Annotated in this window: 56 protein-coding genes and 1 pseudogene (2 of these 57 cut by a window edge); 32 read left to right on the top strand and 25 right to left on the bottom strand. The window is 71.7% G+C overall.

Going from position 1 to position 55,620, the window contains the following annotated elements; genetic code table 11:
- Positions 1-271 carry the end of a GDSL-type esterase/lipase family protein gene (locus J2X46_RS17620; RefSeq protein WP_310252851.1) on the top strand. It extends 1,163 nt beyond the left edge of the window, so the window shows 271 of its 1,434 coding nt (coding positions 1,164-1,434); its start codon lies off the left edge, out of view; it ends in the stop codon at positions 269-271.
- A 177-nt stretch (positions 272-448) separates the two neighbouring features.
- On the opposite strand, the pseudogene J2X46_RS17615 reads toward J2X46_RS17620, so the two are convergent.
- A pseudogene (locus tag J2X46_RS17615) lies at positions 449-1,507 on the bottom strand (class I adenylate-forming enzyme family protein); the annotation flags it as partial.
- A gap of 39 nt (positions 1,508-1,546) precedes the next feature.
- A complete protein-coding gene (locus tag J2X46_RS17610) occupies positions 1,547-1,705 on the bottom strand; it encodes a hypothetical protein (RefSeq protein WP_310252850.1) in 159 nt (52 codons plus the stop codon).
- A 93-nt stretch (positions 1,706-1,798) separates the two neighbouring features.
- Here J2X46_RS17610 and J2X46_RS17605 point away from each other — a divergent pair, with 93 nt between their 5' ends.
- Together J2X46_RS17605 and J2X46_RS17600 are read left to right on the top strand one after the other, a co-directional pair.
- A complete protein-coding gene (locus J2X46_RS17605; protein ID WP_310252848.1) occupies positions 1,799-2,749 on the top strand; it encodes a helix-turn-helix domain-containing protein in 951 nt (316 codons plus the stop codon).
- 31 nt (positions 2,750-2,780) lie between these two features.
- Positions 2,781-4,061: an aminotransferase class I/II-fold pyridoxal phosphate-dependent enzyme gene (locus tag J2X46_RS17600; RefSeq protein ID WP_310252847.1), complete on the top strand. Its 1,281-nt coding sequence runs from the start codon at positions 2,781-2,783 to the stop codon at positions 4,059-4,061.
- Between the two features lie 3 nt (positions 4,062-4,064).
- On the opposite strand, the gene J2X46_RS17595 is transcribed toward J2X46_RS17600, so the two are convergent.
- Positions 4,065-5,891 carry an ABC transporter ATP-binding protein gene (locus tag J2X46_RS17595; RefSeq protein WP_310252845.1) on the bottom strand — a complete coding sequence of 609 codons (1,827 nt, stop codon included), beginning with the start codon at positions 5,889-5,891 and terminating at the stop codon, positions 4,065-4,067.
- 86 nt (positions 5,892-5,977) lie between these two features.
- On the opposite strand from J2X46_RS17595, the gene J2X46_RS17590 reads away from it, so the two are divergent.
- Genes J2X46_RS17590 through J2X46_RS17580 form a run of 3 tightly spaced genes read left to right on the top strand, consistent with a single transcriptional unit; the run spans position 5,978 to position 8,344 of the window.
- Entirely contained in the window at positions 5,978-6,406 is a 429-nt protein-coding gene (locus J2X46_RS17590; protein ID WP_310252844.1) for a MarR family winged helix-turn-helix transcriptional regulator, read from the top strand.
- Positions 6,407-6,408: 2 nt separating this feature from the next.
- The gene (gene coaE / locus J2X46_RS17585; RefSeq protein WP_310252985.1) at positions 6,409-6,999 is read left to right on the top strand and encodes a dephospho-CoA kinase; all 591 of its coding nucleotides are present in this window, start codon (positions 6,409-6,411) and stop codon (positions 6,997-6,999) included.
- A 40-nt stretch (positions 7,000-7,039) separates the two neighbouring features.
- Positions 7,040-8,344 (top strand): glycoside hydrolase family 3 N-terminal domain-containing protein, encoded by a 1,305-nt coding sequence (locus tag J2X46_RS17580; RefSeq protein WP_310252842.1) that lies wholly within the window; start codon positions 7,040-7,042, stop codon positions 8,342-8,344.
- Positions 8,345-8,435: 91 nt separating this feature from the next.
- Here J2X46_RS17580 and J2X46_RS17575 read toward each other — a convergent pair whose 3' ends face one another.
- On the bottom strand, positions 8,436-9,401 hold the full coding sequence (locus tag J2X46_RS17575) for a sigma-70 family RNA polymerase sigma factor (protein WP_310252840.1): 966 nt from the start codon (positions 9,399-9,401) through the stop codon (positions 8,436-8,438).
- A 642-nt stretch (positions 9,402-10,043) separates the two neighbouring features.
- Entirely contained in the window at positions 10,044-11,348 is a 1,305-nt protein-coding gene (locus J2X46_RS17570) for a DNA polymerase IV (protein ID WP_310252838.1), read from the bottom strand.
- A 169-nt stretch (positions 11,349-11,517) separates the two neighbouring features.
- Between J2X46_RS17570 and J2X46_RS17565 the strand changes: the two genes are divergently transcribed.
- Positions 11,518-12,504 (top strand): DUF4192 domain-containing protein, encoded by a 987-nt coding sequence (locus tag J2X46_RS17565; RefSeq protein ID WP_310252836.1) that lies wholly within the window; start codon positions 11,518-11,520, stop codon positions 12,502-12,504.
- Positions 12,505-12,557: 53 nt separating this feature from the next.
- Positions 12,558-14,021 carry a glutamate-cysteine ligase family protein gene (locus J2X46_RS17560; RefSeq protein WP_310252834.1) on the top strand — a complete coding sequence of 488 codons (1,464 nt, stop codon included), beginning with the start codon at positions 12,558-12,560 and terminating at the stop codon, positions 14,019-14,021.
- 12 nt (positions 14,022-14,033) lie between these two features.
- Here J2X46_RS17560 and J2X46_RS17555 read toward each other — a convergent pair whose 3' ends face one another.
- Positions 14,034-14,456, bottom strand: coding sequence for a hypothetical protein (locus J2X46_RS17555; protein ID WP_310252832.1), 423 nt, complete (start codon positions 14,454-14,456; stop codon positions 14,034-14,036).
- A 127-nt stretch (positions 14,457-14,583) separates the two neighbouring features.
- On the opposite strand from J2X46_RS17555, the gene J2X46_RS17550 reads away from it, so the two are divergent.
- From J2X46_RS17550 to J2X46_RS17525, 6 genes are all read left to right on the top strand, one after another.
- The gene (locus J2X46_RS17550) at positions 14,584-14,985 is read left to right on the top strand and encodes a universal stress protein (RefSeq protein ID WP_310252830.1); all 402 of its coding nucleotides are present in this window, start codon (positions 14,584-14,586) and stop codon (positions 14,983-14,985) included.
- Positions 14,986-15,077: 92 nt separating this feature from the next.
- On the top strand, positions 15,078-15,644 hold the full coding sequence (locus tag J2X46_RS17545) for an HhH-GPD-type base excision DNA repair protein (protein ID WP_310252828.1): 567 nt from the start codon (positions 15,078-15,080) through the stop codon (positions 15,642-15,644).
- Positions 15,645-15,751: 107 nt separating this feature from the next.
- Positions 15,752-17,254, top strand: coding sequence for an RNA polymerase sigma factor (locus tag J2X46_RS17540; RefSeq protein WP_310252826.1), 1,503 nt, complete (start codon positions 15,752-15,754; stop codon positions 17,252-17,254).
- A 155-nt stretch (positions 17,255-17,409) separates the two neighbouring features.
- Complete coding sequence (locus J2X46_RS17535) at positions 17,410-18,684, top strand: hypothetical protein (RefSeq protein ID WP_310252824.1); 1,275 nt, start codon at positions 17,410-17,412, stop codon at positions 18,682-18,684.
- A complete protein-coding gene (locus tag J2X46_RS17530; protein ID WP_310252821.1) occupies positions 18,681-19,283 on the top strand; it encodes a TetR/AcrR family transcriptional regulator in 603 nt (200 codons plus the stop codon). Before J2X46_RS17535 ends, J2X46_RS17530 begins: the two co-directional genes overlap by 4 nt.
- Positions 19,280-20,263, top strand: a complete 984-nt coding sequence (locus J2X46_RS17525; protein ID WP_310252818.1) for a M28 family peptidase — start codon at positions 19,280-19,282, stop codon at positions 20,261-20,263. The genes J2X46_RS17530 and J2X46_RS17525 overlap by 4 nt, the downstream gene beginning before the upstream one ends.
- Before the next feature lie 4 nt (positions 20,264-20,267).
- Here J2X46_RS17525 and J2X46_RS17520 read toward each other — a convergent pair whose 3' ends face one another.
- A complete protein-coding gene (locus J2X46_RS17520) occupies positions 20,268-21,425 on the bottom strand; it encodes a CapA family protein (protein ID WP_310252816.1) in 1,158 nt (385 codons plus the stop codon).
- Positions 21,426-21,509: 84 nt separating this feature from the next.
- Here J2X46_RS17520 and J2X46_RS17515 point away from each other — a divergent pair, with 84 nt between their 5' ends.
- Positions 21,510-22,052, top strand: coding sequence for a hypothetical protein (locus J2X46_RS17515; protein WP_310252814.1), 543 nt, complete (start codon positions 21,510-21,512; stop codon positions 22,050-22,052).
- A gap of 6 nt (positions 22,053-22,058) precedes the next feature.
- On the opposite strand, the gene J2X46_RS17510 is transcribed toward J2X46_RS17515, so the two are convergent.
- From J2X46_RS17510 to J2X46_RS17500, 3 genes are all read right to left on the bottom strand, one after another.
- Positions 22,059-22,886 (bottom strand): DMT family transporter, encoded by an 828-nt coding sequence (locus tag J2X46_RS17510; RefSeq protein ID WP_310252812.1) that lies wholly within the window; start codon positions 22,884-22,886, stop codon positions 22,059-22,061.
- Entirely contained in the window at positions 22,886-23,362 is a 477-nt protein-coding gene (locus J2X46_RS17505; RefSeq protein ID WP_310252810.1) for a DUF456 domain-containing protein, read from the bottom strand. Before J2X46_RS17505 ends, J2X46_RS17510 begins: the two co-directional genes overlap by 1 nt.
- 92 nt (positions 23,363-23,454) lie before the next feature.
- Positions 23,455-23,709 (bottom strand): hypothetical protein, encoded by a 255-nt coding sequence (locus J2X46_RS17500; RefSeq protein ID WP_310252808.1) that lies wholly within the window; start codon positions 23,707-23,709, stop codon positions 23,455-23,457.
- Between the two features lie 295 nt (positions 23,710-24,004).
- On the opposite strand from J2X46_RS17500, the gene J2X46_RS17495 reads away from it, so the two are divergent.
- From J2X46_RS17495 to J2X46_RS17485, 3 genes are all read left to right on the top strand, one after another.
- On the top strand, positions 24,005-26,077 hold the full coding sequence (locus J2X46_RS17495; RefSeq protein ID WP_310252806.1) for a DNA topoisomerase IV subunit B: 2,073 nt from the start codon (positions 24,005-24,007) through the stop codon (positions 26,075-26,077).
- A complete protein-coding gene (locus J2X46_RS17490) occupies positions 26,077-26,601 on the top strand; it encodes a GNAT family N-acetyltransferase (protein WP_310252804.1) in 525 nt (174 codons plus the stop codon). The genes J2X46_RS17495 and J2X46_RS17490 overlap by 1 nt, the downstream gene beginning before the upstream one ends.
- A 142-nt stretch (positions 26,602-26,743) precedes the next feature.
- A complete protein-coding gene (locus tag J2X46_RS17485) occupies positions 26,744-26,926 on the top strand; it encodes a hypothetical protein (RefSeq protein WP_310252802.1) in 183 nt (60 codons plus the stop codon).
- Positions 26,927-27,060: 134 nt separating this feature from the next.
- On the opposite strand, the gene J2X46_RS17480 is transcribed toward J2X46_RS17485, so the two are convergent.
- The 5 genes from J2X46_RS17480 to J2X46_RS17460 form a co-directional block, all read right to left on the bottom strand.
- On the bottom strand, positions 27,061-27,555 hold the full coding sequence (locus J2X46_RS17480; RefSeq protein WP_310252800.1) for a carbonic anhydrase: 495 nt from the start codon (positions 27,553-27,555) through the stop codon (positions 27,061-27,063).
- A gap of 20 nt (positions 27,556-27,575) precedes the next feature.
- A complete protein-coding gene (locus J2X46_RS17475; RefSeq protein ID WP_310252797.1) occupies positions 27,576-29,366 on the bottom strand; it encodes an MFS transporter in 1,791 nt (596 codons plus the stop codon).
- Complete coding sequence (locus tag J2X46_RS17470; protein ID WP_310252794.1) at positions 29,363-30,085, bottom strand: LppX_LprAFG lipoprotein; 723 nt, start codon at positions 30,083-30,085, stop codon at positions 29,363-29,365. Before J2X46_RS17470 ends, J2X46_RS17475 begins: the two co-directional genes overlap by 4 nt.
- Before the next feature lie 4 nt (positions 30,086-30,089).
- Complete coding sequence (locus J2X46_RS17465) at positions 30,090-32,591, bottom strand: DNA topoisomerase IV subunit A (RefSeq protein WP_310252793.1); 2,502 nt, start codon at positions 32,589-32,591, stop codon at positions 30,090-30,092.
- A gap of 247 nt (positions 32,592-32,838) precedes the next feature.
- Entirely contained in the window at positions 32,839-33,159 is a 321-nt protein-coding gene (locus J2X46_RS17460; protein ID WP_310252790.1) for a GIY-YIG nuclease family protein, read from the bottom strand.
- A 197-nt stretch (positions 33,160-33,356) separates the two neighbouring features.
- Here J2X46_RS17460 and J2X46_RS17455 point away from each other — a divergent pair, with 197 nt between their 5' ends.
- Genes J2X46_RS17455 through J2X46_RS17445 form a run of 3 tightly spaced genes read left to right on the top strand, consistent with a single transcriptional unit; the run spans position 33,357 to position 37,809 of the window.
- Positions 33,357-36,071 carry a GNAT family N-acetyltransferase gene (locus J2X46_RS17455; RefSeq protein ID WP_310252788.1) on the top strand — a complete coding sequence of 905 codons (2,715 nt, stop codon included), beginning with the start codon at positions 33,357-33,359 and terminating at the stop codon, positions 36,069-36,071.
- A 23-nt stretch (positions 36,072-36,094) separates the two neighbouring features.
- Positions 36,095-36,676 carry a DUF5998 family protein gene (locus J2X46_RS17450; protein WP_310252786.1) on the top strand — a complete coding sequence of 194 codons (582 nt, stop codon included), beginning with the start codon at positions 36,095-36,097 and terminating at the stop codon, positions 36,674-36,676.
- On the top strand, positions 36,673-37,809 hold the full coding sequence (locus J2X46_RS17445; RefSeq protein WP_310252783.1) for an alkaline phosphatase family protein: 1,137 nt from the start codon (positions 36,673-36,675) through the stop codon (positions 37,807-37,809). Before J2X46_RS17450 ends, J2X46_RS17445 begins: the two co-directional genes overlap by 4 nt.
- 3 nt (positions 37,810-37,812) lie before the next feature.
- On the opposite strand, the gene J2X46_RS17440 is transcribed toward J2X46_RS17445, so the two are convergent.
- Positions 37,813-38,466, bottom strand: coding sequence for a thymidine kinase (locus tag J2X46_RS17440; protein ID WP_310252781.1), 654 nt, complete (start codon positions 38,464-38,466; stop codon positions 37,813-37,815).
- A gap of 54 nt (positions 38,467-38,520) precedes the next feature.
- On the opposite strand from J2X46_RS17440, the gene J2X46_RS17435 reads away from it, so the two are divergent.
- Positions 38,521-39,657: a sulfurtransferase gene (locus tag J2X46_RS17435; RefSeq protein ID WP_310252779.1), complete on the top strand. Its 1,137-nt coding sequence runs from the start codon at positions 38,521-38,523 to the stop codon at positions 39,655-39,657.
- On the opposite strand, the gene J2X46_RS17430 is transcribed toward J2X46_RS17435, so the two are convergent.
- Together J2X46_RS17430 and sepH are read right to left on the bottom strand one after the other, a co-directional pair.
- Entirely contained in the window at positions 39,658-40,494 is an 837-nt protein-coding gene (locus J2X46_RS17430) for an MOSC domain-containing protein (RefSeq protein WP_310252777.1), read from the bottom strand.
- A 1-nt stretch (position 40,495) separates the two neighbouring features.
- Positions 40,496-41,455, bottom strand: a complete 960-nt coding sequence (sepH, locus tag J2X46_RS17425) for a septation protein SepH (protein ID WP_310252775.1) — start codon at positions 41,453-41,455, stop codon at positions 40,496-40,498.
- Between the two features lie 152 nt (positions 41,456-41,607).
- Here sepH and J2X46_RS17420 point away from each other — a divergent pair, with 152 nt between their 5' ends.
- Complete coding sequence (locus J2X46_RS17420; RefSeq protein ID WP_310252772.1) at positions 41,608-42,243, top strand: trimeric intracellular cation channel family protein; 636 nt, start codon at positions 41,608-41,610, stop codon at positions 42,241-42,243.
- On the opposite strand, the gene J2X46_RS17415 is transcribed toward J2X46_RS17420, so the two are convergent.
- The gene (locus tag J2X46_RS17415) at positions 42,244-43,566 is read right to left on the bottom strand and encodes a D-arabinono-1,4-lactone oxidase (protein ID WP_310252771.1); all 1,323 of its coding nucleotides are present in this window, start codon (positions 43,564-43,566) and stop codon (positions 42,244-42,246) included. It abuts the gene before it with no gap.
- A 9-nt stretch (positions 43,567-43,575) separates the two neighbouring features.
- Positions 43,576-44,757: an MFS transporter gene (locus J2X46_RS17410; RefSeq protein ID WP_310252769.1), complete on the bottom strand. Its 1,182-nt coding sequence runs from the start codon at positions 44,755-44,757 to the stop codon at positions 43,576-43,578.
- A gap of 33 nt (positions 44,758-44,790) precedes the next feature.
- On the opposite strand from J2X46_RS17410, the gene J2X46_RS17405 reads away from it, so the two are divergent.
- The 3 genes from J2X46_RS17405 (at position 44,791) to J2X46_RS17395 (ending at position 47,227) form a co-directional block, all read left to right on the top strand.
- Positions 44,791-45,894, top strand: a complete 1,104-nt coding sequence (locus J2X46_RS17405; RefSeq protein WP_310252767.1) for a ferrochelatase — start codon at positions 44,791-44,793, stop codon at positions 45,892-45,894.
- The gene (locus J2X46_RS17400) at positions 45,891-46,700 is read left to right on the top strand and encodes an inositol monophosphatase family protein (protein WP_310252765.1); all 810 of its coding nucleotides are present in this window, start codon (positions 45,891-45,893) and stop codon (positions 46,698-46,700) included. The genes J2X46_RS17405 and J2X46_RS17400 overlap by 4 nt, the downstream gene beginning before the upstream one ends.
- Before the next feature lie 236 nt (positions 46,701-46,936).
- Entirely contained in the window at positions 46,937-47,227 is a 291-nt protein-coding gene (locus J2X46_RS17395; protein ID WP_056600397.1) for a DUF4193 domain-containing protein, read from the top strand.
- Between the two features lie 70 nt (positions 47,228-47,297).
- Here the strand turns inward: J2X46_RS17395 and J2X46_RS17390 are convergent, their stop codons facing one another.
- The 3 genes from J2X46_RS17390 to J2X46_RS17380 form a co-directional block, all read right to left on the bottom strand.
- Complete coding sequence (locus J2X46_RS17390; protein WP_310252758.1) at positions 47,298-47,963, bottom strand: helix-turn-helix transcriptional regulator; 666 nt, start codon at positions 47,961-47,963, stop codon at positions 47,298-47,300.
- Between the two features lie 412 nt (positions 47,964-48,375).
- Positions 48,376-48,702: a DUF4235 domain-containing protein gene (locus J2X46_RS17385; protein WP_310252757.1), complete on the bottom strand. Its 327-nt coding sequence runs from the start codon at positions 48,700-48,702 to the stop codon at positions 48,376-48,378.
- Positions 48,703-48,723: 21 nt separating this feature from the next.
- Positions 48,724-49,170 (bottom strand): DUF3093 domain-containing protein, encoded by a 447-nt coding sequence (locus J2X46_RS17380; RefSeq protein ID WP_310252756.1) that lies wholly within the window; start codon positions 49,168-49,170, stop codon positions 48,724-48,726.
- 27 nt (positions 49,171-49,197) lie between these two features.
- On the opposite strand from J2X46_RS17380, the gene dut reads away from it, so the two are divergent.
- From dut to J2X46_RS17360, 4 genes are read left to right on the top strand one after another with little or no spacing between them, the layout of a single operon-like run.
- Complete coding sequence (dut, locus tag J2X46_RS17375; RefSeq protein WP_310252754.1) at positions 49,198-49,656, top strand: dUTP diphosphatase; 459 nt, start codon at positions 49,198-49,200, stop codon at positions 49,654-49,656.
- Between the two features lie 27 nt (positions 49,657-49,683).
- The gene (locus J2X46_RS17370; protein ID WP_310252752.1) at positions 49,684-50,310 is read left to right on the top strand and encodes a DUF3710 domain-containing protein; all 627 of its coding nucleotides are present in this window, start codon (positions 49,684-49,686) and stop codon (positions 50,308-50,310) included.
- Positions 50,311-50,313: 3 nt separating this feature from the next.
- Entirely contained in the window at positions 50,314-50,676 is a 363-nt protein-coding gene (locus J2X46_RS17365; protein ID WP_310252751.1) for an OB-fold nucleic acid binding domain-containing protein, read from the top strand.
- Positions 50,673-51,383 (top strand): DUF3159 domain-containing protein, encoded by a 711-nt coding sequence (locus J2X46_RS17360; RefSeq protein WP_310252749.1) that lies wholly within the window; start codon positions 50,673-50,675, stop codon positions 51,381-51,383. Before J2X46_RS17365 ends, J2X46_RS17360 begins: the two co-directional genes overlap by 4 nt.
- Positions 51,384-51,392: 9 nt before the next feature.
- Here the strand turns inward: J2X46_RS17360 and J2X46_RS17355 are convergent, their stop codons facing one another.
- The gene (locus J2X46_RS17355) at positions 51,393-52,064 is read right to left on the bottom strand and encodes a TrkA family potassium uptake protein (RefSeq protein ID WP_310252747.1); all 672 of its coding nucleotides are present in this window, start codon (positions 52,062-52,064) and stop codon (positions 51,393-51,395) included.
- Between the two features lie 30 nt (positions 52,065-52,094).
- Positions 52,095-52,757: a TrkA family potassium uptake protein gene (locus J2X46_RS17350; protein ID WP_310252746.1), complete on the bottom strand. Its 663-nt coding sequence runs from the start codon at positions 52,755-52,757 to the stop codon at positions 52,095-52,097.
- A gap of 56 nt (positions 52,758-52,813) precedes the next feature.
- Here J2X46_RS17350 and J2X46_RS17345 point away from each other — a divergent pair, with 56 nt between their 5' ends.
- Together J2X46_RS17345 and J2X46_RS17340 are read left to right on the top strand one after the other, a co-directional pair.
- The gene (locus tag J2X46_RS17345; protein ID WP_310252744.1) at positions 52,814-54,865 is read left to right on the top strand and encodes an APC family permease; all 2,052 of its coding nucleotides are present in this window, start codon (positions 52,814-52,816) and stop codon (positions 54,863-54,865) included.
- A protein-coding gene (locus tag J2X46_RS17340) for a TRAM domain-containing protein (protein WP_310252742.1) crosses the window boundary here: on the top strand, positions 54,862-55,620 show its 5' portion. 435 nt of this gene lie beyond the right edge of the window; only the first 759 of its 1,194 coding nucleotides appear in the window; it begins with the start codon at positions 54,862-54,864; the stop codon falls past the right edge of the window. The genes J2X46_RS17345 and J2X46_RS17340 overlap by 4 nt, the downstream gene beginning before the upstream one ends.

Genomic DNA, 55,620 nt, shown 5'->3' with positions numbered 1-55,620 from the left:
GTCCAGGCCGGACCGCGTCACGCGAGTCCGGGCGCGCGTGCGCGACACCGGCCGTGTCGTGGTGAGGTGGCCGGCAGCGGAGGGTGCCACGTCCTACCGGCTCGAGGCCAGGCGTTCCGGGACGTCACGCTGGTTGCGGTTCGACGCCTCGCGCCGACAGCGACAGGTCCTCGGCCCGCTCCTCCCCGGTCGCTACGTCATCCGGGTGGTGTCCCTCAACTCGGCCGGTCGCCGGACCGGCGCCGCTCACCGCTTCCGCGTGCCGAGCTGAGCCAGCGCCTCGCGCCGTACCTTGCCGGTCGCCGTCATCGGCAGCTCCGGGACCGAGAGGTAGGCCTTGGGTCGCTTGGCCGGCGCGAGCACCGTGCGGGGGCGACGTCAGGTCGGCCGCCGACGCCGTGCCGACCACGGCAGCGCAGACCCGCTGGCCCCACTCGTCGTCCGGCATCCCGAAGACGGCGACGTCGTCGACGCCGGGTGCGCTGCGCAGCGCGTTCTCGACCTCGAGCGGGTAGACGTTGACGCCCCCGGAGATGATCAGGTCCGTGCGCCGGCCGTCGAGGTAGAGGTAGCCGTCCTCGTCGAGCCGTCCGACGTCACCCACCGTGAAGGCGGGTCCGGCCGGCGTCTCGCGCCATGCCGCCGCGGTCTGCTCGGGTGCGCCGAGGTAGGTGAACCGGGCGTGGTGGGGGACGGCGCACCAGATCCGCCCGTCCTCGTCGACGGACAGGCTGCGTCCGGGCCGCGCGCGGCCGACCGTCCCGGGGTGGGCCAGCCACTCCTCGGAGCGGCAGGCGGTGAACTGGCCCTCGGTGGAGCCGTAGAACTCCCAGGTCGAGCCGCGCGGGAACAGCTCGACCAGCCGTCGCTTCGTGGCCGGCGGGCACGGCGCGCCGGCGTGCGCGACGAGCCGGAACGACGACAGGTCCGGTACGCCGGCCTCGTCCCAGTGCGCGAAGAGGCGCTGCAGGTGGGTCGGCACGCAGAACATCGTCGTGGGCCGCTCGGCCTCGATCGTGGCAGTGACGAGGGTGGGGTCGAACCGGCCCGGCACCGTGATCCGGCCGCCGGCGAGCAGGGTCCCCATCGCGAAGCGCAGAGGAGCGGAGTGGTGCAGGGGGCTGAGCACGAGGTTCACGTCGCTCGCGCTGAAGCCCCAGAGGTCTCGCTCCTCGGCGACGAGGGCGGTGGCATCCGCCTGGTCCAGGAGGCCCGACCAGACGCCCTTCGGCGTGCCGGTCGTGCCGCTGGTGCAGTGGATCGGGCGACCCCGTGGCAGTGACCGCGTCCGGTCCTCCCGGCCGGCGAGGAGGTCGTGGACCTCATCGTCGGTGGTGAGCACGAGGTCGGGGGAGAGCGGAGCGAGGATCCGGCCCCGCTCGGCCTCGGTCAGCGCCGGGTCGAGCGGGATCGGGAAGATCCCGTCGGCGAGCAGCGCGAGCACCAGGTCGACGTACGCCGTCGAGCCGTGCACCAGCAGCGCGACCCGCGAGCCTTCAGAGAGCATCGACACGTCGGAGATTGTCCCCGACGGGGCGCACGACGATCAGGCGCGGGGGACCAGGTGCTGGCGGAGGTCGACGTCGCCGAGGTCGTCGAAGCGGTGGGTGGTGGCGGAGGGGCCGGCGAACCGGTCGTGACGGACGTAGCTGACCAGCACGGTGAAGAGGGCGGTCAGGGCCAGGAGGGCGAGGATGGTGTTCATGGCAGTAAGTCTGCGCCCATCTACTTACCGCCACCAGTGGCAGGAATGCCAGTATTAGTTGATTTACTGCCACACGTGGTGCAGTCTGTCGTCATGAAGAAGGTCGCCGTCGTCGTCCAGGAGCAGCCCGAGCCGTTCGGCCTCGGCGCGTTGTGCGAGGTGTGGGCCGAGCCCTACCACCCCGAGGACGACAACCCGGTCTTCGACTTCAAGGTCGTCACACCGACGCCCGGTCGCCTGCAGAGCCGGGCGGGTTTCGACCTCGTCGTCGAGCACGGGCTCGACGAGGCCGCCGACGCCGACCTCGTCTGCCTGGCGCCCATGAGCGACCACCGCAAGTCCTCGCCCGCCGTCGCGGAGCTGATCCGCGCCACCCACGACCGGGGCGCGATGCTGTTCGCACACTGCTCCGCGACCTTCATGCTCGGCGACGCGGGCGTGCTCGACGGGCGCCGCTGCACCACCCACTGGCGCTACGCCACCGAGCTGGCCGAGCGGTTCCCCGAGGCGATCGTGGACCGTGACGTGCTCTACGTGCAGGACGGCAGCATCGTGACCGGCGCCGGCTCCGCCGCCGTGCTCGACGCGGCGCTCCACGTGATGCGTCAGCAGTTCGGCGCGAAGGTCGCCGCGACCACCGCCCGCCGCATGGTGGTCCCTCCGCACCGCGATGGCGGGCAGGCCCAGTTCATCGCCCGTCCGGTCCCCGTCTGCGAGTCGGAGGCCCTCGCGCCGCTCCTGGCCTGGATCAGCGCCAACCTCGCCGAGGAGCTCGACGTGGAGACCCTCGCGCGGCAGATGCACATGTCGGGTCGCACCTTCGCCCGGAGGTTCAAGGAGGAGACCGGTACGACGCCCTACAGCTGGATCCTCGGGGAGCGCGTGCGCGCCGCCCAGGAGCTGCTGGAGCAGACCGACCACTCGATCGACTGGGTCGCCGGCGAGGTCGGCTTCGGCAACGCCGCCACGCTGCGTCACCACTTCGGCCGCTCGCGCGGCGTCAGCCCGCAGGAGTACCGCCGTACGTTCCGGACACCGGCCTGACCCCAGGCGCGGCCTCGGTAGCCTTGGCCGCGTGAACGCGACTGCGCTGGCCGACCTGTCCGCCGACGACCTCGCCGCGCTGCTAGAGCAGCAGCGCGCGGCCTACGAGGAGCTGAAGACGCGCGGGCTCAAGCTCGACCTCACGCGCGGCAAGCCGTCCGCCCAGCAGCTCGACCTCGCCGACGAGCTGCTCCGGCTGCCGACGTCCACCAAGGACGCCCACGGCGTCGACGTACGCAACTACGGCGGGCTCGAGGGCCTCGCCGACCTGCGCGCGATGTTCGCCGAGCTGCTGTGGGTCGAGCCCGAGCAGGTCGTCGCGGGCGGCAACTCGAGCCTGACCATGATGCGTGACTGCCTGGTCGACCTGATGCTCTTCGGTGCCGTCGACTCCGAGCGCCCGTGGGGCCAGGAGGAGAAGGTCCGCTTCGTGTGCCCGGTCCCGGGCTACGACCGCCACTTCACGCTGCTCGAGAGCCTCGGCATCGAGATGGTGACCGTCCCGATGCACGACGACGGCCCCGACGTGACCGCTGTCGAGGCACTGGTCAAGGACGACCCGAGCTTCAAGGGCATGTGGGTCGTGCCGACCTACGCCAACCCGTCCGGCGCCATCGTGAGCCAGGACGTCGCGGCCCGGCTGGCGGCCATGACGACCGCCGCGCCCGACTTCAAGATCTTCTGGGACAACGCCTACGCGCTGCACCACCTCACCGAGGAGGAGGCGAAGAGCGCCGACATCCTCACGCTGGCCTCGGCGGCGGGCCACCCGCACCGGCCGATCATGTTCGCCTCGACGTCCAAGATCACCTACGCCGGTGCCGGCGTGGCCTTCCTGGCCGCCTCGACCGAGAACGTGAAGTGGTACCTCGGACACCTCGGCAACGGGTCCATCGGCCCGGACAAGGTCAACCACCTGCGTCACGTCGAGTTCTTCGGCGACGCGCAGGGCGTGCGCGACCACATGGTGCGCCACCGCGAGATCATCGCGCCGAAGTTCGCCGAGGTGGACCGGGTCCTCTCCGAGCGGCTCGGCGGCCGCGACGTCGCGAGGTGGAACACCCCGACCGGGGGCTACTTCGTCAACCTCGACGTGGTGCCCGGCACCGCGTCGCGCGTGGTCGAGCTGGCCAAGGCCGCCGGGGTCGCGCTGACGCCGGCCGGGTCGTCGTACCCCTACAAGCAGGACCCCGACGACACCAACATCCGCCTCGCGCCGACCATGCCGCCCCTCGCGGAGGTCACCGAGGCGATGGAGGCCGTCGCGACCTGCGTGCTGCTCGCTGCGGCTGAGAAGGCCGGCGGCGCCTGATGCTCAGGCGGCCGCGGGCTCTGCCCGGAGGCCGCCCCGCACCAGGTCGGCGTACCTGCCGCCGAGGAGCAGGAGCTCCTCGTGGGTACCGAGCTCGACCACCCGCCCGTGGCTCAGTACGGCGATCTGGTCAGCGTCGCGCACGGTCGAGAGCCGGTGCGCGATGGTGATCGTGGTCCGGGTGCGGGCGACCTCGGCGAGGGTGCCGAGGAGGGCCCGCTCGGTCTCGTTGTCGAGCGCGCTGGTGGCCTCGTCGAGCACGAGCACCGCGGGGTCGCGCAACAGCGTGCGGGCGATGGCCAGGCGCTGCTTCTCGCCGCCGGAGAAACGGTGCCCGCGGGAGCCGACGACCGTGTCGTAGCCGTCCGGGAGCGCGGCGATGACGTCGTGGATCCGCGCCTGGCGGGCGGCGGCCTCGAGCTCCGCGTCGGTCGCGTCGGGACGGGCGTGGCGGAGGTTCTCGCGCACGGTGGCGTGCATCAGGTAGGTCTCCTGGGTGACCACGCCGACGAGGTCGGAGAGGTCGGCGAGGCCGAGGTCGCGCACGTCGACGCCGTCGATGGTGACCCGGCCGGACGTGACGTCGTGGAGGCGCGGGACCAGGGAGGCGAGCGTCGACTTGCCGCTGCCCGTCTCGCCGACGAGGGCCAGCGTCGAGCCCGCCGGGACGACGAGGTCGACATCACTGAGCACGGGGCGGTCGTCGTCGTACGCGAAACCGACGCCCTCGAACCGCACCTCGCCGGCCGCGCCGACCCGGGGGAGGGCCACCGGCTCGTCGGGCTCGTCGATCTCGATGGGGAGGTCGGCGTACTCGAAGATGCGGCTGAAGAGCGCCATCGACGAGGTGATGTCGACCCCGACGTTGAGCAGGCCCATCAGCGGGCGGAACAGGCTGCCCTGGAGGGCGATGAAGGCGACGAGCGTGCCGATCGTCATCCCACCCGAGGTGGCCGGAAGGCCTGCGGCGAGGTAGATCGCGGCCGGCACCGCGGCGAACACGACGTTCATCGTCGCCATCCGCCAGCGACCGGCGAGGCGGGAGCGGATCTCGAGGCCGACCAGGTCGGCGGAGGTCTCGTCGAACTTCGCGGTGAGGCGCGGCGAGGCGCCGAGGGTCTTGTGGAGCAGCACGCCGCTGACCGAGAGACCCTCCTCGATCTGCACGTGCAGGTCGGCGAGCCGGCGCTGACGCTCTGCGGTGACCTTGTGGCGCATGCGGGCGACCTGCCGGGTCAGCAGGACGGCCGGCGGGAGCACGATCAGCGAGAGCAGCGCGAGACGCCAGCTCAGGGCGACCATCGCGACGGCGGTGCCGACGACGACGGTCAGGTTGGCGGCGATCGAGGTGGCGGTCTGGGTGACGACGCCCTGCATGCTGCCGATGTCGTTGACCAGGCGCGACTGCACCTCACCGCCGCGGGTGCGGGTGAAGAAGCCGAGCGACTGGCGCTGGAGGTGGGCGAAGAGGTCGCTGCGCAGCCGGTGCATCACGCGCTGGCCGACGGCGGTCGACAGCCAGGTCTGGACGACGCCGATCACGGCGGTGGCGACGGCTACGCCGAGCATCGCGGCGACGAGGAGGAGCAGCAGGCGGACGTCCTGCTGCGGGAGCGCCTCGTCGATGACGTGGCGCACGAGGAACGGCTGGGCGAGCGAGACCAGCGAGCTCAGCACGATGAGGGCGACGACGACGGCCAGTGTGGCTCGGTGGGGCGCGAAGAGGCGCGCGATGCGTCGGAGGGAGACGGGGGAGTCCGCGAGCTGCCGCAGGTCTGCGGGGTCGGGACGGCCGCCGGAGCGGCGGGAGCCTGGAGTGTGGTCAGCCATGCGACCAGCTCCTCTCTGGAGGTCGGGGGACAAGGTGAGGTAACCTCACTATGAGGTGACAACCGACTGACGAGCGGAGATATTCCGTGGGCCCGCACGAACCACCTGCCACGGGCGACCTGGTCATGGCGCTGGCCCGGCGCGTGCGCCGTGCATACGCCGACTCGCTGGCCGCGTGGCAGGTCACGCCGTCGCAGTCCCGCGCGCTGCGAGTCCTGTCCTCCCGCCCCGAGGGGATGCGGCCGTCCGTGCTCGCCGAGGAGCTGCGCATCGCGCCCCGCTCTGCGACGGAGGTCGTGGACGCGCTCGAGGAGCGCGGCTGGGTCGTGCGGACCGCCGACCCGACCGACCGTCGGGCCACCACCCTCACCCTCACCGACAACGGCCGCGACCTGGTCGGCCGCATCGACGACGTACGACGTCAGGCGTCCGAGCAGGTCCTGGGCGTGCTGCCGGAGGAGGAGCGTCGTACGCTCCACGAGATCCTTGAGCGCGTCGTGGGGGAGGACCAGTGACCGTGCGTGTCGGCCTGACCGGTGGCATCGCCTCGGGCAAGAGCACCGTCTCGGCGATGCTCGCCGAGCTGGGGGCCGTCGTCATCGACGCCGACCTGCTGGCGCGCGAGGTGGTGGCCCGGGGGACGCCCGGACTGGCCGCGGTCGTCGAGGAGTTCGGCGACTCGGTGCTGACGCCCGAGGGCGACCTCGACCGGCCCGCGATGGGCGCGATCGTCTTCGCCGACGCCGGCGCGCGCACGCGTCTGGAGGCGATCATCCACCCGCTCGTGCACCGCCGTGGCGCCGAGTTCGAGGCGGAGGCACCCGCGGACGCCGTCGTCGTCCACGACATCCCGCTGCTCGCCGAGGGTGGCCGCGCCGGCTCCTTCGACGCCGTCGTGGTCGTGGACGTCCCGACCGAGGTCCAGGTCGAGCGGATGGTGCGGGACCGGGGCTGGTCGCGCGACGAGGCCGAGTCGAGGATCGCGGCCCAGGCGACCCGCGAACAGCGCCTGGCCATCGCCACGCACGTGATCGACAACACCGGTTCGCTCGAGGACCTGAGGGGCCGCGTCGAGCAGGTCTACGCGGCGCTGCGCGACGCAGCCTGACGTTTCCCGATCGCGACGGCGCGGCAGGTACCCTCCCGGCGTGCGTTCGATCCGACCCCGTCTGGCCGTCCTCGCAGCAGGTGTCCTCCTGGCCACCGGGTGCGCGGCCGTGGGGTCCGACGACGGCAGCGGGCCCGGCACGTCCTCGTCGAGCCCGAGCGCCCCGGCGGACGACCCGACCGCCACGGAGACCCCGGACGACCCGGACACCCCGACCTCGTGGGGTCCCACCATCGGTGAGGTCGAGGAGGCCCAGGAGCTGGTGAGCACCTGGTCGCCGGACCAGCTCGCCGGACAGGTGATCGTGGGCCGATTCCACGGCACCGACCCCGCGGAGCCGGCCGACATGGTGCGCGACCTGCACCTCGCAGGCGTCTCGATCACCGCCGACAACGTCACCGACCGCGACCAGGTGCTCGCGATGACCGCCGCGGTCGCGCAGGCGGCCGCCGAAGACGGTCGCGACTTCCCGCCGGTCATCGGCGTGGACCAGGAGGGCGGCTACGTCTCCCACCTGCGCGGCATCGCGACCGACTTCCCGGAGTTCAAGTCCGCCGGCTACGCCATCCAGAACGACCTGAGGTCGGGTCGCAAGGTGACCCGCCTGGCCGCCAGGGCGACCGGTTTCGAGCTGCGCGACCTCGGGTTCACGTGGGTGTTCGCACCCGTCGGCGACGTCACCATCGGTGCGGCCGACCCGACGATCGGACCCCGGTCGGCGTCGGAGGACCCGCAGGTGGCCGCCCTGGCGACGGCGTACGCCGTGAAGGGCTACGACTCCGCCGGCATCGTGTCCACGGTCAAGCACTTCCCGGGCCACGGCACGGCGACGACCGACAGCCACGACGCGCTGCCCGTCGTCGACTCGACGTTGGAGGAGATCCGCCAGCACGACCTGCCGCCATTCGAGCTGGCCATCGCCAAGCACGCGCCGGCGGTGATGATGAGCCACCTCGACCTCACCTCGATCGCCCCCGACGTGCCGGCGAGCATGGCGCCGGAGGTCTACGACCTGCTCCGCGACGACCTCGGCTTCGAGGGCGTCGCCATCACCGACTCGCTCGGCATGGGCGCCGTCGCGGGTCGCCCCACCCCTGCGCTCCAGGCGCTCAAGGCAGGCGCCGACCTGCTGCTGATGCCGGTGGACAACGCCACGACGCACCAGATCATCGTCGACGCGATCAAGTCCGGCGACCTGCCCCGCGACCGGATCGAGGAGGCGGCGTCGCGCGTGGTCGCCCTCCAGATGTGGCAGGCCCGGATCGCAGCAAAGCGGCCTGTGCCCGTCGACGTGGTCGAGCAGGCACAGGCCGCCAGCGGGAACCTGTTGTCCGCGGCGTACTAGTTGTCAGGCCTTCGCTGAACTTGTCAGGCCGTGCACGGGCCGACAAGTTCAGCGATCCCCGGTCAGCCGGGGATCGCTGAAGAGGGCCGGCTCAGGCTGCGAGGTCCGGGTCTCCCGCGCGACGCAGCTTCTGGAGCGCCTCGCGCTCGAGCTGGCGGACCCGCTCGGCGGAGATGCCGTGCCGGGCGCCGATGTCGGCGAGCTTGTGCTGGCGACCGTCGGCCAGGCCGTAACGGGCCCGGACGATGTCCGCGGAGCGCTCGTCGAGGATCCCGACGAGGTCGTCGAGCCGCTGGCGGGCCTCGGCGTCGAGGACGTTGAGGTCCGGACCGGGCGCGGTCTCCTGCGCCATCAGGTCACCCAGCGAGGTGTCCCCGTCCTCGTCGACCGGGGTGTCCAGCGAGACGTGCTCGCGGCCCCAGCTCATCAGGTCGAGGACGCGGTCGACGTCCATGCCGAGCTCGGTGGCGATCTCCTGCGGCTCCGGGTCGCGGCCGAGCTGGCGCTCGAGCGTCCGACGGGCGCTGCCGACCTGGTTGAGCTCCTCCACGACGTGCACGGGAAGCCGTACGACGCGGGCCTGCTGCGCGATGCCGCGGGTGATGGCCTGCCGCACCCACCAGGTGGCGTACGTCGAGAACTTGTAGCCCTTGGTGTAGTCGAACTTCTCGACCGCGCGGATCAGGCCGGTGTTGCCCTCCTGGATCAGGTCGAGCATCGGCATCTGGGAGCGGCCGTACTTGCGGGCGATCGACACGACGAGGCGCAGGTTCGCCTCGATGAAGCGGTCGACGGCGAGGCGGCCCTGCTCGGCGAGCCACTCGAGCTCGGCCTCGTTGGCGCTCATCGGTGCACCGCCCTTGCGGCGGCCGACGCGGCCGGTGTCGAGCAGGTGCTGGGCCAGCAGGCCTGCCTCGATGGTCTTGGAGAGCTCGACCTCGGTCTCGGCGTCGAGCAGGGGGGTGCGGGCGATCTCGTCCAGGTAGAGACCGACGCTGTCGCGGCCCTCGATCTCACGAGTCGTGGTGGTGGTGCGCTTGGCCTGTGCAGTGCTCATCTTCGTCCTCCTGCTTCTCGTGCGATCACCCCGTGTCGCACACCTGTTCCAACACCTGAGTTCGATGCGAGATTCCCGATCGGATGTCGGTGCCTTCACCTGCACTGACGAGCCAGTGCCCCCGGGAGTTGCACGAAACCCGAACTCTCAGGGTCTTCTCAGGGGTTCCCCGTCGAGACGGGGTCCATGCGCAGCCCGGACCGGTCGGCCGTCCACAGCCAGGCCGCAGATCTGTGGAGGGGGCCGGGCTGCCTGTGGAGCACGCGAGAAGTTCTGTGGGCAACCCTGTGGGACCGGAAGTTTGTTCGCCGAACCCCTTGCGGCCCGTGCTCCCGCGGGCATAGAACTCTCCCTACCGAAACCGCCTCCGGGCGGGGTCGGGGATCGGATCGGACGAACAGTTCCACACGGCGACTTGCTCGCCGCGCAGGCCCGGTGACGGGGTCGGCGGGGACAGGGAGACCGGTCCGGTGGTCCGGACGTCACCTTCCCGGACAAACCGAGGGGCTCCTGATGCTCATACCATCTGGAGCCCCTCACCCTATTTCCCCCGAAGGGGCCCGATCATGGTCCCGCGGCCGACCCGTCGGACGCAACGACGGCCCGGTGAACGGCGGGTGACGCGACCGGTCCCGCGATCCGCTACTCCTCCGGCGGCGGGACGTAGCGGTGCAGCGCCGGGTCGTCGGCCTTGAAGCTGCGCACGGGTCCGGGCGGCGTGTCCGCGGTCTCGAAGCGGACCGTGACCACGCCCGAGCCGGAGCCCCAGACCCAGCCGGCGCCCATCTCGTCGTGCACGACGTCGGCGCCTGGCGGCCACGTACGACGTGGGGGCTCGGGCAGCACGACCTCATCCACCTCCTCGGCCTCGGGGGTGTCACCGAAGAGGTCCTCCTGCACCCAGTCGGCGAGCCCGGACACGCCGACGCCGAGCAGCCGCACACCACCGGTGGTGTCCAGGTCGCCGAGGAGCGCGCGGGCGATGCGGGCGATCGTCGCGTCGTCGTCGGTCGGGCTGGAGAGCGTGCTCGAGCGGTTCAGGGTGGTGAAGTCGTAGAGCCGCACCTTGATGGTGACCGTGCGGCCGGAGAGCCCGCCCTTGCGCAGGCGGGCGCCGACCTCGCGCGCCTGACGGGTGAGCAGTCCCTCCATCAGGCGCCGGTCGGTGAGGTCGGTGTCGTAGGTGCCCTCGACGCTGACCGACTTGGCCTCGCGCTCCGCGACGACGGGGCGGAAGTCCTGGGCGCGGGCAAGCTGCCAGAGTCCTTGGCCGTGCGCCTGGCCGAGCAGCCGGACGAGCTCGTCCTCGCTCACCTGCTCCAGCTCGGCGATCGTGTGGATGCCGGCGCGTCGCAGCCGCTCGGTCGTGGCCGGGCCGACGCCGGGGATCACGGTCACCTTCATCGGGCGGAGCAGGTCGAGCTCGGTGCCGGGCGCCACGACCGTCATGCCGTCGGGCTTGTCGAGCTCGCTCGCGACCTTGGCGAGGAACTTCGACGAGGCGATACCGACGGTCCCGGTCAGTCCGCCGGTGACCTCCTGGACGCGTGCCCGCAGCCGCTCGCCGACCGCGGTGACGGTCTCCACCTCGAGGTCGGGCAGGTCGGCCGCGGCGAGGTCGACGAACGCCTCGTCGAGCGAGAGCGGCTCGACGAGCGGCGACAGGTCGCGCAGCACCTGCATGACGAGCTTGCTGGTCGCGCGGTAGGCGTGGAACCGGCCGCTGAGGAACGCTGCGTGCGGGCAGCGGGCCCTCGCCTCGCGCCCCGACATCGCCGAGCCGACGCCGTACCTCCGCGCCTCGTACGACGCCGTCGACACCACGCCACGCCCGCCGGTGCCTCCGACGATCACCGGCTTGCCGCGCAGCGACGGCTTGTCGCGCTGCTCGACGGCGGCGAAGAAGGCGTCCAGGTCCAGGTGGAGGATCGACGCGGTGGTGCGCATCAGGCCCCGTCCCCGGGGACCGGCCGCACCGCTGGAACCGTCCTCACACAGAGCAGTCTCGCAGCGTGGTGGGCCACGAACCGTCCACAGGGGGACCCTGTGAGGTCTTCTCCACAGGGTCGGGGTGGGCAGAGGATCGGGCGTCGGTGGCCGCGGGAAGCGTCCTGGCATGACCTCCTTCCAGCAGCTCCCCGTCCCTGACAGCAGCCCGATCACGACCCTGCGGGCTCGCACGCCCGACGACATCGCGGCCTTCGTGCCGATCGCGCTCGGCTTCGTCCCGCAGCACTCGGTGGTGCTGGTCAGCGTCGGCCGCGGCGGCGGCATGCACGCCCGCGTCGACCTGCCGCACGACCCCGACGACGTCGACGACGTGGTCGAGGCCCTCGTCCGACCGGCGCGGCGCAACGGCGTGCGCGAGGCCGTCGTGGTGGTCTACGACGACGACACCACGGTGGCCGACGAGGCCGCCTGGGCGCTCCACGAGGGGCTCACCGCCGCCGGCATCGGCGTGATCGAGGTGCTGCGGGTCCACGACGACCACTGGTACGCCGTCCTGCCCGGGGCGCCGCTGGCGGCCTACCGGGGCGTGCGGTTCACCCTCGCCTCGCACCCGTTCACCGCGCAGGGGGTCCTCGACGGCCGGGTGACGCACACCAGCCGCGAGGCGTTGCGGGCCACGATCGCCCCGGACGTGGCGGCGGGGGAGCGAGCAGAGGAAGACCTGGCCGCGGCCTCCCCGCTCCCACCGGGGGGCCTGGCCGCGCTGACCCGGCGGCACGTCGAGCGCGGCACGACCTTCACCGGTGCCGAGCTGGCGGCGGTCGCGCTGACCGTCACCACGGGCGAGCTGCGCGACGAGGCATGGGTCTGGCTCACGCGCGGCCAGGCACGGGCAGCGGTCGACCTCTGGTCCGACGCCGTACGCCGCCTGCCGGTCGCCCACGTCGCCGGACCGGCGGCCGTGCTGGCCTTCGCGGCGTGGCTGGTCGGCGACGGGGCGCTCGCCTGGTGCGCGGTCGACCGCTGCCGCGAGGCCCACCCGACCCACTCGCTGGCCGGGCTGGTGGCCCAGCTCCTCGAGACCGCGACGTCCCCGGGCACGTGGGAGTCGCTGCGCCCCGACCCGGTGGGGACCTCCGGTCCCGCCGCCTGAGATCCCCCTCGCGGGCGGTTCCCGGTGGGGGTCGCCGTGACTAGGGTGCCGTCATGGGAGAAGAGGTCGACCAGCAGGAGTTCAGCCGGGCTGACCGGACGCGGCACCGCGAGAAGGTCCGCCGCAACCTCGACGTGTTCGCCCGGATGCTGCGCGAGGCCCGCTTCGACACCGACGACCCGATGACGGGCCTGGAGATGGAGCTCAACCTGATCGACGACGCCGGCGACCCGGCGCTGAAGAACGCCGAGGTGCTCGAGGCGCTCGCCGATCCCGACTTCCAGACCGAGCTCGGACAGTTCAACATCGAGATCAACCTCGCCCCGGCCAAGCTGCGCGAGGGCGGGCTGACGACTTTCGAGGAGAGACTGCGCCGCTCGCTCAACGACGCCGAGGAGAAGGCCGCCGGGGTCGGCGCCCACCAGGTGATGATCGGCATCCTGCCGACCCTGGCCGAGGGCCACATGAGCCTCTCGTCGCTGAGCGCCAACCCGCGCTACAAGCTGCTCTCCGAGCAGATCCTGGCCGCGCGTGGCGAGGACATCACGATCAGCATCTCCGGGCGCGAGCGGCTCACCACGACCGCGGACTCGATCGTGCCGGAAGCCGCTTGCACCAGCACCCAGTTCCACGTGCAGACCTCGCCCGACCAGTTCGCCGCCTACTGGAACGCCGCCCAGGCCATCGCCGGCATCCAGGTCGCGGTGTCGGCCAACTCGCCGTTCCTGCTCGGCAAGGAGCTGTGGCGCGAGACCCGGATCCCGCTCTTCGAACAGGCCACGGACACCCGCAGCGAGGAGCTCAAGGCCCAGGGCGTGCGTCCGCGCGTGTGGTTCGGCGAGCGCTGGATCACCTCGGTGTTCGACCTGTTCGAGGAGAACGTCCGCTACTTCCCGGCCCTGCTGCCGATCACCGACGAGGAGGACCCGCTCGAGGTGCTCGAGGCCGGCGGCACGCCGCGGCTGCACGAGCTGCGGCTCCACAACGGCACGATCTACCGCTGGAACCGGCCGGTCTACGACATCTCCCAGGGCGTGCCGCACCTGCGGGTGGAGAACCGCCTGCTGGCCGCCGGCCCGACGGTCGCCGACACGATAGCCAACGCGGCCCTGTGGTTCGGCCTGATCCGCTACCTCGCCGAGAGCGAGCGCCCGCTGTGGTCGCAGATGTCGTTCTCCGCCGCCGAGGAGAACTTCCACGTCGCCGCCCAGCTCGGTGTCGACGCGCAGGTCTACTGGCCCGGCATCGGCCAGGTCCGGGCCACCGAGCTCGTGCTGCGACGCCTGCTCCCGATGGCGCGCGCCGGGCTGGACGCGTGGGGTGTGCCGGGCGAGGAGAGCGACCGCTACCTCGGGATCATCGAGCAGCGGTGCCTGAAGGAGACCAGCGGTGCCGCGTGGTTCGTCGACCGGGTGCACGCCCGCGGGGGAGAGGACCGCTACGACGCGTTGCGGGCCACGCTGCTCGACTACCGCGAGCGGATGCACAGCAACGCGCCCGTCCACGAGTGGGACTGATCGGCACCTGCGTCAGGGCGCGGTTCGCGGGCGCAGCCGGCGCCACTCGCGTCGTACGTCCGAGACGGGGTCGAACCACCCCCGACGGGTGACGACGACCAGTCCCACCGGCAGGCCGAGCGCCGACGCGGCCCAGCGCGCGGGGCCGAGCCACCGCAGGTCGTCGTCGTGCGGGGTGAGCTCGCCGGGTCGGGTCAGCCACAGGAGCGGCGGCTCCGCGGCCCTCGCTGCATGGCGGAGCAGCGCCAGCACGACGTCGGCGCGCAGTCCTGCGTCCGGCAGTGCCGGGTCCTCCACGTGGCGGACGCTGCGACCCGGGATCCCGGCGTGGACGACGGCGGGGAACCGGCGACGCGGCTCGGCCTCGACGAGCTCGAGCACCGCGGCCCGCAGCACCCGGTGGGTGCGACGGTCGACGGGCGCCTGGACGGTCATGTCCCCACCCTGACGGATGGACGCCGCGCCGACGCGGGTCTCCACAGGCTGCCCAAGCCCGTCGGTTTCCGTTACGGTGCCAACAGGCCAGCCGCACGGACGCTGTGTGGCCGCGAGAGGAGACCCCATGGGCACCGTCGTCGTCGGATACGTCCCCAAGCCGGAGGGCGAAGCCGCCCTGAGCGCAGGCATCGCGGAGGCGAAGCTGCGCGGGAGCAGGCTGGTCGTGGTGAACTCCCACCGCGGGGGCCAGGAGTTCGACGGCACCCGGGCGCGCGCCGCCGAGGACGACATGGCCGCGATCAAGACCACCCTCGACGAGGCCGGTGTCGAGCACGACATCCGCCAGCTGGTGCGCGGTTTCGAGCCGGCTGAGGACCTGATCAGCATCGCCGAGGCCAACAACGCCGAGCTGCTCGTGATCGGCCTGCGTCGTCGCTCACCGGTCGGCAAGCTGATCCTCGGCAGCAACGCGCAGCGGGTCCTGCTCGACGCGCCCTGCCCGGTCCTCGCCGTCAAGGCCCAGTAGCACGCCTCGTCCTCCGTCCGGACGTCATACGGGCGGGGCCGCCGCGTGCCCTGGCCGTATGACCTTGCGGGCGTCTGCGGCAGAATCGACCCATGGGCTTCCAGATCACCGGTGACGCGGCCGCCGACAAGGTCCTCGACGACTCCCCGTTCGCGCTGCTGATCGGGATGATGCTCGACCAGCAGTACCCGATGGAGCACGCCTTCCGGGGGCCGGCCAAGGTGCTCCAGCGCTTCGGCACGTTCGCCCCGGAGGCGATCGCGGCCGCCGACCCCGACGAGTTCGCGGCGATGGCGTCCACGACGCCTGCCATCCACCGGTTCCCGGGCTCGATGGCCGCGCGGCTCCAGGAGGTCGCGCGCATCGTCGAGGACTCCTATGGCGGGGACGCCTCGCGGCTGTGGACCGAGGCGAGCGACGCGAAGGACCTGCTCAAGCGGATCATGGCGCTGCCCGGCTTCGGCAAGCAGAAGGCCCAGATCTTCGTGGCGCTGCTCGCCAAGCAGCTCGGCGTACGTCCCGAGGGCTGGGAGGCGGTGGTCGGCGACTACGCGCTCGACGGGCACCGCTCGGTCGCCGACGTCGTCGACGCCGACTCGCTGCAGAAGGTGCGCGACTTCAAGAAGGCGAAGAAGGCGGCCGTACGCGCCGCCGAGTAGCTCTCGGGTGAGGCGAATGCCGGGACGCGTGGCAGGCCGTGGCAGAATGACGGCGCGGCTCTTGACGTCACCGGGCCTCGCCGCGCCCCGAAGCTGTTTGACGAGAGGTGTTCGTGTCCTCACACGCACGCAAGTTGCTCCCCGCGGAGGTGCTGACGCACCCCTCCATCGCCGCTCTGGTCGCCAGCGGCACCCCCACCGGCACGGTGTCCCCCGAGGACGTACGACGTGCCAGTGACGAGGCCGGTGTCGAGCCCAAGCACCTGAAGGCACTCCTCGTGCACCTCAGTGGCCTCGGCATCTCGGTCCAGGTCGACGCCACGAGCCTGCGCGCGGTCGCCGCGACCAGCAAGCGCTCGGCCACCTCCGCCGCCGCGAAGAAGGCGCCGGCGAAGAAGGCGGCCACCAAGACCGCTGAGGCCCCGGCCGCCAAGGCCGCCGCCAAGAAGGCTGCGCCGGCGAAGAAGGCAGCCGCGAAGAAGACCGCGGCCGCACCCGCCGGCGACGAGGTCGTCGACCTCGGTGCCGAGGCACCCGCGGTGGGTCCCGACGGCAAGAAGGTCCTGCCCGACATCCCGGACGACCAGTTCGAGAAGGACGTCGCGGCCGACCCGACCATCAAGGAGGACGAGAAGCAGGCCTTCACCGTCTCCGCGGCCGACGAGACCGACGAGCCCGAGCAGCAGGTCATGGTGGCCGGCGCCACCGCCGACCCGGTCAAGGACTACCTCAAGCAGATCGGCAAGGTCCCGCTGCTCAACGCCGAGATGGAGGTCGAGCTCGCCAAGCGGATCGAGGCCGGCCTGTTCTCGGAGGAGAAGCTCGGCAAGGGCGGTCGCATCAGCGCGAAGATGCTCGAGGAGTACGAGTGGATCGCGGAGGACGGCCGTCGCGCCAAGAACCACCTCCTCGAGGCCAACCTCCGCCTCGTGGTCTCGCTGGCCAAGCGCTACACCGGTCGCGGCATGCTCTTCCTCGACCTGATCCAGGAGGGCAACCTCGGCCTGATCCGTGCGGTCGAGAAGTTCGACTACACCAAGGGCTACAAGTTCTCGACCTACGCCACGTGGTGGATCCGCCAGGCGATCACCCGCGCGATGGCCGACCAGGCCCGCACCATCCGTATCCCGGTGCACATGGTCGAGGTCATCAACAAGCTCGCCCGCGTGCAGCGCCAGATGCTCCAGGACCTGGGCCGCGAGCCCACGCCGGAGGAGCTGGCCAAGGAGCTCGACATGACCCCGGAGAAGGTCATCGAGGTCCAGAAGTACGGCCGCGAGCCGATCTCGCTGCACACGCCCCTCGGCGAGGACGGCGACTCCGAGTTCGGTGACCTGATCGAGGACTCCGAGGCGATCGTCCCGGCCGACGCCGTGTCGTTCACGCTCCTGCAGGAGCAGCTGCACGCCGTGCTCGACACGCTCTCCGAGCGCGAGGCCGGCGTGGTGTCGATGCGGTTCGGCCTCACCGACGGCCAGCCCAAGACCCTCGACGAGATCGGCAAGGTCTACGGCGTAACCCGCGAGCGGATCCGCCAGATCGAGTCGAAGACCATGTCGAAGTTGCGCCACCCGAGCCGGTCGCAGGTCCTGCGCGACTACCTCGACTGAGGTCCACCTCCCGCACAGCACGCCGAGCAGCGCCGCCCCGCCGGGCGGCGCTGCTCGTCATTTCGGGCCGCCCGCGACCCTTGACGCCTGGTCCGGGCGGGCGCACGATGCAAGAACGCGAATGTCGTTTCGCGTTCATGATCTCGGGAGGGCCCATGCTCGGACGCACCGCACGTGAGGGGTCGGCACTGGCCGGCGTACTGCTGATCGCCGCGGGGGCACTGGCCGCGCTGGCGCCGCCGGCGCAGGCGGACCCGCTGCCACCGACGGCGGTGGCGATGGGCGACAGCTTCATCAGCGGCGAGGGTGCGGGCGCCTACCAGGCCGTGACCGACCAGTTCGGCGTCGCGCAGGGGTTCCCCGGCTGGTCGGCGTCCAACAGCAACCCGTTCTTCTGCCACCGCTCGGCCAACGCCTCGATCCAGGTGGCGGACCTGCCCGGCATCACCCGTCGGGTGAACCTCGCCTGTTCCGGCGCGCAGCCGGCCGACATGGCCGCGGCGTCCAGCGCCCGCCCCGCCGGGCGCTTGGTCGCCGCCCAGATCGCCCAGCTCCGCGCCGTCGCGCAGGCGAGCGACATCGACCTGGTGCTGCTCGGGCTCGGGTCCAACAACAGCCAGTTCACCTTCGGCGGGGTGGCCGCCGAGTGCGCCGGGCGCTTCGTCGCCGACGGGTACACCGGCTGGTGGGAGGTCTGGATCCACTTCATCAATTGGGTCACCGGCACCGAGCTCAACGAGCGGCCGTGCAGCGACGCCGACTTCGCGACCAGCGCCCAGCTCAGCGCGGCGCGAGCGGAGACGACGGCAGCGGTGCGCCAGGTCCTCGACGTGCTCGACGAGATCGACGCGGACGGCGACCACCGCGTCGTGCTCCAGGACTACACCAACCCGCTGCCGCCGGCGTACGTCGAGCAGTACCGCACCGAGGACGGCCGCAGCGACACCCGCGACAAGTACCGCGCGCTCGTCGACGAGAGGTACGCCGCCGGCTGCCCGGCAGACATCGACTCGCTCGGGCCGGCCCACCGGTTCAGCCAGAACCTCGGCAGCCTGGTCTCCGGCGTCGCGACGACGCTCCAGACCGAGCGGCCCTCGGCCGAGATCACCTACCTGAACGTGCAGCGGGCCTTCGACGGCGCGCGGTTGTGCGAGCAACCCGGCAGCCCGGCGAACTCGCTGGCGACGCCGCTGCGGGTGATGGACGGCCCGAGCGGCGTGCACGTGCAGAGCTTCACGCCGTACGACAAGTTCGACATCAAGCGGGTGACCGACACCTGCAAGGACTACTACCAGACCTGCCAGGAGTCGTGGCACCCCAACGCGTCGGGCCAGCGGGCCCTCGGCACCTGCCTGCGTGGCGCATGGCTCGCCGGCGCGCGGGCCGTGACGTGCACCCGCAGCGCGTCAGGCGTCATCATGGTGCAGTGAGCGGCACTCGGCGAAGCCCCCAGCAGGACCGGTCCCGGGAGACCGTGGACCGGATCCTCGTGGCGGCCGAGCACGAGATCGGCGAGCGCGGCGTCGCCGGCGCCAGCACCACGGCCATCGCCGCGCGGGCCGGGCTGTCGGTCGGCGCGCTCTACCGCTTCTTCGAGGACAAGTCGGCGATCGTCGACGCCTTGGCCAACCGCTACCTCGAGGCGGTGGCGCCCGCCTACACCGAGGTCGTCTCCGGGATCACCACCGTCGCCGACCTCAACGACGCCCTCGGCGAGCTGCTCCGGCGCGCGGCAGCCCTCCAGGAGGAGCACCCCGGCTACTACCGCCTGACCGAGGAGCTCTCGCCCGACCGCGGGGACTCCCCGGCACACGCGGTTCGTGAGCACCTGATCGACCTGTTCGCCGAGGCACTGCGCGGCACCGGGGTGGAGCAGTCGCCGGGTGAGCTGCGTCGGGTCGTCGAGCTCTGCATAGAGACCGTGCGCCACACGCTGGCCCATCGCCCGCCCGGGCACCCCGACCGCGAGGCGTCGCTGGCCGAGGTCGAGCTGATGCTCCGGTCCTACCTGGACGTCCGGCTCGGATGACCGGCACGGCCCGGCGCCTGGTCGCCGCGGTGCCGGCTGCCCTGCTCGTGGCCGCCTGCTCGACCGACACGTCCGATCCGTCGCCCGCTCCGGCGACGTCGGCGTCGTCGACGCCGGAGGCCAGCACTTCACCCGAGCCCGAGCAGAGCCCCAGCGAGGCGCCGGAGCCGGTGTCCGCCGACGACCTCGACGTGGCGACGGCCGTCCGGACGGTCCGGCACCTGGCCGGCGACGTCGGCCCGCGAGAGGCGACCGGACCTGCCTTCGCACGCGCGGCCGACTGGGTGGCCCGCGCCTTCACGCGGCAGGGGTACGACGTCGCGCGCCAGCGCATCGACGTACCTGCGGGGGAGTCGTGGGGCGTCGCCGTGCCCGCCGGCCGCTCCGTCAACGTCGTCGCGACGCCACCCGGCCTCGACCCGTCGCGACCGCACCTGGTCGTGGGCGCCCACCTCGACACCGTGCCGCAGGCGCCCGGCGCCGAGGACAACGCCTCCGGAGTCGGAGTCGTGCTGGCCGTCGCCGAGGCGGTCGCCCGCCACGACACCCGCCTCCCGGTGGTCTTCGTCGCCTTCGGGGCCGAGGAGCCCCGAGGACCGAGCGACGACGACCACCACTACGGCTCGCGGACCTACGTCGCCACCTTGTCGGCTGCCGAGCGCGAGGCCGTGCGCGGCATGGTCTCCCTCGACCGCGTGGGTGTGGGCAGCACCGTGCCGGTCGGCTCGGCGGGGGAGTCCGACCCCGTGCAAGACAGCCTGCTCGCGGCTGCCCGGCGCGTCGGCGTACCGACTGTGCCCGACCCTCGGCAGCGCAGCAGCGACCACTGGTCGTTCGTCCGCGCAGGCCTGCCCGGGGCACGCCTGGGGTCGACGCCGTACGTCGGCTACCACTCGGCCGGCGACGTACCCTCCGTCGTCGAGCGCGCCCAGCTCGAGCGGGTGGGCCGGCTCCTGCTGGAGTGGCTCGCGCCGCGCTGAGCGATCAGGGGGCGAGGCCCGAGCACGCGCGCAGGGACTCGCGGCTGGCCCGGAAGTCGGCGGCGTCCTCGGGCGTGGTGGTCGCCGGCAGTCCGTCGGCGCCGATGCGCTGCGGTGCCCACGCCGCCCGGACGACGTACGGCGGCCGGGAGCCGTGGGTGCGCGGGCGGACCGTCAGGTAGAGCACCCCCGTCCGCGAGGTGTCGGCGTCCCCGGGGGAGTACCAGGCGTAGTTGCCGAGCCCGTAGGCGACGTACGCGTCGCCCAGGCGGCCGTCGCCCTGGAGCTGGTGGGCGTGCGAGCCGACCACGATGTCCGCCCCGGCGTCGACGAGGTGCGCCGCGAGGGAGCGTTGGTCCCGGCTCGGACAGCGCTGCCCCTGGACACCCCAGTGGAGGTAGACCACGACCACGTCGGCGGACCGCCGTGCCCGGCCCACGGCTTCGAGCAGCCGACCGGGGTCGAGGGCGTCGGCGATCCCCGAGCGGTCGCTCGTGGCCGCCCAGTCGCCGGTCGGGTCGGCCGTCGGGTCTTGGTCGGCGACGGAGGCGGCGAGCGTAGCGACTGTGGTGCCGCGGACATCGGAGCGCGCAGGGGCGAACGCCTCATCAGCGTCGCGGCCGATCCCGATGACCGCCAGCGGCGAGTCCGCCCGGGCCGCGCTTCGGATCGCCGCGAACGTGCTCGGGAGGCGGGCGCGGCCGTAGTCGAGGGCGTGGTTGTTGGCCATCGTGGCGACGTCGACGCCCGCGGCGGCCAGGGCATCGAACGCCTCCGGCGCGGCGGAGAAGGTGAAGCGCTTGCCCGGCTCGGGCCGACCTCCTGTCCCCACCGAGGTCTCGAGGTTCACGATCGTGAGGTCGGCCGTGGACAGGGCGTCGGAGACGGGGGCGAGGGCCGTGGCCGGGTCGCGCAGCCGCGCGGCGAGCGGGCCCTCGAAGTGGATGTCGCCGGCGAGCGCGATCCGGATCGGCGGGTCCGGGGCATCGTTGGTCGGCGTGGGTGATCTCGTGGGTGGCGGTGCGGGGGTCGACGACGTGGTCGGCCGTGACGGGGCCGCGGTGCCGGCCGGGTCATTGGTGCATCCGGTCAGCGCCACGACGCCCACCAGCGCAGCGGCCGCACGGGTCCGGCGTACGCCCCGGACCCCCGCTCCCGCCATGTCTCCATCGTGCCACCGGGGTGGACCCGTCCACCCCCGCAAGTGGGTGGACGCGGAGGGGGTGGGTGGTGCCACACTCGGGCCATGAGGACTCGGATCTCACTCGCCGCACTGTCGGCGCTCACGCTCGTCTCCCTCGTCGCGCCGCCCGCCAACGCGGAGTTCTTCGCGATCGACGACCCGGCCGACGCCTCCGGCTCGCTGACCGACATCACCGGCCTCGAGGCCAACCACGGCAAGGAGAACCTGCTGGTCAAGGTGCGCTTCACCGAGCTGATGCGCTCCAGTGCGGCCGGGCTGTCGGTCTTCATCGACACCGATCGCGAGGTGAAGGGACCCGAGCTCGTGCTGAGCAGCGGGCTCGGCGACGGCACCGACTACGTCCTGACCGAGGCCGACGGCTGGCACGGCAGCGACACGCGGATCAAGTGTGACTACTCCGCGCGCCCGAAGTGGGGTCGCGACGTGTTCCGCGCGGTCATCAGCCGCGACTGCTTCGACCGCGTCCCGTCGGTCCGGGTGTCGGTCAAGATGGTCGACCAGGCCGACGGCACGACCCCGATCGTGGACTGGGTGCCGAAGCGGCACCGGTGGAGCCTACCCATCGGGTCGGGGCTCAGCGCCTGATCCCCGTCAGGCCGCTGCCACCAGGCTGACGGCCACCCCGCACAGCAGCAGTCCGACGCCCTGGGAGGCGTGGATCCGCTCGCGCAGCACGACCGCGGCCAGCGCGATGGTGATCGCGGGGTAGAGCGAGGTGACCACCGAGGCGATCGTCAGCAGGCCGGTCTGCGTGGCGAGGAGGAACGCGACGACGGCGGCGGTCGCGAGCACGCCCGCGGCGATGCCCCACGCCTGCGAGACGTCGTACGGGATCCAGCGGCCGCGGAGCACCGCCGCCGTCAGCGCGACGCCGACGACGGCGACGCCCTGGGCGACCGCCAGCGGCGCGAACCCGGCCGAGTCGGGCACCTGGCCCATCGTCGAGAAGAGCAGCCCGAAGCCGAGTCCGGCGAGCACGCCGTCGACGATGCCCGCCGCGAAGTCGCCGCTGCCGCCGGGCTCGCGGCTGACCAGCCAGATCCCGGGCACCGCGGCGGCGATGCCGAGCCAGACCATGACCTCCGGCCGCTCGCCGGTGGCCACCCCGACGCAGACCGGGAGGAGGGCCGCGCCGACGGCCGAGATCGGCGCCACGACGCCCATCCGCCCGGCGGCCAGCCCGCGGTAGAGGAACGCGCCTCCGGCACCGCTGCCGACGCCGGCCAGCGCACCCCACAGGAAGTCGGACCGGGTGGGGGAGCCCTCGACCACCAGGGCGAGCACCACGGCCCCGACGAAGGCCGCGACCGCGCCGACGAACGCCACCGGCCACGCCGACGTACGACGTGAGGCGAGGCCGCCGACGAAGTCCGAGAGGCCGTAGGCGAGGGCGGCGACCAGCGAGAGCAGCACCGCCATCAGGTGACCACCACGCCGACCACCCACGCGACGGCGGCCAGGAACGCGGCGACGAGCTCGATCATGATCGAGACGCCGACCGCCTTGAGGGCGACCTTCGTCGAGGGCCAGGACTGTGCGGCACCGACTCGGGCGCGCTCGGCGACGTAGACGCCGAGCACGAACCCGATGAACATCCCGACCACGGGGATGACGAAGAACCCGACGAAGGCCAGGACCGCTCCGACGAGCAGGGTCTTGTTGGGGACGCCGGACGCCTTCAGCTGACGGCCGGGCACGAGGTACTTCACGACGGTGCCGGCGGCGAGCAGCACCGTGGCGAGCGAGAACACCACCCAGCCCGTCGACGTACCGATCTCGAGCGCCCAGACCAGGATCGCGCCCAGCACCAGCAGCGTGCCGGGCAGGACGGGGACGATGATGCCGGCGATGCCGACGGCGATCGCGACGGCGACGATGATCTCGGTGGGACTCACGGGGCAAGCCTCCCAGAGACGTCCGGAGACGCAGAACGGCCCCGGAGAGCGTGTCCGGGGCCGTTTCTGGAAGTCGGTGGGTGGTGTGCTGCTCAGGCCTCGCTGTCGGCGGCCGGGGCGGCCGGGGTGTCGAGCTTGTGGGTCTCGTCGTGGACCGTCGCGGCGATCTCGCGCAGCTTCTCGCCGTGCTCGCGGGCGTGGTGGGCGCAGAAGAGCAGCTCACCGCCGGACTGGAGCTCTACACGGAGGTAGGCCTGGGCGCCGCAGCGGTCGCAGCGGTCACCGGCCGTGAGGACGGCCTGGGTGGGTGCGGTGGCAGTGGTCACGTCAGCCTCATTTCTGTTCATCGGTGTCTGGCCCAACGTAGCCAGTGGGGCAAAGATTCCCCTCCGGCGTTTCAGCTTCGAGAACTCTTCAAGTCAATCACGTCACACTCTTCCCCGCTGGCGTTGTCCTCAACCCGTGGACGTGCCGTTGCAGAAGTGAGACCTTGTGGCGTCGCCCACGCTAGTCCTGGCAGCCCGGGCTGGGAGGCAGGCGTGCCTCCGTCGCCGTACGGCGTGTCGCGGGTAGTGTCGGGGTGTTCCACATCTGTGGTTCGTAGTACCCGATTCCCTGGATTTCACGTACGACAGGACCTTCGTGGCGGCACCGGCAGACAACACCTACAACGCAGCACACCTCCTCGTCCTCGAGGGCCTCGACGCGGTGCGCAAGCGGCCGGGCATGTACATCGGCTCGACCGACACGCGCGGCCTGATGCACTGCCTGTGGGAGATCATCGACAACGGCGTGGACGAGGCCCTGGCGGGCGTCGCGCACCGCGTCGAGGTGACGCTGCACGACGACGGCTCCGTCGAGGTGTACGACGACGGCCGCGGCATCCCGACCGACAAGGAGCCCAAGACCGGGCTCTCCGGCGTCGAGGTCGTGGCGACCAAGCTGCACGCGGGCGGCAAGTTCGGCGGCGGCTCCTACGTCGCCACCGGCGGCCTGCACGGCGTCGGCCTGTCCGTCGTCAACGCGCTCTCCTCGCGGATGGACATCGACGTCGACCGCTCGCCCTCCCAGCAGGGCCTGTCGTTCCAGCGCGGCGTGCCCGGCGTCTTCGACGGCGACGGCCCTGCTGCGTCGTTCACCCCGCAGTCCGGCCTCACCCGCAAGGGCAAGCGCGTTGCGAAGGGCAGGACCGGCACCCGGATCCGCTTCTGGCCCGACCGCCAGATCTTCACCAAGGACGCCCGCTTCGAGATGGACGGCCTGCTCGGCCGCGCCCGCCAGACGTCGTACATCGTCCCGGGGCTCGAGCTCGTGATCCGCGACCAGCGCACCGACGAGATGGTCGAGGAGAAGTTCCGCCACGACGGCGGCATCGCGGAGTTCGTCGAGTTCCTCTCCCACGGCGAGCCGGTCACCGACATCCTGCGCCTGCAGGGCACCGACACCTTCACCGAGACGGTGCCGCTGCTCGACGACAAGGGCCACATGACGCCGCAGGAGGTCGAGCGCGAGCTGATGGTCGACGTCGCGGTGCGCTGGGACACGGCCTACGACACCGAGGTCCGCTCCTTCGTCAACGTGATCGCCACGCCCAAGGGCGGCACCCACGTCGGCGGCTTCGAGGCCGCGCTGACCAAGACCTTCAACGACGCTATGCGCGGTGCCAAGGTGCTGAAGGCCGCCGACACCGACGTGATCAAGGACGACGTGCTCGAGGGGCTCACCGCGGTCGTCACCGTCCGGCTGGCCGAGCCGCAGTTCGAGGGGCAGACCAAGGAGATCCTCGGCACCCCGGCGGCGCGCGGCGTCGTACGCAAGGTCGTGGCCGGCGAGCTCAAGTCGTTCCTCACCTCGACCAAGCGGGCCGAGAAGGCCCAGGCCAAGCTGCTGATGGAGAAGGTCGCGGGCGCGTCCAAGACCCGCCTGGCGGCTCGCCAGCACAAGGAGAACCAGCGCCGCAAGAACGCGCTCGAGTCTTCCGCCCTGCCGGCGAAGCTCTTCGACTGCCGCAGCACCGACACCGAGCGCACCGAGCTGTTCATCGTCGAGGGCGACTCCGCGATGGGTACGGCGAAGGCAGCGCGCAGCAGCGAGTTCCAGGCGCTGCTGCCGATCCGCGGCAAGATCCTCAACGTCCAGAAGGCCTCGGTCGGCGACATGCTCAAGAACGCCGAGTGCGCCTCGATCATCCAGGTCGTCGGCGCCGGGTCGGGTCGTACGTTCGACCTCGAGGCGGCGCGCTACGGCCGGATCATCCTGATGGCCGACGCCGACTCCGACGGCGCCCACATCCGCTGCCTGCTCGCCACGCTGTTCTTCAAGTACATGCCCGAGCTGGTGCGTGACGGGCGGCTCTACTCGGCCGTGCCGCCGCTGCACCGCATCGAGCTGTCCAACCCCAAGAAGGGGATGGACAAGTACATCTACACCTACTCCGACGACGAGCTGCAGCGGAAGCTGGCCGAGCTGAAGAAGAAGAACCTGCGCTGGAAGGACCCGGTCCAGCGCTACAAGGGCCTCGGCGAGATGGATGCCGACCAGCTGGCCGAGACGACGATGGACCCGCGCCACCGCACGCTCCGCAAGCTCACGATCGACGACGTTGACGAGGCCAGCCAGGTCTTCGAGCTCCTGATGGGCTCGGACGTGGCTCCCCGCAAGGAGTTCATCGTGCAGGGTGCCTACGAGGTCGACGTCGAGACGCTGGACGCGTAGTGGTCGAGGTCGTGCTGGTCACGGCCGTCGCCGACGACGTCGTACGCCAGGACCTGTGGCCGCTGTACGCCCGTGTCTTCGGCGACGTCGACAGCATCGCCACGTGGCGCGAGCAGGTCTGGGACCGCCATGCGTCCCGGACGGGCTTCCGGCTCGCCCTGGCCCGCGAAGGTGGCGTCCTGGTCGGCTTCGCCTACGGCTACACGGGTCAGGCCGGACAGTGGTGGACCGACAACGCCGCTCGGGTGCTGCACCCCGACGTCGCGGGTGACTGGCTCGGTGGGCACTTCGAGCTCGTGAGCATCGGGGTGGACGCGTCCGCCCGCGGTGCGGGGGTCGGGCGGCAGCTCATGGCTGTGCTCACGGCCGGTCTGGAGGAGTCGCGTTGGGTGCTCATGACCTCGGCGGACGCCGACGACCCGGCACGGCACCTCTACCGGTCGATGGGCTGGGCGGTCATCGGACCGGGCCTCTCGCCCGATCAGGTCATCATGGGGCGGTCGTGGCCGCACGGACGGTCCTGATCGTCGTCCGTCGATGAACTTCCGCCCGAGCGCGTGGAAGTTCAGGCCCGATCCGGTCGTCGTACGCTCAGGCCTCGATGGACTTCTGCCCGAGCGCGTGGAAGTTCAGGCCGGGGGCCGTTCTACCCCGTAGTCTTCGCACGTGTTTGACCTTGGCGCGCTGCTGCTGTTCGTCCTGCCGGTGTACGGCGCGCTGGTGTTCGGCGCCTACTGGATCATCCGGCTCGGCGTGCGCCACGGCACGCTCGACGCGTACCGGATCGACCGGACCGACCAGCGCATCGCACGGATGCAGGCCGACACGCAGCGCACGCCGGTCGACTGACGTACGTCCTCCGGCTCCCGGTGACGCTTCACCATGGGATGTCGCTCAATGGGCGCTTGCCATGGTGAATTGACCTGGGGAAGTGCCTGTTCACCGACATCCCATGGTGAAGCAGCAGCAGGTCGGAGCGTACGTCACACGTGTTGGGTGAGGAGCCCGGTGTCGACGTCGTAGAGGAAGCCGCCGGCGGTCGCCCGGCCGGCGATCAGCGGGTGGGTGCGGACCTTGGCGACGTCCTGGCGCAGCTGGTCGAGCTGGTCGGTGACGACGCCGAAGGACTGCCAGCTGGCGTCGGTGCCGGCGGACTCGCCGACCTTGACGCGCAGCTCCTCCTCCGAGGCGGAGGCCATGGCGCAACGGGTGTGCGGGACCACGAGGATCCGCGAGACGTTGAGCAGGTGCACGCCGAGGACCAGCGCCTCGAGGGCCTGGGGCGTCACCCGGCCGCCCGGGTTGCGGAAGATCTTGGCGTCGCCCTGCTTGAGGCCGAGCATCCGGAGCGGGTCGATGCGCGAGTCCATGCAGGTCACCAGGGCGATGCCGGCATGGGCGATGCCGTCGAAGCCGCCGAGGTCGAATGAGTCCGCGAAGTCGCGGTTGGCCTGCAGCAGGTCGGAGAAGTCGTCCACGTCCCGCAGGCTAGCGAACCTCAGGCGTGGCCCGAGAACAGGTCTCGCGCAGCGAGGCGGGTGGGCCGCACCTCGCGGAAGACCACGAGCGCGAGCACGCCCGCGATGACCGCGCAGCCGGCCGCACCCCAGAAGACCGCGTGCTCCTGGGCGATGCCGGCGACCCGGAGCAGGTCGGAGAACGCCTTGCACTTGCTCTTGCCGTCGCAGACCTCCTGCACCGGCGGGATCGCGAGCTGCTCGGAGTAGTAGCGCCGCAGTCCGATGGTGGTGAGCGCGGAGATGCCGATGAGCATGCCGACCATGCGCGAGACGACCACGAACGCGCTGGCCACGCCGTGCACGTCGTCGTCCGTGAACGCCAGGAGCGCGGCGTTGACCGGCGCGAGCGCGAGCCCGAAGCCGAGCCCGCCGACGATGAGCGCGACGTTGGCGACCGGCTCCTCGATGGTGGTGAGGCCCCACCGGGTCATCAGCACGAAGCCGACCGCCGCCATCAGCATGCCGATCGCGGTGACGACGCCGGGGGAGAGCGAGCGGATCAGGTAGCCGCCGAGCACCGCACCGACCGGCAGCGCCAGCAGGAACCGGACCAGCACCAGCGCTGCGGGCAGCTGGTCGTCGGGGTAGACGGTCGTGCGGGCGAAGAGCGGGATGTCGATGAGCGCGGCGATCAGCGCGGCACCGACGAAGAAGCTGACCAGCAGCGCTCCCCACGCCGGCGTACGACGCAGGGCGCCGCGTGGCACGAGCGGGTTGGCCGCACGGCGGACGTGCCACGTGAAGGCGGCCGCGGCGACGAGGGCACCGAGGAGGTACCAGCGACCGCGCGGTGAGAACACCTCGATCTTGGGGTCGGCCGTCGCGAAGGCGAGGATCACGCCGCCGAGCGCGAGGGCCAGGAGGAGCGCTCCCACCAGGTCGGCCTCGAGCAGCACGCGCACCCAGCCGCGCAGGTCGAGCAGCGGCCGCGGGGCGAACCAGCACCATGCGAGCAGCAGCACGAGCGCGCCGACCGTGATCGCGCCGATCGGGGTGAGCCAGCGACCGTCGCCGGCGAACGGGATGAAGAGCTGGCCCCACGTCAGGTCGCGCATCAGTGACGACGGGCGGAGGAAGACGATCGCGCCGGCAGCGAGGGTCGCGAGGAGCAGGAGGGTGCCGACGACGTCGGGGAGTGGTTTCGAGGCTCGCTCAGGGCGCACCTCAACCGCCGATGGCGAGGCCGGGCGGAGGGCACGGACCGCCGCGGCCAGCACGAGGCCGACGGCCAGGTTGATCGCGAAGATGGCGCGCCAGTCGGCGAGCGCGAGCACGACCGCGCCGAACAGCGGTCCCACGACCGACCCGATCTCCTGCACCGCCGAGACGACGCCGAGCGGGATGCCGCGGCGCTCGACGGGGTAGAGGTCGGCGACGAGTGCCAGGGTGGCCGGCACCAGCCCGCCGCCGCCGACGCCCTGGAGGAACCGGCCGCTGACGATGCTGGGCATGTCGTAGGCGAGCGTGGTGATCAGCGAGCCGAGGGCGAACAGCACCAGCGCCATCACCAGCACGGGCACCCGGCCGCGCAGGTCGGCGATGCGGCCGATGAGCGGCAGCATCGCGACGTAGCCGAGCAGGAAGCCGCTGACGATCGGGGCGGCCCGCTGGAGCTGGTCGATCGGGACGCCGACCCCGGTCATCATGTCGGGCAGCGCGAGCACGACGACGTACGTGTCGGCGGCGGCGAACGCGACCGCGACCGCGGCGATCGCGAGGAGCAGTCGCGAGGTGCGCGAGTCCCCGGTCGCGACCGGGTCGACGCTCACGGCGCCGTGATCTCCTTCTCGCTGCCGTAGCCGTCGAACTCGACGGTGTAGGTCATCGGGTCGGTGTGGGGGTAGAAGACGCCCGTCAGGCTCGCCTTGCGCAGCTCGCCGTCGTCGTTGACCTGCCACTCCACGTCGAACGAGTCGCCCGCGGAGGAGGGGATGACGGCGTCCATCGCGTCGCCCGGGACCGTGCCGGAGTAGGTCGTGAGGACCTCCTCGTTGTTGGCGCCGCCGCGCACGCTCTCACCGGCCTCGGGTGACTCGGTGAGCCCGAGCAGACCGGCGAAGCCGTCCTCGCCCACGAGCTGCGACGGGTCCGGGGCGCCGTACTCCTTGGGGTTGACGGTGTCCCAGGCGCCGTTGGTGAAGGGCAGCTGGGCGTAGACCTTGTCGTCGACCGCGATGACCGGGACCTCGGCGGTCTGGCCGGCGAAGACGACCGTGATGGAGCCCTCGAAGGCGGGGGCCTGGGTCACCGTGCCCTCGGCCTTGGCGATGCCGGAGACGCCGTCGGGCAGCGTGCCGGTCGACAGGGTCAGGTCGACGCCGCTGGTCTCGGTGAGCTTGGTGGCGGCCTCCGCGAGCACGTCCTCGGGTGCCGGGCCGTCGTCACCGGCGCCGCCCTTGTCGCCCGAGCAGGCAGCGAAGGCGGGGAGGGCGAGCAGGACCGAGGCGGTGGCGGCGAGACGACGGTGCGTCCGGGCACGAAGAGGCATGGCGTCAGCCTTCCACAGGGGCGGGCGCGGAATCGGCATCCGCGTCGGAGCCGGTGACGTGCAACGCGACCGGAGAGGCGACGGCGGCGATCGGCTGCGGGGCAGGTACGCCGGACCCGTCGCGCTTGCCGGTGGCCTCGGGCAGGTCGATCGGCGCACCGCTGGACGCGGCCGCTCGCGCCGGACCGGGACCGGCCCAGGCAGCGACGAGGGTGTCCTCGCCCTTGAGGAAGCGGTGGCTGCGGACGCCGCCGGTGGCGCGCCCCTTGCCGGGGTACTCCGAGAACGGAGCCACCTTCACCGCGCCGGCCTCCGTGCCCGGCAGGGCGGTGGACGAGCCGCTCGCGGTCACGACGACGGCGTCGGTGGGGTCGAACGCACCGAAGAACGCGACCTGCTGCCCGGCACCGAGCTTGATGCCGGCCATGCCGCCGCCCGAGCGGCCCTGGGGGCGGACGCCGGAGGCCGGGAAGTGGAGCAGCTGGGCGTCGCTGGAGATGAAGCAGAGCTCCTCCTCGCCCGTGTGGAGCTCGACGGCACCGACGACCTCGTCGCCGTCCTTGAGGCCGATGACCTCCCACTCGTCGCGGCCGAGGACCTCGGGGTTGACCCGCTTGACGACGCCCTGGCGGGTGCCGAGCGCCAGCCCGGGTCCGTCGGTGGTGAGCGACGTGAGCGCGAGGGCGCGCTCGCCGTTGTCGAGGGCGACGAGCTCGCTGAGCGACAGGGTGCCGGAGAGGTTGGGGTCGTTGGCGGTCGACGGCAGCTCGGCGTTGCCCAGGTCGAGCACCGAGAGCCGGACCAGTCGACCACGGTTGGTGAGGACGCCGACCTCGCCCCTCTTGGTGGAGCGGACGGCGGAGATCGTCACATCGTGGTTGGTGCGGTCGCCGCCGCGGCCCGGGGGCTCGACGTCCTTGGTGCGGGCCAGCAGGCCGGTCGAGGAGAGCAGCACGAAGCACGGGTCGTCGCTGACCTCGACGGACGCCGCAGCGGTGATCGCGGGAGCGGCGCCGAGCAGGACCGTACGACGAGGGGTGCCGTGCTCCTTGGCGACCTCGGTGAGCTCGTCGGAGACGACCTTCCGGAGCAGCTTCTCGTCGGCGAGGATCGCGTCGAGGTACTCGATCGTGCGCTCGAGCTCACCCTTCTCCTTCTCCAGCTCCAGCTTGGAGAACTTGGTCAGGCGGCGCAGCGGCATGTCGAGGATGTAGTCGGCCTGGATCTCGGAGAGCTCGAAGATCTCGATCAGGCGCTCCTTGGCGGCCGCGGCGTTGTCGGACCCGCGGATCACCTGGATCACCTCGTCGATGTCGAGGATGGCGATGAGGAGGCCGTCGACGAGGTGCAGCCGGTCGGCGGCCTTCTTGCGACGGAACGCGGAGCGACGGCGTACGACATCGAAGCGGTGGCCGAGGAAGACGTCGAGCATCTCCTTGAGGCCCAGCGTGCGCGGCTGGCCGTCGACTAGGGCGACGGCGTTGATGCCGAAGGAGTCCTCGAGCGCGGTCTGGCGGTAGAGCTGGTCGAGGATCGCCTCGGGGACGAAGCCGTTCTTGACCTCGATCACCAGGCGCAGGCCGTGCTCGCGGTCGCTGAGGTCCTTGATGTCGGCGATGCCCTGGAGCTTCTTGGCGAGCACCAGCTTCTTGATCTGGTCCATCACCCGCTCGGTCCCGACGCCGTAGGGGAGCTCGGTGACGACGATGCCCTTGCGCCGCGCCGTCACCGACTCGATGCGCGCCGTGGCGCGCATCTTGAACGTGCCGCGGCCGGTCTCGTAGGCGTCACGGATGCCGTCGAGGCCGACGATCTTGCCGCCGGTGGGCAGGTCCGGGCCGGGGATGAAGCGCATCAGGTCGTCGAGCGACGCCTTCGGGTGGGTGATCAGGTGCTTGAGGGCCTGGACCACCTCGACGAGGTTGTGCGGGGCGATGTTGGTCGCCATGCCGACCGCGATGCCGGCCGAGCCGTTGACCAGCAGGTGCGGGATGGCGGCCGGCAGGACGACCGGCTCCATCTCGCGCGAGTCGTAGTTCGGCTTGAAGTCGACCGTGTCCTCGTCGATCGACGCCGTCATCGCGACCGCGGCGGGGGCCATCCGGCACTCCGTGTAACGCATCGCGGCGGGGGAGTCGTCGGGCGAGCCGAAGTTGCCGTGGCCGTCGACGGTCTGGAGCCGCATGGACCAGGGCTGCGCCATCCGGACCAGGGCGTCGTAGATGGCGCCATCACCGTGCGGGTGCAGCCGGCCCATCACCTCGCCGACGACGCGGGCGCTCTTGACGTGTCCACGGTCGGGCCGCAGGGACATGTCGTCCATCGTGTAGAGGATCCGTCGCTGCACCGGCTTGAGGCCGTCGCGCGCGTCGGGCAGTGCCCGGGAGTAGATGACGGAGTAGGCGTACTCCAGGAACGACGACTGCATCTCGTCACGGATGTCGGTGTCGAGGATGTGCTCCTCGAAGTCGTCCGGGAGGGGCTGCTTCGTCGTACGTCGTGCCATGTGCGCCATTGTCCCCGGTCCCGCCCCGCCTCCACCCGGGGGCACGCCGATCAGGACGTCACAAGGTGGTCGAGTAGCTCTGCGAGCGCCAGCGAGCAGGCGTATCGAGACCCGCCTGCCATAGGTGGTCGAGTAGCTCTGCGAGCGCCAGCGAGCAGGCGTATCGAGACCCATTCTCCGAGGAGGGGTCTCGATACGCCTCGCTCGTTCCTCGCTCGGCTACTCGACCAACTAGGCAGGCCGGCGGCTACTCGACCAACGGCGGGGGAACTGGTCGCCGGCGCTTGGAGAAGTCCTTCTTCGCGAGCGCGGGGAGCCCTTCGTAGTTCCCGTCGATGAGCGCCAGGCGCTTGGCCCGGCCCCAGTTCTGGATCTGCTTCTCGCGTGCGAAGGCGTGGGAGATCCTGCCGTACTCCTCGTACCAGACGAGCTCGACGGGCAGGCGGTCCCGCGTGTAGGTCGATCCCTCGCCGATCTGGTGCTGGTGGAACCGGGTGGGCAGGTCGCGCGTGCTGCCGACGTACAGGGAGTCGTCGGCGCACCGGAGCATGTAGACGTAGCCAGGCATCTCTCGAGCGTGCGGCCTTGCCGCGCGGAGTGCGAGGGGGTGGATTCGATCTGTGGAGGGGTCTCGATACGCCTCGCTCGTTCCTCGCTCGGCTACTCGACCAGCCAGGGAGAGTGTCGCTCGGCTACTCGACCAGCCAGGGAGAGTGTCGCTCGGCTACTCAACCACCTGGGAAGAGGGCCCGATAGATTGCAGCCGTGACCGAAGCGGATGAACTGCCGACCGCTCCGCCTCCGCCGCGCCACTGGGAGGCGGACGTGCTGCTGCGTGACGGCAGGACGGCGCACATCCGACCGATGCAGCCCGAGGACCGGGCGCTGCTGGTCGAGTTCTACAGCCGCGTCTCCGACGAGTCGAAGTACTACCGCTTCTTCTCGCCGATGCCGGAGCTGTCCGAGCGCGACCTCGACCGGTTCACCCGGGTCGACCACCGCGACCGGGTGGCGATGATCCTGCTCGTCGCCGGCCAGATGATCGCCGTCGGCCGCTACGACACCATCCGGCCCGGCTACGCCGAGGTCGCCTTCCTCGTCGAGGACAAGCACCAGGGCCGCGGGATCGGCCAGCTCCTGCTCGAGCACCTCGCCCAGGCGGGCCGCGAGCGGGGGATCGAGGAGTTCGTCGCGGAGATCCTGCCCGACAACCAGGCGATGATCCACACGTTCAAGGACGCCGGCTACCAGGTGAAGAGCGCCTTCGAGGACGGCGTGATGGAGCTGGTCTTCCGGATCGACCCGACCGACACCGCGATCGGCGTGATGGAGCAGCGCGAGCACCGGGCCGAGTACGCCTCCATCGAGCGTTTCCTGTCCCCGAAGTCGGTCGCCGTCATCGGCGCCAGCCGCCGCCAGGACACCATCGGCCACCTGCTGGTGCGCAACCTCGTGTTCGGCGACTTCACCGGCCGCGTCCACGTCGTCAACCCGAGCGCGGACGCCGTCGGCGGCATGCCCGCGTGGAAGTCCGTCGCCGAGATCCCGGGCGAGGTCGACGTCGCGATCGTCGCGGTGCCGGCCGAGGCGGTCCAGGACGTCGTGCTCGACTGCGCCGCCAAGGGCGTGCACGGGCTCGTGGTGATCTCCTCCGGCTTCGCCGAGACGGGCGAGGAGGGCCGGATGCGCCAGCGCCGGCTCGTCGGGCTGTCCCGCTCCTACGGCCTGCGCCTGATCGGCCCCAACGCCCTCGGCGTGATCAACACCGACCCCGACGTCTCGATCAACGCCTCACTCTCCTCGGTGATGCCGCCGCGCGGGCGCGCGGGCTTCTTCTGCCAGTCAGGCGCGCTCGGGTCGGCGATCCTGGAGAAGGTGCAGAACCGAGGCCTGGGCCTCACCACCTTCGTCAGCGCCGGCAACCGCGCCGACGTCTCCGGCAACGACCTGCTCCAGTACTGGGAGGAGGACGACGCCACCGAGGTCGTCCTCCTCTACCTCGAGTCGATCGGCAACCCGCGCAAGTTCTCCCGGATCTGCCGCCGCGTGAGCCGGCGCAAGCCGATCGTCGCGGTGCGCTCCGGCCGCAGCTCCCAGGGCGTGCCGATGGGCCACGCGGTACGCAAGATCGGGGCACCGCCGGAGGCCGTCGACGCGATGTTCCGCCAGGCCGGGATCATCCAGGTCGAGTCGCTGGAGGAGATGTTCGACGTCGCCCAGCTGCTCGCCCACCAGCCGTTGCCGCGCGGACGCCGGGTCGCGATCGTCGGCAACTCCGACGCGCTGGGCCTGCTGGCCGCCGACGCCGCGAACTCCGTGGGCCTGGTGGTCAACAAGCAGGTCGCGCTCGGCGCCGACGCCACTGCGGAGGACTTCGAGGACGCCCTCGACGGTGCGATCGACGACCCCGAGGTCGACTCGGTCGTCGCGATCTTCATCCCGCCGCTCAACGTCGCCGGCGCCCGCGAGGACGTCGCCAACGTGCTCGCCGCGGTCGGCGAGCAGTCGGACAAGCCGATCGTCTCGACGTTTCTCGGCACCGAGGGCGTGCCGGAGCTGCTGCGGGTGCCCGATGTCGCCGGCTCGAGCGCCGGTCGCGGATCCGTGCCGTCGTACCCAGCCGTGGAGGCCGCGGTGCGCGCCCTCGCGCGTGTCGTGGAGTACGCCGTGTGGCTCCGGTTCCCGCAGGCGCAGCCGCTCGAGCCCGACTCCTCCGAGCGCGACAAGGCCCGCCACCTCGTGAACGAGGTGCTGATGCGCCACCCCGAGGGCCGCGACCTCGACTTCCAGGAGCAGCACAAGCTGCTCAGCGCCTACGGCATCGACCTCTGGGACACCTACGCCGTCGAGTCGCTCGACGAGGCCGTCACCGCAGGCGAGGCGCTGGGCTGGGACGTCGTCCTCAAGGCGACCGCGGACCACCTCCGGGACCGGCCCGACCTCGCCCACGTCTGGCGCAACATCGACACCGCCGACGAGATGAAGGACGCCTGGGCCTCGCTCAACCAGCTGATCACCGACCCCGACAAGGCGGGGTTCGTCGTGCAGCGCAACGCGCCCCCCGGTGTGCCGGTCACGATCAGCACGATGGAGGACCCGCTCTTCGGTCCGGTGCTGTCGTTCGGGGTGAGCGGTCCGCTGACCGAGCTCTTGGGTGACCGGTCCTACCGGATCCCGCCGCTGGCCGAGCACGACGCACAGGACATGGTGCGCGAGATCAAGGCCTCGCCGCTGCTCTTCGGCTACCGAGGCAGCGAGATCGTCGACGTCGAGGAGATCGAGCGCGTCGTGCGCCAGGTCGCCCACCTCCAGAACGACCTGCCCCAGGTGCGCGCGCTCCAGCTGCCGCTCGTCCTCGCCGGCGCGGAGGGGGCGACCGTGCTCGGCGCGAACGTCCGGGTCGAGCCGGTCAAGGACCCGCGCTCCGACTGGTTCGTCCGCCGCCTCAGCACGATGCCTGGGGACACTCTCCCGGACTGAGTCCCGCGTGACAGACTTCACCCATGCCCCGCTCCACCCGTGACCTGGACGTCTCCGACGACCTCCGGCAGGCGATCCACCGCACCGGCTACTACCCCGAGGTCGTCGCCGACGGCGTCTTCTCCGCCTCCGGCGGCGAGGAGGTCGTCTCCTTCTTCGTGCACCACGAGACCACGTTCGACCACGAGGAGGTACGCCGTCACCTGACCGCGCTGATCCTCACCCCGACGCGGCTGGTGATCGCCCACACCGACGAGCACCCGGGCGACGACCTGCTCCCCGAGCCCTACACCTCCACCACGACCGAGGCAGTCACACTGACCTCGATCCGCACGGTCGTCGTGACCCGGATGGTGGCCAACCCGACCAAGGGCGTGGCGCCGCCGGCCGAAGCCGTGCTGACGATCGGCTGGGGCGGCGTCGGCCGGCTCGACCTCGAGCCCGCGGTCTGCTCCGACCCCAACTGCGACGCCGACCACGGCTACACCGGCACGCTCGCCGGCGACGACTACACGCTGCGCGTCTCGGCTGCTGCCGAGGGCGCCGACTCCGTCGCCGGGCTCCTGACCTTCGCCGACGCGCTGTCCGCGCGCACCCGCGGGTGAGCTCCCCGGCCTCCGGCCCGGGCTTCACCCCACCGGCCTACGGTGACCGCTCGCTCGCCGACGTGATTCCGTCGGTCGCCCGCGCGCTGGGTGTCGGCCTCGACGGTCACCCCGTCGGGATCGAGCTCCCGCCCGCGCCGTCGTACGTCGTCTTCCTCGTGGACGGTCTCGGTGCCGAGCTGCTGGCCCGCCACGGCCACTCCGCGCCGTACCTCTCGTCCTTGGTGGACGAGGGCTCGACCGGCACCGCAGGCGTCCCGTCGACGACCGCGACCTCGCTCACCTCGCTCGGCACCGGTCTGGTGCCGGGCGCGCACGGCCTGGTCGGCTTCACGGCGCGGATCCCCGGCACCGACCGGCTGCTCAACCACCTCTGGTGGGACAAGCACATCGACCCGCTGGAGTGGCAGCCGCACCCCACCGCGTTCGGCCGGCTCGCCCACGCGGGCGTCCACGTCACGTCGGTCAACAAGCGAGACTTCGACGGCACCGGCCTGACCGTGGCCTCCCAGCGCGGAGCGGCGTACGTCGGTGCCGACCGCGTCGGCGAGCGGATCGCGGCGGCGGTCACCGCCTCGGCCCACCAGCCGTCGCTGACCTACGTCTACGACTCCGACCTCGACTGGACGGGCCACAAGTTCGGCGTCGCCTCGACGCAGTGGCTCCAGCAGCTGGCGATGGTCGACCACCAGGCCGAGCAGCTGCGAGAGGCGTTACCTGCCTCCACCCGACTGCTCGTGGTCGCCGACCACGGCATGATCGACAGTCCGCAGGAGGCGCGGATCGACGTCGACGAGGTCGACGGTCTGCGCGACGGGGTCGGGCTGGTGGGTGGCGAGGCGCGCTTCCGCCACCTCTACTGCGCGGCCGGTGCGGTCGACGACGTGGTGGCCACCTGGCGCGAGGTGCTCGGTGACCGGGCCACGGTGCTGACCCGCGAGGCGGCGATCGGCACCGGCTGGTTCGGCGCGGTCGAGACCGGCGTGCTGCCGCGCCTGGGCGACGTGGTGGTGGCCTGTCACGGCGACACCGCAGTCGTCTCGACGCGCGACTTCCCCTACGAGAACACCCTCGTCGGGCTGCACGGCTCGCTCACCTCGACGGAGATGCTGATCCCCATCCTGGTGGGGTAGTCCTCAGCCGAAGGGCAGCGGCTCGGGGGCCAGGCTCACGGCCTTGGCCCGCGCCGCGGTCAGCCGGCGGCGGTGGTGCTGGCGGCAGAGCACCTCGTAGGCCACGTCGGCCGGGGGCTCGTCGGCCTGCTCGACGTCGCCGACCACGATCACCTCGCCCTCGACGACCATGGCGCCGTTCTCGGTGCGCGCGTTGTGGGTGGCGCGCTTGCCGCACCAGCACAGCGCCTCGACCTGGAGCACGTTCATCCGGTCGGCGAGCTCGACGAGCCGGGCGCTGCCCGGGAAGAGCACCGAGCGGAAGTCGGTGAGGATGCCGAAGGCGAAGACGTCGATCTGGAGCTCGTCGACGACCTTGGCGAGCTGGTCGATCTGGTCCGCGGAGTAGAACTGGGCCTCGTCGCAGATCAGGTAGTCGATGCGACCGCCGCGGGTCAGCGAGTCGACGACGTACTTCCAGAAGTCGAAGTCGGTGTCGACCTCGAGGGCGTCGTGGGTGAGCCCGAGCCGGCTGGAGAGCACCGCCTGGCCCGCACGGTCGTGCGTGGTGAAGATGCGGCCGACGCGTCCGCGGGCGGCGTGGTTGTGGTTGGTCTGGAGCGCCAGCGTCGACTTGCCGGAGTCCATCGTGCCGGTGAAGAAGTGCAGTTCAGCCATGTCCCGGCGATCTTGTCACAGCGGCCGTCCACCGAGGCGGCTACCGTGCCGGACATGGACGAGGACTTTGGCCGGATCGACGCGATCGCGGCCGAGATCGCCGCCGAGCGCCGCCGGCAGGTGTCGCGCTGGGGCCGTCAGGACCATCCCTCGGCCGGGCCGGCGGGCACCGAGCCGTTCGTGCCTGTCGTGGAGCGGTGCAAGGCCCTCAACGACGCCCGGATGGAGGCCGGCGGCCACTCCTGGGACGCGATCCTGCTCGAGGAGGTCTTCGAGGCGCTGGCCGAGCCCGATCCCGTACGACGACGGGTGGAGCTGCTCCAGGTCGCCGCGGTCGCGGCTGCCGAGATCGAGGCGATCGACCGCCGCGCCGCCGGTCAGGTCGACGGGCCCCTGATCAGTCCCGACCAGCTCGCGGCCGAGCTCGCCGACGTCACCGTCCTCGACGTGCGCTACCTGATGGGTGGTCCGCCCGGAGCCGAGGAGCACGCGGCCGGCCACGTGCCGGGAGCGACGTACGTCGACCTCGACGAGGACCTCGCCGACCCGCCCGGCGTGGGCGGGCGCCACCCGCTCCCGGACGAGCAGCGCTTCGAGGCGGCCATGCGCCGGGTCGGGGTGCGTGCCGACCGCCCCGTGGTGGTGTACGACGACTGGCAGGGCCGCGCGGCGGCGAGGGCGTGGTGGCTGCTGAGGTTCCACGGTCACCCGGACGTGCGCGTGCTCGACGGCGGCTGGACGGCCTGGCAGGAGGAAGGCCACCCGGTCGAGGTGGGGGAGACCACCGCAGCCGCGGGCGACTTCACTCTCTCCGCTGACAAGTTGATGGCCGTGGTCGAGCCCGACGGCGTGCTGGCGGTCGACGTGCTGATCGACGCCCGCGCGGCCGAGCGGTTCCGGGGGGAGACCGAGCCCGTCGACCCGGTGGCCGGCCACATCCCCGGGGCGGTCAACGTGCCGACGACCGCCAACCTCGACGAGCGCGGCCGGTTCCGGTCCGCCGACGAGCTCTACGCGGTGTACGCCCGGGTCGGGGCCACGTCCGGCACGGTCGCTGCCTACTGCGGCTCCGGTGTCACGGCCGCCCACGACTTGCTTGCGCTGGCATCGGCCGGCATCGACGCGGCGCTCTACCCGGGCAGCTGGAGCGGCTGGATCACCGACCCCGATCGTCCCGTCGAGACGGGCTGATCAGCTCGCCGAGACCTCGTCACCCACGGCGACCCGACCGTCGTCGAGCGGCAGGAGGTGGGCAGCGAACATCGTCTTGCCGTCGACCAACCGGTGCCGGGCCAGGGTGCGGATCGGCTCCTTGGCGGTCGTGAGGCTCTCGCGGTCGATCGTGGTCATCACGCAGCGGCTGGTGGGCTTGGCGACCGTGAAGCGCACGCCGCCGACCCGGACCTCGCCCCAGTGGTCCTCCGCGAACGGCTCGTCGCCGTCGACGACCAGGTTGGCGCGGAAGCGCTCGATCGGCAGCGGCTCGGGCACCTCCTCGCCGGTCTCCAGCGCGCGCTCGACGATCCAGTCGTTGAGCTGCCGCAGCGACGCGAGGGAGGCGATCGTCACCGGGAACGAGTCGGCGAAGGCAGTGAGGTCGTCGGGGGAGGAGAAGCCGGGCTGGAGCGTGCGGGACCCCGGGTCGTGGCACCACACCAGGCGTACGTCGTCGCGCCCCAGCACCCGGCGCACCCACGCGTGCGCGTCGTCGCTCGCCGGCACGGCCTTCAGGTCGAGCGAGTGGAGCCGGACCGCGACGGGCTCGGCGTCGGGCACCTCCACGGCCAGGTCGTCGTGACCGGGCGCGCGCAGCCGCAGCGCGCTGGTGACGGTCTCGTCGGTCGTCGGGGTGTCGGCGAGGATCCGTAAGGTCGCGTGCACCTCGCGGGCCGACACCAGCCGCCCGTCGGCGTCGACGAGCATCCACGAGCGGTCGTCCTCGAGCCCCCGTCGCTGCACTCCGGCCGAGTCGAGCGGCCGGATCGCTCCGGACTTCAGGGGGTGGACGTTGAGCTGGACCAGGCGCACGTCAGTCGTTCTTGCCGCCGCCGAACATGATCTCGTCCCAGCTCGGCACCGAGGCGCGCCCGCGCTTCTTCGCCGGCCGGGCCTTGGGCTCGGCGTGCTCGGGGGCCGCCTCGGCAGCGGGCTCGGTCGGCTCGGTGCCGTGCGTGTCGGCGTCGGTGTCGTGGGCGGGGGCCTCGTCGAGGTAGGCCTCGACCGGCTGCTCGGCGCCCAGCGCCGCCAGCTCGGCGGTCTGCTCGTTGGCCGACTCGCCGGTGCCGTCGGACTCCTCCTCGGCGACCATCTCGATCGCGTCGTCGCCGAGCGGGAGCTCCTCACCCGGGATCGCGTTGAGCCGGCGCTGGCGGGCCGCGGCGAGGTCGTCGGCGGCGGGCTCGGCGGACGGGGCCGGCCCGGCCTCGCCGATCAGCCACCGGGCGTCGTCGTCGTCGACGGTCACGAAGTTGCCGCGGGGGTCGTGGGAGAAGGTGGCGGTGCCGGTTCGGCCGGCGACGTCGTACAGCCCGGTCAGGGTCCAGCGGCCGTCCTCGCGCCGCCAGGCGTCCCAGTCGACGATGCCGGGGTCGACGTTGTGCGAGCGAAGGTGGGCGCTGACCGCCTCGCCGAGGGTGCGGGCGCCGGACTCGCTGGCGCGACGTCGTACGGACGCGAGCTGTGCGCGCTCGGCGACGTGGGCACGCTCGGCCATCACCGGAGCCGCGAACGGCATGATCTTCTCGACCGAGGTGCCGGCGGCGTGGGCGACCGACTCGGGAGTCTCACCGGCGCGGATGCGCGTCTGGATGTCGCGGGGGCGGAGGCTTGATTCCATCGGGATCTCCAACTGGCCGTTGCTTGCGGGCACGCCTGACACGGCGCTGCGGAGCTTGGCGTCGATCACCACCGAGTGCTGCTCTCCCGACTCGTCCACCAGCATCAGGCGCTTGCCGTCACCGCTGCGTCCGGTGAACGTCAGCTTGGCCATGGGCGGCGGGCTCCTGACTGCTTCCTGGCTGGGTCGGGCGGTGGGTCGGGTGGTGTCGTCGATGCGCTCGGCATCCGTTCCGGCGAGCCTACGCCAGCGTGTGGCCCCCGCTCGGTTACGCGTACGGCGCGCCTGCGCTCTAGCCTGCGGGTGTGCCATCCACGGAGTACGCCACGACGCTCGTCGTGCTCGACCTCGTCGGCATCTTCGTCTTCGCGGTCACCGGTGCGCTGGTGGCCGTGCGCAAGCAGCTCGACCTGTTCGCTGCCCTCGTGCTCGGCGGCGTCACCGGTCTCGGCGGCGGGTTCATCCGCGACGTGCTGATCGGCGCGACCCCGCCGGCCGCGCTCGCCGACTGGCGCTACCTGATCGTCCCGGTCGCCGCAGGCCTGGTCACCTTCGTCTTCCACCCGACGGTGGGCCGGCTCGAGCGCGTCGTGACGCTCTTCGACGCCTTCGGGCTCGCGCTGTTCTGCGTCACCGGTGCACTCAAGGCCGTCGACTACGGCGTCGGCCCGGTGCCCGCCGCGCTGATGGGCATGGTCACCGGGATCGGCGGCGGCATGATCCGCGACGTGCTCGCCGGTCGCGTGCCGGTCGTCTTCGAGGGTGCGTTGTACGCCACCCCGGCGCTCGCGGGTGCCGCCGTGGCCGTCGTGCTGGACCGCGTGGGCCTCCCGCTGGGCATCGTGGCGGCGGCCGGTTTCGCCACCTGCCTCGGCTGGCGGCTGCTCGCGATGGTCCGTGGGTGGCAGGCACCGATGCCCAAGGGCCCGGCCAACGTCTGATCAGTCGCCGAGCACCTGGCGGAGGTAGTCGTTGGCGAAGACCCGGTCGGGGTCGAGCCGGTCGCGCATCGCGAGGAAGTCGTCGAAGCGCGGGTAGATCGGGGCCAGGTCGGCCGCGGTGCGGGTGTGCACCTTGCCCCAGTGCGGGCGGCCGCCGGCCTCGCGCAGGATCGGCTCGAGCCCGCCGAAGTACGCCGTGTGGTCGGTGTCCATCGGCACGTGGAAGGCCAGGTAGAAGCTGTCGCGGCCGTTGGCCGTGGAGAGCGGGATGTCGTCGGCCGGTGCGGTGCGGATCTCGACCGGGAACGCGATCCGCCAGTCGCTGGCGTCGATGACCCGTCGGCACTCGCGCAGCACGTCGAGGCCGGCCTCGCGCGGGACGGCGTACTCCATCTCGCGGAAGCGGACCCAGCGCGGCGTCACGAAGACGCGGTGCGCCAGGTCGCTGTAGCGGCGCTCCGAGAGCGCCCTGCCCGCGACGCGGTTGATGCGGGGGATGAGGCCGGGCGCGCGCGACCCGACGCGCACCAGACCGCCGAACACGGTGTTGGAGACGAGCTCGTCCTCCCACCACGCCGCCAGCCGCGACGGCGGCTCCTGCTCGCCGGGCTCGAGGTCGGTGCGCACGTTCTGCTTGACCATCATCGCGTCGGTGTGGGGGAACCAGTACATGTCGACGTGGTGCGAGGCCGCGGTCATGTCGTCGTACGCCGCCAGGGCCCCGTCCCAGCGCATCGGCTGCTCGTGGGCCTCGATGACGAAGAGCGGCTCGACGTGGAAGGTGACGCTGGTCAGGATGCCGAGGGCGCCGAGTCCGACCCGGGCCACGTCGAACACGTCGGGGTTCTCCGTGGCCGAGGCGCGGACGACCTCGCCGGTGCCGGTGACCAGCTCGAGCCCGGCGAGCTGCGCGGCCAGCCCCGCCGCCGTCCCCCCCGTGCCGTGGGTGCCGGTCGACGTGGCGCCCGCGAGGGTCTGCTCGGCGATGTCGCCCATGTTGTGCAGGGAGAGGCCGAGGCGCTCGAGGGCGAGGTTGAGGTCCTTGAGCGGCGTGCCGGCGCGGGCGGTGACGGTCATCGCCTCGCGGTCGACGTCGAGGATCCCGGCGAGCTGCTCGGGCCGCAGCAGCGTGTGCTCGGGGGCGGCGATCGCGGTGAAGCTGTGCCCGGTGCCGGTCATCTTCACCGTGGTGCCCTGCTCACGCGACTGGCGTACGACGTCGACGATGTCCTCGACCGACGACGGGCTGAGCACCCGCTCGGGGCGCGCCCCCACGAGTCCGGACCAGTTGCGCCAGCGGGTGCCGTCGAAGGGCGTCGTCATGGCGGGAGGCTAGCGGGGTGACCCACCTGCTCGGGCGGTCTGGGCGACGAGCGCGCCCAGGATCCCGCCGACGAGCGCGACGGAGTACGCCGCCGACGCGCCGCTGTGGTCGACCACGAAGCCTGCGATGCTCGCGCCGGGCGCGACACCGGCCACGATCCCGGTGTGCAGGATCGCCATGCCCTCGGTGAGCCGGCTCGACGGCACCGCCTGCTCGACCATCGTCATCGCACCGATCAATGTGGGTGCGATCGCGAGGCCACCGACGAGCAGCACGGCCGCCATCAGCGGGACCGACTCGATGAACATCAGCGGTGCCATCGCCAGCGCCATTGCCGCCGAGCCCCACCGCAGCCGCACCTCCGGACCGCTGCGCCAGACGATCGCGCCCGTCACGAGCCCTGCGACGAGGCTGCCGAAGGACCACGTGGCAAGGAGCCAGCCGGCGACCCAGCGCTTGCCCGCCTCCTCGGCGAACGCGACGGTGGTGACCTCGGCGGCGCCGAAGAGCGCCCCCAGGGTGAGACAGACGAGCGCGAGGGGGAGCACGAGGTGCCACGGCATCGGTGCCCACCCGCTGGCCTCCTGTGTCCGTCCGGCGGGCGGCTCCGTGCTGCGCTGGGCGGCGAAGGCGTAGGTGCCGACGAGTCCGGTCACGATGGCCGTCGTCAGGCCGGCGACGGGGTGCCAGCTGGTGGCGAGCAGCGTCACGAGCACCGGACCCACCACGAAGACGACCTCGTCGAGGACCGCCTCCAGGGCGAAGGCCGTCTGCTTCTGACCGGGGTCGTCGAGCACGTAGGCCCAGCGCGCGCGGACGCTCGCGCCGACCTGGGGGAGCGCGGCGCCGGCGACGGCTGCGAAGACGTACGTCAGTACGCGCGGCCAGTCCTGCTCGACCGCGACCATCATCAGTGCGAGCCCGGCCCCGAAGAGCGAGATCGCGAGCGGCAGAACCCTGGACTGGCCGAAGGAGTCGACCAGCCGGCCGTGCAGCACGGCGAACGCGGCCTCTGCGAGGACGAACACCGCTGAGACCGTGCCGGCGTACCCGTAGGAACCGGTGCGGTGCTCGACGAGCAGCACGATGCCGAGCCCGACCATGGAGATCGGCAGCCGGGCGACGAGCGCGGCGCTGCTGAAGGCGAGGGCGCCGGGACGGGCGAGGACCCGGCGGTAGGAGTCGAGCATCGAGGTGATCGTAGGGCGCTCTACGCTGGCAGCATGAATCCCGCGGGTCACCCCGACGTGAAGCCGTACGACGCTCTCCTGGTGCTCTCCTTCGGGGGCCCGGAGAAGCCCGAGGACGTGGTGCCGTTCCTGGAGAACGTGACCCGCGGGCGGGGGATCCCTCGCGAGCGGCTCGAGCAGGTGGGGCAGCACTACTTCCTGTTCGGCGGACGCAGCCCGATCAACGACCAGAACCGTGCGCTGATCGGCGCTCTGGAGAAGGACTTCGCCGACCAGGGCATCGACCTGCCGATCTACTTCGGCAACCGCAACTGGGAGCCGTACCTCGCCGACACGGTCGCGCAGATGGTCGCCGACGGCGTCGAGCGGGCGGCGGTCTTCACCACGTCGGCGTACTCGTCGTGGTCGTCGTGCCGGCAGTACCGCGAGAACCTCTTCGACGCGGTCGCCGCGACGCCGGGGGCTCCACGGCTGGACCGGCTGCGGCAGTACTTCAACCACCCCGGCTTCATCGACCCGGTGGTCGACGCGTGCGTCGAGGCCCTGACCGGCTTGCCCGACCACGGCGACCGGGCGCGCCTGGTGTTCGTCACGCACTCGATCCCGACGTCGATGGCGGAGACGAGCGGCGGGCCGGACAACGGAGGGGCCTACGTCCGACAGCACCGCAGCGCCGTCGACGAGGTCGCGCGTCGGGTCAAGCAGGCCACGGGTCGGGCGCACCGCCACGACCTCGTCTACTGCTCGCGCTCGGGCGCCCCGTCCACACCATGGCTCGAGCCCGACGTCAACGACCACCTCGAGGAGCTCGCGACCGACGGCGTCGCGCAGGTCGTGCTGGTGCCGATCGGGTTCGTGTCCGACCACATGGAGGTCATCTACGACCTCGACACCGAGGCGTTGGCGACCGCCGAGCGGCTGGGCATCCAGGCCGTGCGGGCCGCCACCTCGGGCACCGACCAGCGCTTCGTGACGATGGTCCGCGAGCTGGTCGTCGAGCGCGCCGCGGCCGAGCGTGGGGAGCAGCCGGAGCGCCCGGCCCTGGGCTCCCTCCCGCCGGGACCGGACCTGTGCGCTGCGGGGTGCTGTCCCAACCCCCGCGGTCCGCGCCCGGCCCTGTGCGGGGTCGACTCGTGAGCGCCACGCCCGAGGAGCTGCGCGAGGTCGCCCTCACCGTCGGTCGCGAGGCGGCCACCCTGGCGCGCCGGATGCGCAGCGAGGGCGTGGACGTGGCCGACACCAAGTCGAGTGCCACCGACGTCGTGACGCGGGCCGACCACGCGACCGAGGAGCTGCTGCGCGAGCGGCTGCTCGAGCTCCGGCCCGACGACTCGATCCTCGGTGAGGAGGGTGACGACCACGAGGGCACCAGCGGGGTGCGGTGGATCGTGGACCCGATCGACGGCACGGTGAACTACCTCTACGGCATCCGCGACTGCTCCGTATCGGTCGCCGCGGAGCAGGACGGCGTCCTCGTCGCGGGGGCCGTGGTCGGCATCCTGACCGACGTCGTGTACGCCGCTGCGCTCGGCCACGGCGCGACCCGTGACGGTGCGCCCATCTCCGTGCGGCCCAGCCCGCCTGTCGGCCAGCGTCTGGTGATGACCGGGTTCGGCTACCGCCCCGACGTGCGCGCGCATCAGTCCGAGTGCCTGGCGAAGCTGCTGCCCCAGGTCCGTGACATCCGCCGGATCGGCTCGAGCTCGCTCGACATCTGCCACGTCGCCGACGGCTCTGCGGACGCGTACGTCGAGGAGGGCCCGCTGCCGTGGGACTGGTCTGCGGCAGCCGTGATCCTGGGCGAGGCCGGCGGCCGGTTCGGGGTGCTCCCCGGGACGAAGTCGCTCGAGGGGTGGACCAGTCACGGGGTCGTCGTGGCGACACCGATCGACGGGTGGGACGCCTTCGTGGACAAGCTGCGCGAGACCGGTTTCGTCGCCTGAACTACTGTCGCCCCGCACGCCTGGACGGTGGTCAGCGCACGCCCGAAAAGGTGGTCGGGATCACCCCCGACTCGCGGGAATAGCGAGACGTGGCCCACTGTTCATGCGACACGTTGCGGACCGGCTCACCACGGAACCGGTTCATGGTGCACAATCTGGCGCCGACGACGAGCACAACTGGTCTCAGCCCGCCGTGATCCGGCGAGCACGAGCCACAGCATGGGGAGAGGGATCCGATGGCCACCGACTACGACGCACCGCGCAAGTCCGAGGAGGACCAGAGCGAGGAGAGCATCGAGGAGCTCAAGGCCCGCCGCCACGACAAGAACTCCGGCAAGGTCGACGAGGACGAGACCGAGGCGGCCGAGTCCTTCGAGCTCCCCGGTGCCGACCTCTCGCACGAAGAGCTTGCGGTGGAGGTCATGCCGCGGCAGGACGACGAGTTCACCTGCATGAGCTGCTTCCTGGTTCACCACAGGTCGCAGCTGGCCGATGAGAAGAAGCTCATCTGCCGCGACTGCATCTGAGCAGGCACCACCTCAGACAGAGACAGCGCCCGCCCCTCGCCCGAGGAGCGGGCGCTGTGTCATGTCCGTTCTAGGCGGCCGGTGGCAGGCCCCGCCGGCTCCCCAACCTCGCCTCCCGGACCTCGTCGAGGTGCTCGGCCTCAGCAGCCAGCTGGTGGACGGCGGGATGGTCGCACGGGACGCCGAACAACGCCCGCTCCCGGCGCTTGAGGTAGGGGTTCAGCCGGTACCTGATCGCCGGGTCGCGCCGCTTGCGTGAGCGGTCACGCCAGACGAAGTAGTCGACCGTCGTCATCTCGCGGAACTCCCGCGGGATCCACCACCCGGTCGCGGTCAGGTCGGTGTGTGCCGGGAACCGGCTGCCACCGTGCTTCCGCGCCCCGTCAGCACGCATCGGCTCCACCGGCTCGCCGGTCGCCTCGTCCCGGAGCTCGACCTTCACGCCGGCGAGCCGCAGCATCCGCTGCAGCACGTCCACGCGCGGGCTCGTCCGCCCGGTCTCCCATCGCGCGACCACCGACTGGGAGACCCCGAGGATCGCCGCGAGGCCGCGCTGCGAGACGTCCAGGATCCGCCGGATCCGTCGGACGACCCCGGGCACCCCACCTCCGAACGGCCCCATCCAGAAGTACTCCCGCTCGGCCTCGCTCCAGTTGGCCAGGCAGTCCCACGCCGCCGGGTCGATCGTCGGCTCGGCGGAGGTGGCTGTGTCGGTGTGCGGCTCGTTGTCGTCCATCAGGTCGTTCCCCCTGTGCGCCGGAATCTCGTCGTCCCGACATCACACCCCGAGCCACCGACCCTCAGGTCCCAGCTCTCCACAGGACCGACCCCGCCGCCTCGATACGCCTCCCTGTGGACACTTGCTGGCCAGTCTTTCGACATCGACCGCCACTGCCCTCACCCTCCGCGTACTAGCCCTTGAGTCGCCCACAGACTCAAGGTCCACGGTCGGGTCGTCCGGCGCACGCCGTTAGCCCTTGAGTCGCTCAGAGACTCAAGGGCTAGGACGGAGGGCGGATCGGCGGGCGCGTTCTCGACGTTGAGTCGCTCGGAGACTCAAGGGCTAGTACGGCGACCCAAGGGGCGCGGCTCGCGGCAGGGCGCACCACCCTGGCTTCCCAGGTCGTGCCCGCCGCTGGGGCTGTGGGTCAGGACTGCGGGGCGGGGGCCTTGTCGGCGTCCTGGCCGTCCTTCTGGAGCTGCGGGGGCAGGTGGCCGGTGGACTTGGCGTAGTAGTGCGCCGCGCGGCGAGTGGCGAGCATCCGGGCGACGCCGATCAGGGTGCCGCTGAGGGCTGCCCACATGATGGCCTCGGCGATGCTGACGTCGGGGTCGGCGGGGTTGGCCGGCGGGTTCTTGCCCGTTGCGGCGCGCCAGGAGGAGTTGAGGCCCTTCTTGGCGACGGCCGCTGCGCCGAGGGCGGCGACGAGCGAGAACGCCGAGTAGAACTTGCTGTTCGAGTCCGTGGAGGCCATGTCGGCAGCCTAGCGAGCCCGCTACCGGGTCCGGGACGCCTCTAGGGCTGAGACCAGCCGGTCGGGCCGCTTGCAGCTCACCAGCCAGTACGGCGTGGGGTCGGCGGGGTCGGTGATGTCGACCCGGACGCCGCGCTTGAGGTAGGGCCGCAGCAGGAGGTAGGCCCGGGCGTCCGCGTCCACGCCGGCCTGGCGACGCAAAGCCTCGGCGTCCAGGGCGGCGACGGAACCGACGTGCTCGAGCGGGATGTGGGCGCGACCGGCGCGGAGCTGGCCCTCCTCGATGCCCACTCGCGCCCGGCCGTAGCCGACGAACAGGGCGACCATCAGCGCCAGCGCGCCGAACGTCACGGACCAGGCGACGACGCCGGGCGTGGCGGCCAGCACGGCCAGCCAGAGTGACGCCACGAGCATCGTGCCCTGCGCCCACCAGCGCAACGGGACGGTGAGGCGTTCGGCGTAGTCCACGGCGCAGAGCCTATAGATTCACTCCTCGTGCCCGACCACGACCTCGAGATCGCCGTCATCCGCCTCGACCCGGACCTGCCGCTGCCGTCGTACGCCCACCCCGGGGATGCGGGCGCCGACCTGCACACGACGATCGACGTGACGCTGGGCCCGGGGGAGCGCGCCCTCGTCCCGACCGGCATCTCGATCGCGCTGCCGGACGGGTTCGTCGCGCTGGTGCACCCGCGGTCGGGGCTCGCGGCCCGCCACGGGCTCTCCATCGTGAACACTCCCGGCACCGTCGACGCGGGCTACCGAGGCGAGATCATGGTGCTGCTGATCAACCACGACCCCGTGGAGCCGGTCACGCTGAGCCGCGGAGACAGGATCGCCCAGCTGGTCATCCAGCGCTACGAGCGCGCCCGTTTCGTCGAGGTGGGGGTGCTGCCCGAGTCGGTCCGGGGAGCCGGGGGCTACGGTTCTACAGGTACCGGCTCGCGTTCCTGAGCCGGTCGTGACGAAGGAGTAGTTGACGTGAGGTTCCGTCGCAAGGACGAGGCCGCCCAGCCGGGCGAGGAGACGGCCGCCGCCGAGGCGGCCCCCGAGACGTCGGACGCCTCCGGCCCCTTCGACGTCTCCCAGGTCGAGGGCGACGGCGTCGAGCGCGCCGACCTCGGCTCGGTGCTCGTGCCCGCCATCGCCGACCGTGAGCTGAGGCTCCAGGTCGACGAGGCCAGCGGCCAGGTGCGCGCCGTGATGCTCGCCGGCTCCGACGGGGCGTGCGAGTTCCAGGCCTTCGCGGCCCCGCGCAACGGCGACCTCTGGTCGGACGTGCGCCCGCAGATCGCCGAGGACATGACCCGCCGTGGCGGCCACGCCACCGAGCGCGAGGGCCGTTGGGGCACCGAGCTGGTCTGCCAGATGCCGGTGACGCGTCCCGACGGCACGACGGCCACCCAGCCGTCGCGGATCATCGGGATCAACGGCGACCGCTGGATGCTGCGCGCGTCCTTCCTCGGCCGTCCCGCCGTCGAGCCCGATGCCACCTCGGACTGGGAGGACGCGCTCGCCCAGGTCGTCGTACGCCGCGGCGACGCCGCGATGCCCGTCGGTGAGCCGCTCCCGGTGCGGCTGCCCGATGATGCCCGCCGGGTGAGGTGAGCCGTGGGCGAGAAGAGCAAGCTGCGGCAGGCACTCTCGAAGTGGGCCGACAGCCAGGACCAGCACCAGCGCGACCTGCGCCAGTCCCACACCAGCACCGAGGCGGTCGCGATCGCCGACGCCCCCGAGCGTGAGCACGTCATCGTCAACGGCGTCCTCCGCACCGTCACCCTCCGTCCCCGCGGCGGCGTCCCCGCCCTGGAGGCCGAGCTCGACGACGGCTCCGGCGTGATCACCGTCGTGTGGCTGGGCCGCCGCCGGATCACCGGCGTCGACCCCGGCCGGTCGGTGACCGTGGCGGGCTGCATCGGCCGGCAGGGCGGCGTGCCCCTCATGTTCAACCCCCGGTACGAGCTGCGCCCGTGACCGACCAGCCCCACGCAGTGGAGGCCGACACGGTCGAGGCGGTCGTCCGCCAGCAGCTTGCCAAGGCCCTCGGCGGACGCCGCGGCATGGCCGAGGCAGCCGTGCCGACGATCCTGTTCACCGTCACCTGGCTGACGATGCGCGACCTGAACACGGCCCTCTTCGTCAGCATCGGCGCCGCGCTCCTGCTGCTCGTGGTCCGCCTCGTGCAGCGCTCGACGGTCCAGTTCGTCGTGAACGCGCTGTTCGGCATCGGCATCGGCTGGTACTTCGTGCACCGCTCCGCCGCCGCCGGTGGCTCCGAGCAGGACCAGGCGCTGGCGTACTTCCTGCCCGGCATCCTCTACAACGGTGGGTACGCCGTCGTGCTCGCGTTCACGTGCCTGATCGGCTGGCCGCTGGTGGGCTTCATGGTCGGCAGCATCACCGGGGACGCCACCGCGTGGCACTCCGACCGTCAGGTCGTGAAGCTCTGCAGCCGGCTGACCTGGCTGCTGGTCGCCCCGTGCATCATCCGCGTGGCCGTGCAGGCCCCGATCTGGCTGGCCGGGTCGTCCGGGTCGATCGACCCCGACGCGGCCGTGGCGGCGCTGGGGGTGCTCAAGATCGTGCTCGGCTGGCCGCTCCAGCTGGCCGCGCTCGGCTCGATGGTCTGGCTGCTCTCGCGCAACAAGACGCCGGTCGCGAGCGACCCCGCGACTGCCTGAGGCGTCCGGTCAGCCGTGGTGCTGGCTGGGCGACAGCAGGCGCTCGAGCTCGGTCTCGACCTCGGCAGGCACCACGAACAGGAGCTCGTCGCCGGACTCGAGCGGCTGCTCGGCCTCGGGCGTGTAGACCTGCCCGTCGCGCAGGATCGTGACGAGAGCGCAGTTCTCCGGAAACGGGACCAGGCCGGCCGGGGTGCCGACGTAGGGGGAGTCGGCCGACAGGGTGATCTCGACCAGGTTGGCGTTTCCCTGACGGAAGGTGAACAGCCGCACGAGGTCGCCGATGGAGACGGCCTCCTCGACCAGGGCCGACATGATGCGCGGGGTCGAGACGTTGACGTCGACGCCCCACGCCTCGGTGAAGAGCCACTCGTTGTTCGGGTGGTTGACCCGGCCGACGGTGCGCGGCACTCCGAACTCGGTCTTCGCGAGCAGCGAGGTGACCAGGTTGGCCTTGTCGTCGCCTGTGGCGGCGATGACCACGTCGCACTTGCCCAGCTGGGCCTCGGCGAGCGAGGACAGCTCGCACGAGTCGGCGAGCAGCCACTCGGCGTTGGGGACCCGCTCGGGGCGGATCGAGGACGGGTTCTTGTCGATGAGGAGGACCTGGTGGCCGTTCTCGATCAGCTCGCGGGCGATCGAGCGTCCGACGGCTCCGGCTCCGGCGATGGCGACGCGCATGTCAGCAGTGCTCCTGGCTTCTCAGTCGTCTCAGTCGTCTTCGGGGCCGGCCTCGAGCACGGCGTAGGCATGCGCGGCGTTCTCCTCGCGGATCACGATGTGGAGCATGTCGCCCTCCTGGAGCACCGTCTCCCGCGTCGGCAGCATGCCCTCGCCCAGCCGGTCGATCCAGGCGATCCGGCTCCGCGACTGCATCTGGAACTCGACCGTCCGGTTGCCGACCCAGACCTCGGGGATCGGGATGTGGTCGACCCGGATGGTGCCCGACGGGTCGCGGAAGTCGGGCTCCGCGCCGGCGGGCAGCAGGCGCCGCAGCACCTGGTCGGCCGTCCACTTCACCGTGGCGACGGTCGTGATGCCGAGGCGCTGGTAGACCTCGGCGCGGCCCGGGTCGTAGATGCGAGCCACGACCTGCTGGAGCCCGAAGGTCTCCCGCGCCACGCGCGCCGCGATGATGTTGGAGTTGTCACCGCTCGAGACCGCGGCGAACGCGTCGGCCCGGCGGATGCCGGCCTTCTCCAGCACCTGCTGGTCGAAGCCGTAGCCGGTGATCTTGTCGCCGTTGAACTCCGGACCCAGACGTCGGAACGAGTCGGGTTCGCTGTCGATGACGGACACCGTGTGGTTGCGGTCCTCGAGGCTGCGGGCAAGCGTCGAACCGACGCGGCCACAACCCATGATCACGACGTGCACGCCAGAACCGTATCCCAGCGAGGAATCTGCCGTCCCCGGGTCTAGGCTTGCCGCCCGTGAGTGTCGGCGATGTCTCCAAGCGGATCCTGCTGGGCCGCAAGCTGCGGAGCAGCCAGCTGGGCGAGACCCTGCTGCCCAAGCGCATCGCGCTGCCCGTGTTCGCCAGCGACGCGCTGTCGTCGGTGGCGTACGCCCCGGACGAGATCTTCATCATGCTGGCCGTGGCGGGCGCCTCGACCTACGTGTGGTCCTGGAAGATCGGCATCGCCGTCGCGCTGGTGATGCTCACCGTGGTGGCGAGCTACCGGCAGACAGTGCACGCCTATCCGTCCGGCGGTGGCGACTACGAGGTGGCCACGGTCAACCTCGGCCGCAACGCCGGCGTCACGGTGGCGAGCGCCCTCCTCGTCGACTACGTCCTGACCGTCGCGGTGTCGATCTCCTCGGCCGCGCAGTACGCCGCCGGCGCCATCAACGGGCTGATCGGCCACGAGGCCACGGTCGCAGCGGTGGCGGTGGTCGTGCTGACCGCCATGAACCTCCGCGGCGTGCGCGAGTCCGGCTCGTTCTTCGCCGTGCCCACCTACCTGTTCATGGTCGCCATCCTCGGCATGTGTGCGTTCGGGCTGCTCCGCCTGCTCGCCGGCGACCTCCCCGAGGCCGAGAGCGCCCACCTCTCCATCCAGCCTCAGGAGGGCTGGGACGGACCGCTGACCCAGGTCGGCCTGTTGTTCCTCCTCGCCCGCGCGTTCTCGTCGGGGTGTGCCGCGCTGACCGGCGTCGAGGCGATCAGCAACGGCGTGCCTGCCTTCCGCAAGCCCAAGAGCAAGAACGCCGCGACCACGCTGCTGCTCCTCGGCCTGATCGCGATCTCGATGATGATGAGCGTCATCGTGCTGGCGAAGCAGATGGCGATCCGCTACGTCGACCCGCACGAGCTCGAGCGGCTGCGTACGGCGTCGGGGGAGGCGGTCCCCGCGGGCTACGACCAGCACCCGGTGATCGCCCAGATCGCGGCCGGGGTCTTCGACCACTTCTCGCCAGGCTTCTACTTCGTCCTCACCGTCACCGGGATCATCCTGGTGCTGGCAGCCAACACGGCCTTCAACGGCTTCCCGGTGCTCGGGTCGATCCTCGCCCAGGACGGTCTGGCGCCGCGGTCCCTGGGCTCGCGCGGCGACCGCCTCGCCTACAGCAACGGCATCGTCTTCCTCGCCACCATGTCGATCCTGCTGATCTGGATCTTCGACGCCGAGACGACCAAGCTGATCCAGCTCTACATCGTCGGCGTCTTCGTCTCGTTCAACCTCAGCCAGCTCGGCATGATCCGGCACTGGACCCGCCACCTGAGGACCGAGACCGACCCTGCGTCGCGTCGTCGGATGCTGAGATCGCGGGCCATCAACACCTTCGGCCTCGGCATGACCGCGGTGGTGCTCGTCATCGTGCTCATCACCAAGTTCCTCGCCGGCGCCTGGATCACCATCCTCGCGATGGCCTTCTTCTTCTTCGTGATGAAGGGCATCGGGCGCCACTACGAGCGGGTCGAGCTCGAGCTCGCGGCCGACGAGCAGGACAAGGTGATGCCCACCCGCGTGCACGCGATCGTGCTGGCCTCCAAGCTGCACAAGCCCACGCTGCGGGCGCTCGCCTTCGCCCGCGCCACCCGCCCCAACGTCCTCGAGGCGATCTACGTCAGCATCGACACCAAGGCCACCAACCGGCTCCTGGAGGAGTGGGACGAGCGGCACCTCGACATCCCGCTGAAGGTGCTGCACTCGCCCTACCGCGAGGTCGTGCGGCCGATCGTCGAGTACACCCAGGAGATCCGCCGGGCCAGCCCCCGCGGCGTCGTCGCGGTCTACATCCCCGAGTACGTCGTCGGCCGGTGGTGGGAGCAGCTGCTCCACAACCAGACCGCGCTCCGGCTCAAGGGTCGGCTGCTGTTCACGCCGGGCGTCATGGTGATCTCGGTGCCCTACCAGCTCCGCTCGTCGCTGATCGCGAGCGAGCGAGAGGCGCGCGACGAGGTGCGCGTCCACGCCGGCGACCTGCGGCGCGGACGGGTGGCCTCGCGCAGCTCGTCGCGGCAGATCGACGACCTGTGAGCCGCACCAACCGCCCGCGGAAGGCGCGCGGTCGCTCGCGCGTCGGTGAGCGCTTCGAGGTCGAGGTGGGCCCGATCGCGCACGGCGGGCACTGCGTGGCCCGCCTGCCCGAGCCGGAGTCGCGGGTCGTGTTCGTCCGCCACGCGCTGCCCGGCGAGCGGGTCGTCGTCGAGGTCACCGAGGGAACCGACGGTGACCGGTTCTGGCGCGGCGACGCCGTGTCGGTCGAGACGCCGTCGTCCGACCGGGTGGCGCCGCCGTGCCCGTACGCCGGTCCCGGCCTCTGCGGCGGCTGCGACTTCCAGCACGTCGCCCTGCCGGCCCAGCGTGACCTGAAGGCCGCCGTCGTCCGCGAGCAGCTGGTCCGCCTCGGCAAGCTCGACGCCGACTCCGACCTGGTGCGCGGACTCGAGGTCGAGGCCGTGCCGGTCGAGGGACGTCCCGACGACGGCCTCCGGTGGCGCACCCGCCAGCGGTACGCCGCCCTTCCGGACGGCAGGCCGGCCATGCGGGCCCACCGATCACACACCCTCGTCCCGGTCGAGGACTGCCTGATCGCGGCCGAGGGCGCCCGCCCCGGGGACGCCCGTGCCGACGAGGGCTCGCTCGACCCCGTGACCCACGACGTCACCGCCGGCGACCAGACCCACCCGTTCTCGGTCGCCGCCGACGGCTTCTGGCAGGTCCACCCCGAGGCGCCCCGCGTCTTGGTGGAGACCGTCCTCGACCTGCTCGACCCGCAGTCGGGGGAGCGG

It is taken from the genome of Nocardioides sp. BE266 (assembly GCF_031457855.1).
In the GTDB taxonomy this organism is placed as follows: domain Bacteria; phylum Actinomycetota; class Actinomycetes; order Propionibacteriales; family Nocardioidaceae; genus Nocardioides.
Note: the sequence above shows the minus strand (reverse complement) of the source record. Positions and strands in the feature narration are given on the sequence as shown.

Excerpts from the sequence above, each read along its gene's own strand:
- J2X46_RS17465 (WP_310252793.1), bottom strand. The coding sequence starts at position 32,591 with ATGGCACGACGTACGACGAAGCAGCCCCTCCCGGACGACTTCGAGGAG.
- J2X46_RS17510 (WP_310252812.1), bottom strand. The coding sequence starts at position 22,886 with ATGGCGGTGCTGCTCTCGCTGGTCGCCGCCCTCGCCTACGGCCTCTCG.
- J2X46_RS17410 (WP_310252769.1), bottom strand. The coding sequence starts at position 44,757 with ATGCTCGACTCCTACCGCCGGGTCCTCGCCCGTCCCGGCGCCCTCGCC.
- J2X46_RS17470 (WP_310252794.1), bottom strand. The coding sequence starts at position 30,085 with ATGCCTCTTCGTGCCCGGACGCACCGTCGTCTCGCCGCCACCGCCTCG.
- J2X46_RS17515 (WP_310252814.1), top strand. The coding sequence starts at position 21,510 with ATGAGGACTCGGATCTCACTCGCCGCACTGTCGGCGCTCACGCTCGTC.
- J2X46_RS17385 (WP_310252757.1), bottom strand. The coding sequence starts at position 48,702 with ATGGCCTCCACGGACTCGAACAGCAAGTTCTACTCGGCGTTCTCGCTC.
- J2X46_RS17500 (WP_310252808.1), bottom strand. The coding sequence starts at position 23,709 with ATGAACAGAAATGAGGCTGACGTGACCACTGCCACCGCACCCACCCAG.
- J2X46_RS17595 (WP_310252845.1), bottom strand. The coding sequence starts at position 5,891 with ATGGCTGACCACACTCCAGGCTCCCGCCGCTCCGGCGGCCGTCCCGAC.
- J2X46_RS17570 (WP_310252838.1), bottom strand. The coding sequence starts at position 11,348 with ATGCGCACCACCGCGTCGATCCTCCACCTGGACCTGGACGCCTTCTTC.
- J2X46_RS17440 (WP_310252781.1), bottom strand. The coding sequence starts at position 38,466 with ATGGCTGAACTGCACTTCTTCACCGGCACGATGGACTCCGGCAAGTCG.
- J2X46_RS17610 (WP_310252850.1), bottom strand. The coding sequence starts at position 1,705 with ATGAACACCATCCTCGCCCTCCTGGCCCTGACCGCCCTCTTCACCGTG.
- J2X46_RS17415 (WP_310252771.1), bottom strand. The coding sequence starts at position 43,566 with ATGACGACGCCCTTCGACGGCACCCGCTGGCGCAACTGGTCCGGACTC.
- J2X46_RS17435 (WP_310252779.1), top strand. The coding sequence starts at position 38,521 with ATGGACGAGGACTTTGGCCGGATCGACGCGATCGCGGCCGAGATCGCC.
- J2X46_RS17565 (WP_310252836.1), top strand. The coding sequence starts at position 11,518 with ATGACCTCCTTCCAGCAGCTCCCCGTCCCTGACAGCAGCCCGATCACG.
- J2X46_RS17550 (WP_310252830.1), top strand. The coding sequence starts at position 14,584 with ATGGGCACCGTCGTCGTCGGATACGTCCCCAAGCCGGAGGGCGAAGCC.
- J2X46_RS17390 (WP_310252758.1), bottom strand. The coding sequence starts at position 47,963 with ATGGACGACAACGAGCCGCACACCGACACAGCCACCTCCGCCGAGCCG.
- J2X46_RS17405 (WP_310252767.1), top strand. The coding sequence starts at position 44,791 with ATGAATCCCGCGGGTCACCCCGACGTGAAGCCGTACGACGCTCTCCTG.
- J2X46_RS17525 (WP_310252818.1), top strand. The coding sequence starts at position 19,280 with ATGACCGGCACGGCCCGGCGCCTGGTCGCCGCGGTGCCGGCTGCCCTG.
- J2X46_RS17555 (WP_310252832.1), bottom strand. The coding sequence starts at position 14,456 with ATGACCGTCCAGGCGCCCGTCGACCGTCGCACCCACCGGGTGCTGCGG.
- J2X46_RS17355 (WP_310252747.1), bottom strand. The coding sequence starts at position 52,064 with ATGCGCGTCGCCATCGCCGGAGCCGGAGCCGTCGGACGCTCGATCGCC.
- J2X46_RS17605 (WP_310252848.1), top strand. The coding sequence starts at position 1,799 with ATGAAGAAGGTCGCCGTCGTCGTCCAGGAGCAGCCCGAGCCGTTCGGC.
- J2X46_RS17520 (WP_310252816.1), bottom strand. The coding sequence starts at position 21,425 with ATGGCGGGAGCGGGGGTCCGGGGCGTACGCCGGACCCGTGCGGCCGCT.
- sepH (WP_310252775.1), bottom strand. The coding sequence starts at position 41,455 with ATGGCCAAGCTGACGTTCACCGGACGCAGCGGTGACGGCAAGCGCCTG.
- J2X46_RS17460 (WP_310252790.1), bottom strand. The coding sequence starts at position 33,159 with ATGCCTGGCTACGTCTACATGCTCCGGTGCGCCGACGACTCCCTGTAC.
- J2X46_RS17395 (WP_056600397.1), top strand. The coding sequence starts at position 46,937 with ATGGCCACCGACTACGACGCACCGCGCAAGTCCGAGGAGGACCAGAGC.
- J2X46_RS17575 (WP_310252840.1), bottom strand. The coding sequence starts at position 9,401 with ATGAGCACTGCACAGGCCAAGCGCACCACCACCACGACTCGTGAGATC.
- J2X46_RS17560 (WP_310252834.1), top strand. The coding sequence starts at position 12,558 with ATGGGAGAAGAGGTCGACCAGCAGGAGTTCAGCCGGGCTGACCGGACG.
- J2X46_RS17535 (WP_310252824.1), top strand. The coding sequence starts at position 17,410 with ATGCTCGGACGCACCGCACGTGAGGGGTCGGCACTGGCCGGCGTACTG.
- J2X46_RS17450 (WP_310252786.1), top strand. The coding sequence starts at position 36,095 with ATGCCCCGCTCCACCCGTGACCTGGACGTCTCCGACGACCTCCGGCAG.
- J2X46_RS17545 (WP_310252828.1), top strand. The coding sequence starts at position 15,078 with ATGGGCTTCCAGATCACCGGTGACGCGGCCGCCGACAAGGTCCTCGAC.